The following is a 55,967-nucleotide window of genomic DNA, read 5'->3' on the forward strand; positions in this document are numbered from 1 at the left end:
GACCGGCAAGCGGAAACGCCGGACGACCGGTGCGGGACCACCGGCCGTCCGGCTCGGGGCGCCGGCCGCGGAACCCCCGGTCCGCGACGGCGCCCCGACCCCGGTTTACGGGGCGCTCAGACCCAGCGTGTACGCGCCGGAGCCGCTGTAGGCGTGGACGACATAGCGGTAGTAGCCCGCGGTGCCGTTGTAGGTGATGTCCTCGTCGGCGCTCTCCGTGCCGCCGACCGCGACGTCGGCCCAGGCGGAGCCGTTCCACTTCTGGAGGTAGAGGTCGAAGTCCGCGCCGGCCGGGCCGCGCAGGCAGCCGGTGTGGGTGCCGGAGGTGGCCGAGTAGTAGTACGAGCCGTTCGGCTGGGCCTGGGCCTGGCCGGAGGCGAGGGTGCCCTGGTAGGTGTACTCGGCGTTGTCGCAGCCGCCGGGCTGCGGGTTGCCGGAGCCGACGGTCAGCTGGTAGGTCACCGTGTGGGTGGCCGAGCCGGTGCCGGTGACGGTGATCGCGTACGTGCCGTTGGGCGTGCCCGCCCCGGTCTGCACGGTCATCGTCGAGGAGCCGCCCGAGGTCACCGAGGACGGGCTGAAGGAGACGGTGGTGCCGCTCGGGGCGCCGCTCGCGGAGAGCTGCACGGTCTGCGCGCTGCCGCCGGTGGTGCTCGTGTTCACCGTGGAGGTGACCGAGGCGCCGGGCTGGACCGAGCCGGCGGCCGGGTTCAGGGCCAGCGAGAAGTCCGGGGTGGTGGTGCCGCCGCAGTCGGTCTCACCGGACTGGGCCGGGACGCCGATCGCGTTCCAGGCCGCCTTCACCGCGTTGCACTCGGCGCTGCCGTAGGTGTTCTTGGCGCTGGAGAGGGTCGCCTTGCGGGCGGCGAGGTGGTTCCAGGACGAGGTCTTCATCAGCAGCGCGCCCATGAAGATCTTGCCGGCCTTCTGGATGCCGATGCCGGTCACCGAGGAGGGGCCGCCGGAACAGATGGGGCTGGAGGGCTTGCCGCCGCCCGGGTTGGAGCCCTCGGCGAGCAGGTAGAACCAGTGGTTCTGCGGACCGGCCGCCGCGTGCACCTCGGTGCCCGAGCTCAACTGGGTGTAGCAGTTGGGGTCGTTGTTGGCGAGCGAGGGGTTGTACATGTAGCGGATCGGCTTGTTGTCGCCGAGGAAGTTCAGCTTCTCGCCGACCGTGTAGTCGGGGGTGTCGTTCGGGTTGTTGGCGAAGTGCTCGGTGAGCGCGCCGAATATGTCCCCGGTGGACTCGTTCATGCCGCCGTTCTCGTTGGACGAGCCGGAGCTGCCGGGGGTCCGGTCGAAGATCTCGTGACCGTACTCGTGGGCCACCACGTCGATGCCGGTGAGCTGCATCGTGCCGTTCTGGTTGCGCCCGTACGTGGTCTTGGTGCCGTCGTAGTAGGCGTTGACCTCGCTCAGCCCGGCGCGGGCCGGGACCATGCCGCCCTGCCCGTTCTGGCCGTTGTAGCCGAACCACTGCTTGAGCATGTCGGACTCGCGCTGGGCCGCGTACATGATGTCGACGCAGGCGGTCACCAGGTCGTTGGCGGAGCCGTTGCCCCAGGGCGAGGAGCCGGTGTAGGCGCTGCCGTTCTGGCCGCCGCACTTGAAGGAGCCTCGGCTGGTGTCGGTCATGGAGCCCGCGGCGGTGTCGATGGTGACGTTGCCGTTGTGGTAGCCGCGCCCGTCGGCGTGCAGGATCTTGTCGGTGGCGCGGGCGACGGCGCCGGTGCGGGCGTCGACGTAGGTGTCCAGCGAGCTCGGCAGGTCCTTGGCGGTGCGGCCGACGACCAGGGTGTGCCAGGTGAGGACCGGCTTGTTCCCCTTGAGGAGCACGGTCAGCTCCGGGGTGCTCGCGCTCTCGACCGAGGCGAGCTGCCCGCGGGCGGTGGCCAGTGCGGCGGCGGAGCTCACGGTGGCCTTGGTGGAGAGCCGGATCGCCGGGGCGGGCGCGGAGGTGACGTCGCGGACCTTGCCCGCGCTGTCGGAGAGGACCACGGCGTCGCCGCCGGCCACCGGCAGGCCCTTGTAGGTGCGCTGGTAGGTGGCGTAGTACAGGCCGCCGCTCCAGGGGGTGACGGCGGTGCGGACGAGCTCCTCGTCCACTCCGTGGCGCAGTCCGTCGAGCCCGCTGTCGGCGGCCTGGTCGGCGGCGGCCAGCGCGAGGGACTTGCCGTGCCCCGGCGGTACGGGCCGCGGTGCGGGCGCCGCGGCGGATGCGGTGCCCGCGAGGGTGCCCGCGAGGCTCGCCGTCAGGGCGAGCGCCGCGACGGCAGCCGAGAGTCTGGTGGGGTGCACGTCTGCTCCGATCAGGGTGGGGGGGGAGACGGTGGGACGCCCGAGTATGTGCGTGGACATGGCAAGTCGGGGACATCCCACCGGACATAAGACGCGCGTTATGGTCCGGACCCGCCGAACCCTGCCGCCGACCCTCACCCGCTGCGTACGCTGCTGAAATGCAGCTGGAGTTGAGGCATCTCGAAGCGGTCTGCCGGATAGCGGAGACGGGCAGTCTGGGGCGCGCGGCGGCCCGCCTCGGGGTCTCCCAGCCCGCGCTGTCCGCGCAGTTGCGCCGGATCGAACGGGCCACCGGCGGTGAGCTGTTCGTGCGCGGGCGGCACGGCGTGGACCCCACCCCGCTCGGCGAGTTCGTGCTGGCCAAGGCGCGCCGGGTGCTCGGCGAGATGGACGCCCTCGCGGCCGGCGCCCGCGCCGCCGAGCCGCACCCGACGCTGCGGCTCGGCTGCATCCTGCTGGTGCTGGTGGACCGGCTGCTCGGGGAGCTGGACCGGGAGCTGGCGGGCCAGGAGATCGCGGTCAGCATCGAGCACTCGGTGACCACGCTCACCCGGATGCTCGGCGCCGGGCAGTACGACGCCATCGTCTACGGGGAGTGCAACGACCACGAGGTGCCGCTGCCGGAGGGCACCGCGGCCCGCACCCTGATCCCCAAGGAGCCGTTCTGCGTGCGCATGTCGGCGGCCCACCCGCTGGCCGCGCGGGAGCGGGTGGAGCTCGCGGAGCTCGCGGGCGAGACCTGGATGACGCTGGTGGAGGACGACGACGGCGGCCCGGAGGCGCTGGTCGCCGCCTGCCGCAAGGCCGGGTTCACGCCGACGCTGCGCTACCGGATCGCCGACCGCAAGATGCACTACGACCTGATCGCGGGCGGCCGGGCGATCTCGGTGAGCCAGCCCACGGCACCGCCCGCCGAGGGGACCGTGCTGCGCCCGCTGGCGGGCGACCCGATCACGGGCCGCATCCGGCTCGCCTGGAACCGGGCGGCGGTCTCCGAGCGGCGGGCCGGGCTGCTGTACCGGGCGGCGGGCCGCGCCTATCTGGCGAACGTCCCCGCCAACGACTTCCACCGGGCCTGGTGGGACTCCCGCCCGGAACTGCACCCGGTGCTGGACTGAGGGGTACGGGAGCGGGGCGGGACGTACGGGGGGGCTGGGCGTACGGGCGCTGGGCGTATGGGAGCCCGGCGTACGGGAGCCCGGCGCTCAGGCTCCGGAAGGGGCGCCCGCCCCCGCCCCGGCACCCGCGCCCGCCTCGGCGGCCTCCGCCTCCCCGTTGAGCTCGCGGGCCATCAGGGTCGCCCCCGCGACCGCGCCCGGCATCAGCAGCACGGCCACGAAGGGGACGAGGAAGGCGAGGGTGAGCGGCAGCCCGAAGCCGATCGCGGCCATCCGGCGGCCCCGCAGCAGGCCCAGCCGCTCCTTGAGCTCGACGCCCCGGCGCTGGAGCGCGACCGCGGTCAGCTCCTCGGCGAGGAAGAAGCCCGAGACGCAGAAGCCGATCGCCGGGACGACGGTCTGGCCGGCCACCGGGATGAAACCGGCGGCGAAGAGCAGCACGCCGTACAGCGCGACCCGGAACAGGACCCGCAGGCTGTCGCGGGCCGAGATCCACAGGTCCTTCCAGAGCGGCAGCCCCGACTCGGGCACGTCGCCGCCCTGGCTGCGGTCGACCTCCTCGGACAGCGACTCGTAGAAGGGCTGCCCGACCAGGAGCGTGACGGCGGTGAAGGTGATCACCGCGAGGAAGAGCCCGAGGGCGAAGACCAGGAAGGTGAGGCTGCCGCGCAGCACGCCCTGCCAGGGCGAGCTCCAGTCGTCGGCGAAGGGGGTGGCCCAGGCCGTCAGGTCGTCGGCGCCGTAGAAGAGGCCGATGAGCGCCCCCACGTAGAGGACGAAGGTCACCAGTCCCGGCAGCAGCCCGAAGCCGAACCACCGCCCGTGCCGGCCCACCCACTTCTGACCTTGCACCAGGTAACCGAAACCCACCCCGAAATCGCGCATGGTGGTCACCCTAACGGCGGTCGACCGGACGCCCTCTTGTTGTTCCCGAGTTGAGACGGTAGACCCCTCCGTAATGATCATCGGACCATCACGGAGGTTCGCACGCATGGCACGACCCCGTTCCGTTCTGATCGCCACGACCTGCGCCGCGCTCGGGGCGCTGGTCCTGACCGCGCTCCCGGCGAGCGCCGCGCCGCCGGGCCCGCCGGGCCCCCGGCCCCATCCCGTACGGGAGGGCGGCGGGACCGACGACACCGCCGCCTCCCCGCTGCCCCGGGCGCTCGGCGTCCTCGACCGGGCGGCGGACCCGGCCGCCGACCCGGCCGCCGCGCCCCGCCCCGGCGCGGGCTATCCCCGGCGCACCGCCCTGACCGTGCCGCCCGCCGACCCGGCCGACAGGTCCCTGAAGCTGGGCCTCGCCCCGTACCACGCGCTCGCGCCGCGCCTCAACGCCCTCCAGCGGCTGGGCGACCGGGTCAGCGTCGAGGTCGCCGGGCGCTCGGCCGGCGGGCACGAGCTGTACCTGGTCACCGTCACCGCGCCGGAGTCCGCCGGGCAGAGCCGCGAGCAGGAGCGGATGCGCGAGCGCATCGAGAACGCGCCCGCCTCGGCCGCGAAGGACCCCCGGATCAAGGCCGCGTACAAGACGCCGGTCCTCATCAACAACAACATCCACGGCAACGAGTGGGAGGGCACGGACGCGGCCCTGAAGCTCATCGAGGAGCTGGCCCGCGCCACCGACCGCAAGACCGCCGGGCTGCTCGCCCGGACCCGGATCTACCTGAACGTGACGGCCAACCCGGACGGCCGGATCGCGGGCACCCGCGCCAACGCCAACGGCTTCGACCTCAACCGCGACTTCGTCACCGCCTCCCAGCCGGAGGCGCGGGCGATCCGCCGGATCGCCATCGACAAGCAGCCGGCCGTCATGCTGGACCTGCACGGCTACGTCAACGGCACCCTGATCGAGCCGACCACCCCGCCGCACGGCGAGAACTACGAGTACGACCTGTTCCTGAAGAACTCCTACGCCAACGCGCTCGGCATGGAGAAGGCCGTCAACGGGCTCGGCTACACCCCGGCGAAGGACGGCGTCGAACCCGCCGTCATCCCGTTCCGGGACATGCCCGAGGGCTGGGACGACTGGCCGCCGATCTTCACCCCGCAGTACATGCCGTTCCAGGGCGCGGTCGCCGCGCACACCGTCGAGTTCCCGATGGCGGTGAACAACGAGGAGTACGACACGCTGCCGGTGGCCGAGCTGCGCCGCCGCTCGGCGATCAACACGGCGGTCGCGGGCGCGGCGATGCGGGCCACCCTCGACTACACCGACGCGCACCGCGCCTCGGTCCTCGCGGACCAGATCGAGACCTTCCGGCGGGGCGCGGCGGGCGAGCCGCAGCGGCCGGTGTCGCCGGAGACGGTGCCCGGGGTGCCGGGGATCGGCCCGGAGGACGTGTACACGACCACGTTCCCGCGCGCGTACGTGATCCCGGCGGGCCGCTCGCAGAGGTCGGCGGTCGCGGCGGCGCGGCTGGTGGACCACCTGCTCGCCAACGACGTGCGGGTGGGGCAGGCGAAGGACGGCTCGTACGTGGTGGACCTGCGGCAGCCGAAGCGGGGCATCGCGAACGTGATCCTGGCGGACGGCCGGGACATCAGCGCCGACGTGTCGACGATGTACGACATCTCGGGCTGGAGCCTGGGCCGGCTGTGGGGCGCGACGGTGCGGACGGTGGAGCGCGGCCCGGTGCCGGCCGTGGTGCGCACGGTCCACACGGCGGCGCCGACCGGCTCGGTCGCCCCGCGCGGCGACCTGCTGCTGCGGCTGGACGACCCGAAGGAGCTGGCGGCGCTGAACGCGCTGCTGGCGCGCGGGGTCGCGGTGCGCCGCACGGAGCACGGGGCGGCGGTCGTGCCGGGCTCGGCGCGGCAGGCGGCCCGGGAGCTCGCGGAGCGGTACGGGGTGGTGTTCGGGGCCGCGAAGGAGCGGGGCACGGCGCCGCTGGTCCGCGCCCGGGTGGTGGCCTCGGCGGCGTCGGGCGAGCTGTTCGCGCTGCGGGAGATGGGCTTCGAGGTGGTCCCGGTGTCGGCCGAACGGCTGAACGCGGGCTTCCGCTGGGAGCCCGGAGACGTGCTGTACGTCTCGCGGGGCCTGGACTGGGCGGAGCTGTCCCCGGCGGCGCGGAGCGCGCTGCGGGCGGGCGGCGCGGGCGTGGTCGCGGTCGGGGCGGGCGGCGCCGCCTTCAACGCGGCGGCGGGGCTGCTGCGGGTCACGGCCGTCGCGGGCAACGAGGACGCCAACGGGGTGGTGCGGGTGCGGGCGGCGGACTCCCCGCTGGCCTCGGGCGCCCCGGGGCACGCCTTCGTCTACGGGCCGCTGTGGTTCACCGGGCTCGGGGCGGGGGTGCGGGCGGAGCTGACGTACGCGCCGGTCGCGCCGCTGGTCGCGGGCCACTGGCGGGCCTCGGCGGACGGCACGGGCGGTCCGGCGGACGCGGCCGGGCGGGCCGCGGCGGTGAGCGGGCGGGCCGGGTACGGCGCCCCGGTGGCGCTGATCGGCACGGAGCCGCTGTTCCGGGACCACCCGAAGGGCTCGTTCGCCCTGGTGGGACGGGCTCTGCTGGCCCGCTGACGGGCGGGCGCGGGCACACGTGAAGGAGGGCCGCACCTCGGTCGGTCGGGGTGCGGCCCCCTTCTACGGTATCCCGTGATCAGACCGCGAGCTCCACGGTGATGTTGCCGCGGGTGGCCTTGGAGTACGGGCAGACCTGGTGGGCCTTCTCGATCAGGCTCTTGGCGGTCTCGGCGTCCACGTTCGGAATGGTCGCCGAGATCTTCACGATGATGCCGAAGCCCTCGTCGTTCTTGCCGATGCCGACCTCGGCGGTGACCGTCGAGCCGGAGACGTCGGCGTTCTCGTTGCGCGCGACGACACCCAGGGCGCCCTGGAAGCAGGCGCTGTACCCGGCGGCGAAGAGCTGCTCGGGGTTGGTGCCGGCGCCGGAGCCGCCCATGGCCTTCGGCGGGTTCACGACGACGTCGAGCTGCCCGTCGTCGGTGGAGACCCGGCCGTCGCGGCCGTTCTCGGCGGTGGCGACGGCGGTGTAGAGGACGTCGGAGTGCTGGATGGACATGCGGATGTCTTCCTTCTTCGTTCGCCGCGACTCGCGCCCACGATCGCGACGGCTGAGGGAAGACTAACGGGTCGCCGAGACGATCATCTTTCCGGTGTTCTCGCCGCGCAGCAGACCGAGGAAGGCGTCCACGCCGTTCTCGATGCCCTGGACGGCGGTCTCGCCGTACGTCAGCTCGCCGGAGCGCAGCCAGCCGCCGACCTCCTGGACGAACCGCTGCTGGAGGCCGTAGTGGTCGCCGACCAGGATGCCCTGGAGGCGCAGCCGCTTGCCGATGATCATGGCCATGTTGCGCGGGCCCGGGGTCGGCTCGGTGTCGTTGTACTGCGCGATCATGCCGCAGAGGGTGGCGCGGCCGTGCACGTTGAGCGAGGAGATCGCGGCTTCGAGGTGGTCGCCGCCGACGTTGTCGAAGTAGACGTCGATGCCGTCCGGGGCGGCGGCGCGGAGCTGCTCGGCGACCGGGCCGTTCTTGTAGTTGAAGGCGGCGTCGAAGCCGAGCTCCTCCACGAGCCACGTGACCTTCTCGTCGGAGCCGGCCGAGCCGATGACCCGGGAGGCGCCCTTGAGCTTCGCCATCTGGCCGACCTGGCTGCCGACGGCACCGGCGGCGCCGGAGACGAAGACGGCGTCGCCCTCCTTGAAGGAGGCCACCTCGAAGAGGCCGGCGTAGGCGGTGAGGCCCGGCATGCCGAGGACGCCGAGGTAGGTGGAGAGCGGGGCGAGCTCCGGGTCGACCTTGGTGGCGTGCTGGGCGGGCACCTCCGCGTACTCGCGCCAGCCGAGGCCGTGCAGCACGTGGTCGCCGACCGCGAAGCCCTCCGCGTTCGACGCGACGACCTCGCCGACCGCGCCGCCGTCCATGGGGCGGTCCAGCTGGAACGGGGGGATGTACGACTTGGTGTCGTTCATCCGGCCGCGCATGTACGGGTCGACGGAGAAGTGCAGGTTGCGCACGAGGACGCGGCCCTCGGCGGGCTCGGCGACCGGGGTCTCGCGCAGCGCGAAGTCCGCGGGCACGGGCCAGCCGTGCGGACGGGAGACGAGGTGCCACTCACGGCTGGACGCGGGCAGTGCGGACATCGGCGGAGCCTCCTAAGAATCCTTCATGAACTGAAACAACCATGCGCCTCAATATTTCATGTTGTCAAGTATCGGAGTACGATGCGGCCATGCCCACCACACGCACGGACCCCCTGACGCTGGAAGTCGTGGAGCTCATCGGCACCGTCGTGGCGCGCTACCACGACGAGTACGAGGAGGCCGCCGCCCAGCACGCCCTCACCGGCGCGCAGGCCCGCGTCCTCGGCCTGCTCTCCCTGGAGCCGACGCCGATGCGGAAGATCGCCGAGAAGCTGAAGTGCGAGCCGTCGAACGTGACGGGGATCATCGACCGGCTGGAGGCCCGCGGCCTCGCCGAGCGCCGCCCCGACCCGGCCGACCGCCGCGTCAAGGTCGCCGCCCCCACCGAGGAGGGCCGCGAGGTCGCCCGCCGGCTGCGCGACTCGCTGCGCTTCGCCCGCGAGCCGCTCGGCGAGCTCACCGAGACCGAGCGCACCCTCCTGCGCGACCTGCTGAAGCGGATGCTCGGCACGGTCTAGCCGCACCGGACGCCACGGCTACACGCACCACCACAGGAAGCGGGTGCACGTCGGTGTCGGGCTCGGGGCCGGGGCGGGCATGCCGCTCGACGGCGTCGCCGTCGGGGCCGTCGGGGCCGGGCCGCTCGCCGTGGGCGTGGCGGTGCCCGAGGGCGCCCCGGTGGGCGTCCCCGCGGGTGCGCCGGTCGCGCGCGGGGAGGCACCGGTGGCCCGCGGCGAGGCGCCGGAGCCGTCGCCGGAGCCCGTCACACCTCCCGTACCTCCCGTACCCCCCGTATCCCCCGTATCCCCCGCACCGGAGCCGGAGCCCGTGCCCGCTCTGGTGGCGTCCGAGCCGCGCGAGGCGCGGCCGGTGGACGTCGGGGCCGGGGGCCCGGTGTTCCCGGCCGCGTCGGGATCTTCGGGGCCGTCGGGGGACGCGGCGCTCTCCGAGGGCGCCGGCTGCTCGGGGTCCAGGGGCGCCTCGACGCCGTCCGCCTCCTGGACGGCGGTGGCCGGGCCGCCCGCGTCCGGTTCCAGGGCCAGCCGCGCCGCGCTCAGCGCCCCGGCCGCGAGCACCAGGCCGAGGGTGCCGAGCAGGACCGCCCGCCCGCGCCGGGCCCGCGCCCGGCGTCCGCTCCGGCCCGCGCCGCGCGCACCCCGGCGGGCGGCGGCGCGCCCCAGCGCGGGGCGCGGCGGCTCCAGCGGGCCGAGCTCGTACGCGGCGCCGAACTCCGCCCCGGCGGGCGGGGGCGGGGGCGGCGGCTCGGGGGCGGCGGCCGGGCGGGGGGCGCGGTGCCGCAGCTCCTCGGCGGGGGTCCCGCAGCCGGCACAGGCCAGAGCGCCGTTGAGATGCCTTCGGCACGAGTGGCAGTAGTCCATGGCGCCCGCAGGCTATGCGGCCCGTCCGCCCGGCAGATAGCCGGGGAAGTGAGGATCCTGTGAGGGAAACCGCAGGTCGACGGCGTGCCGTCGCGAATCTCCCGCTTCGGGCAGGATGGCCGCATGACCCCTGCCGCCCCCTTTGGGCCGGACGAGTTCCAGCTCGTCCTGCTCCGCCGGATGGCCGACCACCAGCCGGAGCTCGTCGAGGACGCGCTGCGCGCGCTGGGCGCCACCCGCACCGCGATGCGCGAGGCGAACAAGCGCTGGCAGGCGCGGGCGCACGCCCCCTTCGGGCCGGGTGAACTCGACCGCTACCGCGCCGCCCTGGGCACCCCGGAGGCCCGGCGGCCGGTCCCGGGCCTGCCCGCCGGGCACGAGTCCTGGGTGTGGCCGGTGCCGCTCTGGCCGGAGCTCCGCTTCACGGTCCGCGCCGGCCCCGGCCGCGCCGTCTGGTCCCGGACCCTGACCAGGGCGCCGGGCTCCCCCGTACCCGAACTGCGCACGGCGGCCGACCTGCTGCCGTGGCGGTGCACGGTGGACGAGGTGTACGCGGCGTTCCCGGGCGCCCGGGTCCACGAGCAGCCCTCCCCCGCGCTGACCCGGCTGGGCCTGACGCTGCCCGACGGCTCGGCGTGCTCGGCCGAGTTCGCCTGGGGGCTGCTCCAGCGGCTGCCGCCCACGACACCCCGCGAAGCGCTGACCCGAGCCTGACCCTCCGTCAGCGAGGCGGCACCCCCGGGCGGCGCAGCACAACGCGCGCCCGGGCCGGGGCGGCAGCACGATGCCAACAGGACCGCGCTCCGCGCACCGCCTCGCCCGTGCCAGCACCGCACTCCGGAGGAACGCCGTGACCGTCAGCCTTGAGCAGCTGCGCCGCTGCCATGTCGCCGTCGACCTGGGGGCAGCCCGCACCCGGGTCTTCGTCAAGGGCGCCGGACTCGTCGTCGACGAACCGTCCGTCGCCGCCGTCAACACCCGCACCGGCGCGCTGATCGCCGTCGGCGCGCTCGCCGAGAAGATGACCGGCCGCACCCCGGACTACATCCGGGTGGTCCGCCCGGTCTCCGGCGGCACCGTCGTGGACATCGAGATGGCCCAGCGGATGCTCCGTCACCTGCTGGGCGACAAGCTGCGCCGCCAGCTCCGCCGCAAGCCCCGGCTGCGCGCCGCCGCCTGCACCCCGCACGACAGCGACCCGCTCGCCCAGCGCGCCGCCGTGGAGACCCTGGTCGGGCTCGGCGCCCGACGGGTCGAGCTGGTGGACACGCTGATCGCGGCGGCCGTGGGCTGCGGGCTCCCGGTGGAGCAGCCCACCGCCACCATGATCATGGTGTGCGGGGCGGCCACCACCCAGGTCGCGGTGCTCTCGCTCGGTGCCATCGTCACCGCCGAGCGGGTCCCGGTCGGCGGCGAGGCCATCGACCACGCGATCATCCAGCACCTGCGCCACCAGCACGAGCTGATGCTGCCGAGCCAGTCGGTGCGCCCGCTCCAGGTCGCCCTGCACGGCAACGGCCTGACGCTCCAGGGCCCGACGTACACCGAGATCCACGGCCGGGACGTGGCCACCGGACTGGCCCGGTCGGTGACCGTCGACACCGCCGCCGTGCGGGAGGCCATCCAGACCCCGCTGACCGCCGTCCTGGACGGCATCGGCAAGGTGCTCCGCGACTGCCCGCCGGACCTGGTGGCCGACCTCGCGGACCGGGGCATCATGATGGTCGGCGGCAGCGCCCTGCTCCCGGGGCTCGACCAGATGCTGCGCGAGGCCACCGGAATGCCCGTGCACATCGCGGAGCGGCCCGACGTCTGCGCCGTGCTGGGCCTGGGTGCGATGCTGGAGGGGAAGATCCAGCCACTGGTACTCGACCCGCTGACCGAAAGCGAATAGCCGCAGGCAGGGTGTTTTGTACGACAATGACCCCATGTCGATCATGGACGAGAGCGGTGCCGGGCCGCAGCCGAGCCCCGGCGGGCCCGACGCCTCCCCGGTCCCCGGGCTCCCCGTGCTGCTCGAAGCGGTCCTCGGCGTCGGCAGCGAGCTCGACCTGCGGAACACCCTCCAGCACCTCCTGGAGACCGCGACCCGGCTGGCCGGCGCCCGCTCCGGGACGCTCGGGGTCCTGGACCCCGAGCGCGGGACCGTCACCGACACGTACACCTCCGGCGCCGGGAGCGACCCGGCCCCCTCCGAGCACCCGGACGGGCACGGCGACGGCGACGCCCGCGACGGCGACGGCGACGGCGACGCCCGCGACGGCGACGGCGACGTCCTCGACGTGCCCATCCGGGTGCACACCGAGGTTTTCGGCCATCTCCGCCTCACCGGCGGGCGCGCGGGCTCCTTCACCGAGGAGGACCGCACCCTGCTGCGCGTCCTCGCCTCCCAGGCGGGCATCGCCATCGGCAACGCCCGCCTGTACGAGACCGCCCGGCAGCGCGAGCGGTGGATCGAGGGCGCCGCCGCCGTCACCACGGCGCTGCTCACCGAGGAGCCCGCCGAGGACGCCCTGATGACCGTCGCCGAACGGGCCAGGCTGCTCGCCGGCGCCTCCGCCGGCGTGGTCCTCCAGCCCACCGAGGAGGGCGGCATGGAGATCGTCGCCGCCTCCACCCCCGACGACCCCGGAGACCTCGTCGGCACCGCGATCGCCCCCGGCTCCCCCGTCCTGGTCCAGCTCCTCGGCGGCGAGCCGGTCTTCATCGAGGACTCGGCCAGCGACCCCCGGATGACCACCCACGTCCGCAGCCGCTTCGGGCCCTCGATGATGCTGCCGTTGCAGAGCGGCGGGAAGCTCATCGGCACCCTCGCCCTGCCCCGGCGCCGCGGCGACGCCCCGTACACGGCGGTGGACCGGCTGCTCGCCGCCCAGTTCGCCTCCCACGCGGCCCTCGCCCTGGTGCTCGCCGACGCGCAGCACGACCGGGAGCGGCTCGCCGTCTACGAGGACCGCGACCGGATCGCCCGCGACCTGCACGACCTGGTCGTCCAGCGCCTGTTCGCCACCGAGATGATGCTGGAGTCCACCCGCCGCAGAACCGAGGGCTCCTCTGACGAGGACACCCTGCTGGAGCGGGCCGTGGACGAGCTGGACGCCACGATCCAGGAGGTCCGCACCACGATCTTCGCCCTCCAGCAGCCCCCGGCGGACGCCCCGACCTCCTTCCGGGGCCGGGTGCTGCGGGAGACCGGCGGGGCGGCGGCCCTGCTCGGCTTCCAGCCCTCCGTGCACTTCTCCGGCGCGGTCGACACCCTCGCCGACGACGCCTCCGCCGGCCGGCTGCTCGGCGCCCTGCGCGGGGCGCTCGCCGCCGCGCACCGCCGCCCCGGCGTCGGCTCCGTGACCGTCGAGGTGTCGGCGGGCGAGGACGGGCTGCGGCTGCGCGTCGAGGACGACGGCACCCCGGCCGCCGCCACGGAGTGGCCCTGACCCGTCCGGCGCAACCCGGCGCGCACCGGCGCGCCTCCCGCCCTTGACTGGGGACGTGGACACCGAAGCGAAGATCCCCGTGGCCGCCTACCGCAACCTCGCCCTGGCGACCATCGGCTTCACGCTCACCTTCTGGGCCTGGGACCTGATCGCCCCGCTCGCGAGCTGGTACGGGGACCGGCTCTCGCTGAGCTCCTTCGAGCAGTCGCTGCTCGTCGCCGTGCCCGTCCTGGTCGGCTCGCTCGGCCGGATCCCCGCGGGCGCGCTCACCGACCGGTACGGCGCGCGGAAGATGTTCCCGCTCGCCTCGGCGCTCACCATCGTGCCCGTACTGCTGCTGACCGTCGTCAAGGACTCGTACGCCCTGATGCTGGTCGTCGGCTTCCTGCTCGGCATCGGCGGCACCACGTTCGCCATCGGCATCCCGCTGGTCAACTCCTGGTTCCCGCCCGCCAAGCGGGGCTTCGCCCTCGGGGTCTTCGGCATGGGCATGGGCGGCGTGGCCCTGTCCGGCTACTTCACCCCGAGGATCGCGAAGCACGGCGAGAACCTCCCCTTCCTCGTCGTCGCCGTCGCCCTCGCCGCGTACGCCGTGCTCGCCGCCCTGCTCATCACCGACCGCCCCGACCGCCCCGTCCCCGCCGCCTCCCTCGCCCACCGCCTCGGCCAGGCGGGCCGGCTGCGGGTCACCTGGGAGCTGTCCGCGCTGTACGCGATCGGCTTCGGCGGCATCGTCGCGTTCGGCGTCTACCTCCCGACCTACCTGAAGACCTGGTACGAGCTCGACCCCACCGACGCGGGCACCAAGGCAGCCGGATTCGCCCTGGTCACCGTCGTCTTCCGCCCCATCGGCGGCTGGCTCTCGGACCGCGTCCACCCCGCCCTGGTGACCTCCGCCGCGCTGGCCGTGGTCGCCCTCCTGGCGATCGTCCAGGCCTTCGACCCGCCGCTGAACCCCGGCGGCACCACCGCCCTGCTCCTGATGGCCGCCGGGCTCGGCACCGCGAGCGGCTCCGTCTTCGCCCTGGTCTCCCAGGTCACCCCGCAGGCCCAGGTGGGCAGCGTCACGGGCATCGTCGGCGCGATGGGCGGCCTGGGCGGCTTCGTGCCCCCGCTCGTCATGGGCGCCATCTACAGCGCCAAGGGCTCGTACTCGATCGGCTTCATGCTGCTGTCCGACCTCGCCCTCGCGGGCTGCGTCTACGCGTACGGCCGGATGCGGAACGTCCGGCCCGAGGGGGACCCGGCCCCGAGGTGAGCAAGGTCGCAGCGCGCCGCCCCTGACACGTGGGCAGAATGCCCCCATGAGCGCCCTGTTCCCGGCCCTGGGGGCCGCCCTCGGCCGAACCGCCCTGCGGTTCGGCCGAGACCCTGACGTACACGGAACTGGCCCGCGCCGCGGGCGCCCTGGCGACCCGGCTGACCGGCCCCGGCCGGTACGCCGTCTGGGCCACGCCCACCCCGGAGACCGCCGTCGCCGTCGTCGCCTGCCTGCTCGCCGGAGTGCCCGCCGTCCCCCTCAACCCCCGGACCGGCTCGGCGGAGCTGCACCACATCCTCAACGACAGCCGCCCGGCGGCCGTGCTCACCGCCGCGGCCGACACCCTGCCCCGCGAGACCGCGGGCCTCGCCCGGATCGACGTGGACATCCGCGCCCACGGCCGCCGCCGCGCCGAGGAAGCACCCGGCACCCCCGAATCCCCCGCCCTGATCGTCTACACCTCCGGCACCACCGGCCCGCCCAAGGGCGTGGTCCTCTCCCGCCGCGCGATCGCCGCCTCCCTGGACGCCCTCGCGGACGCCTGGCGCTGGACCGCCGACGACGTGCTCGTGCACGCCCTGCCGCTGTTCCACGTGCACGGCCTGGTCCTCGGCGTCCTCGGCCCGCTGCGCCGCGGCGGCGAGGTCCGCCACCTGGGCGCCTTCTCCCCCGAGGGCGTCGCCCGGGAACTCGGCGCCGGCGGGGGCACGATGCTGTTCGGCGTCCCCACCATGTACCACCGGCTGGCCGAGGCCCTCCCCCACGACCCGGCGCTCGCCAAGGCCCTCGCCGGCGCCCGGCTGCTGGTCTCCGGCTCGGCGGCGCTGCCCGTGCGCGACCACGAGCGGATCACCGCCGCGACCGGCCGCACGGTGATCGAGCGCTACGGCATGACGGAGACCCTGATGAACACCTCGGTCCCCCTGGCCGGGCCCCCGCGCCCGGGCTCGGTGGGAGTCCCCCTGCACGGCGTCGAACTGCGCCTGGTGGACGAGGACGGCACCCCCCTCCCGACCCCCACCGAGACGGTGGGCGAGATCCAGGTGAGGGGCCCGAACCTCTTCACGGCCTACCTCGGCCGCCCCGACGCGACCGGGGCGGCGTTCACCGAGGACGGCTGGTTCCGGACCGGGGACATGGCGGTCCGGGACGCCGACGGCCACGTCCGGATCGTCGGCCGCAAGGCCACCGACCTCATCAAGAGCGGCGGCTACAAGATCGGGGCGGGCGAGATCGAGAACGCCCTGCTCGACCACCCCGGGGTGCGCGAGGCGGCCGTCACCGGCGCGCCCGACCCCGACCTCGGCGAGCGGATCGTGGCCTGGGTGGTCCCCGCCGACCCCGCCCGGCCGCCCGGGCCCGAGGAGCTGGCCGCCCACGTGACGGCACTGCTGGCCCCCCACAAGCGCCCGCGCGAGGTCCGCTACCTGACCGCCCTGCCCCGCAACGACCTCGGCAAGGTCCTCAAGAAGGCGCTCCCGGAGGCCCTCGATGGCTGACCGGCTCACCGCCCGCGAGGCCGTCGCCCTGGTCGCCGACTCCTTCGCACCGGCCCCGGCACCGTCCGCCGGCCTGCCGCCCGACGGCCCCCTCGGCTGGACCGGCTACGACGCCTCCCGGGCCCGCGCCGCCGAACGCACCGGCGCGGACGAGTCCGTGGCGTACGGCAGGGCGACCGTCGGCGGCCGGCCCTGCGTCCTGGCGGTCTTCGAATTCGGCTTCCTCGGCGGCTCGCTCGGCCGTGCGGCGGGCGACCGCCTCGTGGCCGCCTACGACACGGCCGCCCGCCTCCGCCTGCCCCTGCTCTCCCTGGTGGCGACGGGCGGCAGCCGGATGCAGGAGGGCATGATCGCCCTCACCCAGCTCCAGCGGATCGCCGCGGCGGCGGCGCGGCTGCGCGCGGCGGGTGTGGCCCATGTGACGGTGCTGCGCGACCCCTCGACCGGCGGCGGCTGGGCCACCGTGGGGGCGGGCGCCGACGTGGTCCTGGCCCTGCCCGCCGCGCAGGTGGCCTTCGCGGGCTCCCGGGTCCGCCCACCGGACGCCGACCCGGCCGCGTACACGGCGGAGGACCAGCACGCCCACGGCCACGTGGACGCCCTCGTACGACCGGAGGACCTCCGCGCGGCCGTCGCCCTCTGGCTCCGCCTCCTCGGGGAGGGGACGACGGCGGGGAGGGCACCCACCGAGGCGCCGGCGGAGGTCCCCCACGCCCTGGGTCCGGCGGCGCACCCCGCCACCGGCTGGCAGGCGGTGCGGGCGGCCCGCGCCCAGACCCGGCCGCGCGCACCCGCCTACCTGGACGCGTACTTCACGGAACGCGCCACGATCAGCGGCGACCGGGCCGGCGGCGCGGACCCCGGGGTGGAGTGCGGCTTCGGCCTGCACGAGGGCCGGGTCGTGGCGTACGCGGCGCAGAACGGCGGGGCGACCCGCCCGGCGGGCTTCCGGACCGCCGCGAGGCTGGTGCGGCTGGCCGGCCGGCTGGGCATCCCGGTCCTGACCCTGATCGACACCCCGGGCGCGGCGAACGACGCGGCGGCGGAGCGGGCGGGCGCGGGCCCGGCGATCGCGGAGGCGTTCACGGCGATCGCGGAGGCCCGCACCCCCGTGACCTCGCTGCTGATCGGCGAGGGCGGCTCGGGCGGCGCGCTCGCGCTGGCCGCCCCGGGCAACACGTGGGCCGCGCCGGGCTCCTACTTCTCCGTCATCGCCCCGGAACTGGCCGCGCAGATCCTGAAGCGGAGCCCCGACCGGGTCCCGGAGACGGCGGAGCACCTGCGGCTGCGCCCCTCGGACCTGCTGGAACTGGGTGTGATCCAGGGCCTGGCCGCCCCCGCCCCGGGCTCGGGCCCGGCCCCGGCCCCGGCCCCGGAACGGCACGGGGCCCCCTCCCGGAAGAGGGGGCCCCGCGCCGAGCCGGATGACGGGTCAGGTCAGCCGATGTCGCCCGCGCAGTAGCTGAAGTCCCCACAGACGACGACCGTGTTGTCCACCACGGTCACGACGTTGACGTCGCCGTCGCCCTCGTCGCCGTACCCGTGGGCGAAGGCCGTGCCCGAACCCGAGAGGACGACGGCGGCGGCCAGAGCGGCCGTGGCGATGAACTTGCGCATGAAAACCTCCTGAAGAGCGGAGTTGCTCGACCGGAGCCTCGCCGGGGCATAGTCCTTCGGCAAGCGCCCGCGCCCTGACCGGGGTGCGGGATACCCGTTCGGGCGGCGCGTTCGCTAGTTCACGCCCACCGCCCGGATGAGCTCCTGGGTGACGGCGCCGCCCCGGTCGTCGTGGGCGCCGGCCCGCAGCGAGACGGAGCCCGCCGCGCGCGGAACACGCAGCTCGCCGCGCCAGGAGCGGTCGAGCGGGACCTTGCTCCAGGTCTTCCCCTCGTCGTAGGAGACCTCCAGCGTGCCGCCGCCGATCCGGCCGGTGCCGGTGGCGCCCGCCACGTACGCGGCGGAGATCTTCACCGGGACGCGGGCGCCGCCCCGCACGTCGCCCTTGAGGTCGGTGCCGAGGTCGAAGCCGAGGTTGATCAGCGGCAGGTAGGTGACCTCGTCGGCCGGGGTCTCGGCGGACCGGAAGGTCCACTCGGCGTGGCCCCGGGTGCCGAGCCGCCAGCGCGCCGGGTCGAGCGCGGTGTCGGTGACGACCTTGTACGCGGCCTCCTCGGCGGGGGCGTCCCAGGCGTAGGCGCCGGAGCTCTTGCGGCGGTCGACGCGGACCCCGTTCACGTACACCTCGGTGTACTGGGTCATGGTGTCGTCGTTCCACACGTCGCCGAAGCCGGTGTGGTCGGGGCCGGAGTCGCCCCAGCCGGGGGTGTTGAAGCGCAGGTCGTTGCCGCTGCGCTGCTGGCCCCAGCCGAGCCCGGTGCCGAGCCAGGGGTGCCAGACCGGCTTGAACCACGCCAGCTCGCTCGTGGTGCCGCCCCGGTAGACGGACCGGCCGCCGCGCTGTTCCAGGGAGTCGCCGAGGTCGACGGACTCGTGCCAGTACTGGCCGGTGCCGGTGGAGACGTATTCGGTGCGCTCGGCGGGGAAGTCGATCCGCTCCTTGAAGCCGAAGCCGATCCGGAAGGTGTCGGTGAGCGAGTAGCGGAACTCGCCGCCGGTCTCCTGGCGGGCCGTCGGCATGTGGAACGTCGAGCGGATCGTGGCCAGTTCCTTGCGTCCCGGCCGGAAGACCAGGTCGGTCCCGATGGCGCCGGGGTGCCCTTCGGAGAGGTCGTACGTGTACGGGGTGAGCCGGGTGCCGGTGAGGTCGAGCCGGGTGCCCCGGGCAGCGGCGCGCGCGAGGCGGGCGGCGTCGGCGGTGTTCACGGTGGCGACGGCGAGCGGCCGGTCCTGGTAGTCGGCGGTGCCGAACCAGGCCATCAGGCGGCCCGGCACGTCGTCGGTGACGAACAGGGCCCCGGCGCCCGCGTCCTGGGCGGCCTGGGCGAGCGCGACGGGGTCGGCGCCGTCGGTGCGGCGGACCAGGACGGCCTTGCCGCGCACGTCCTTGCCGGCGTACTCGGCGGGGGTGCCGGTACCCGCGTCGGCGACCTTGAGCCGCCGGGTGCCCTCGGGGAGGGCGCCGCCGGGCTGGACGGTGGCCTCGGCGAGCCGGGTGCCGCCCGCCGTCGCCTCCAGCATCGGCTTGCCGAGCCGCCAGACGGTCCGGTACTCGAAGGAGCCGGTCGCGGGCTTCGCGGTGGGCGCGGCGAAGACGGAGTCGTAGGTCGTGGGGACCTGGACGGCGCCGCCGTAGGAGACGCCGTTGGCCTGGCGGTCGAACTCCATCAGGAGCTGCCGGGTCTCGGTGCGCCGGTCGACCTCGGCGCGGATCTCGCGCAGCCGCCGCCCGTCGAGGGTGATCTCGCGGTCGCGGTCGAGGACGGTCTCGGGCGCGGTGAGGAAGCCGAGGCCGAGGGAGTCGGCGCCGTGCGAGCCGCGCACGTCGAGGAAGGTGTCGACGGAGTACGTGCCCGGCTTCAGGCGCAGCCGGAGGGTGCCGGAGCCGTCGACGGAGACCGGGAAGGGGTCCTCGCCGGCCGTCAGCCGCTGGACGCCGAGGCGGGCGGCGGCGGGGGCGCCGTCGCGGTCCTTGACGTGGACGGTGAGGGTGTAGCGCTCCTCCTCCTTGACCAGGCCGAGCGCGGTGTGGGCGACGACGGCGCCGGCCGCGCGGGCGGTGATCCGGCCGGAGCTGGAGCCGACGGGGGCCTTGGCGCCGTCGCCGGTGACGGTGGTGGCGGCGGTGCCGTGGGCCGGGACGGTCAGGGCGCTGTCGGCGAGGACGGCGCTGCCCTCGGGCATCCCCTCGACGGCCAGGTCGAGGCGGACGGGCGCGTCGGAGCCGTTGGCGTACGTGACGGTCCGGGTCACCGGCTTGTGCGTCTCGTACGGCCAGGCGACGAAGCCGAGGTCGGCGGAGCCGGTGGCGGTGACGTCCGAGGCGATCGCGGCGCCGACGTCGACGCGCCCGGCGCCGAGGTCGTAGGCGGAGTCGGGGAGCGTCTTCGAGCTGGACATGAGGGCGTTCTTGAGCTGGGCGCCGGTCCAGTCGGGGTGCTTCTCGGCGAGCAGCGCGGCGACACCGGCGACGTGCGGGGTCGCCATCGAGGTGCCGCTCATGGCGGTGTAGAGGCCGCTGCCGGGCAGGAGCTGGGAGCGGGCGGCGAGAATGCCGACGCCGGGCGCGGACAGGTCGGGCTTGAGGCCCTGGTCGCCGTAGCGCGGGCCCTTGCTGGTGAAGTAGGCGGCCTCGTCGGCGGAGTCGACGGCGCCGATGGTGAGCGCGGAGTCGGCGGCGCCGGGCGAGCCGATGGAGCCGGGGGCGCCGGAGTTGCCCGCGGCGATGACGAAGAGGGCGCCCGTCTCGGCGGACAGCGTGTTCACGGCCTGGGCCATGGGGTCGGTGCCGTCGCTGGGCTCCTGCGACCCCAGGCTCATGGACACGACCTTGGCGTCGACGTCCCGGGCGGCCCACTCCATGCCGGCGATGATCTGGGACTCGCTGCCGTAGCCCTCGTCGCTGAGGACCTTGCCGACGGCGAGGGCGGCGCCGGGGGCGACGCCCTTCTCCTTGCCGTCGGAGCCGGCGCCGCTGCCGCCGACGGTGGAGGTGACGTGGGTGCCGTGGCCGTTGCGGTCGGCGACCTCCTCGCCCTCGATGAAGGAGCGGGTCTCGGCGAGGCGGCCGGCCAGGTCGGGGTGGCCCGCGTCGACGCCGGTGTCGAGGACGGCGACCTTGACGCCCTTGCCGGTGAGCCCGGCCTCCCATGCCTTCGGGGTGCCGATCTGGGCGTTGGACTCGGCCATGTCGGCGGTGACCCGGGCGTCGAGCCAGACCTTGGCGGGGGCGGCGGCGCGGCGGGAGGGCGAGGTGGCGGTGAACTCGCGCCAGAAGGCGCCCGGTTCGGTGACGGTGAGGGCGGCGCCGCCGATGCTGGGCAGGGCGCGCACGGTCGCGGTGCCGCGCGGGGCGGCGGCGGCTGCCGCTCGGGCGGCGCGGCCGTTCCCGTACGTGACGATGAGCGGCGTCCGGCCGGTGACGCCCTGCGCGACGAGGCCGCTGACGTCGAAGAGGCGCCGGTCGAGGACGCCGGAGTCCAGGTAGGGGCGGGCCTCGTCGGGTATGACGGTGACCTTGCCGTCGACGGTCTCGCTGCGGACGGCCCCGGTGGCGCCGGGGGGCCGCTCGACGGTGACGGTGCGGTGGCCGCCGCCGGCGTCGGCGAGGGTGACGCGGTCGCCGGTGACGAGGGTGACGGTGACGGAGCCGGTGGGGCCGGAGGCGCCCGGGTCGGCCGGGGCGCTGCGGAAGGTGTCCGGCACGGCGGCGGGCGCCGCCGCCCCGGCGGGGGTCTGGCCGACGGTGAGCAGCAGCAGGGAGAGCCCCGCGGCGAGCAGGCCGGCTGTCCCCCCTCCGGCGGAAGGTCTGATCACGACACACTCCTCGGCGCCCGGGGGAAGAGGTGGTTCCGGGCGTCGCGTGGAGTCTGGTCAGCGGTGCGGGAGTTGACTCCCGTGACGACTGGCGGCTATGCGCCGTGGCGGTCAACCGCCAGCGGCGCGGGCCGCGTTCAGGCGGTGGGGTGCTCGGCGTCGTACCGCCGGAAGCCCTTCCCGTACAGGGCGAGGAGGCCGATCGCGAGGACGCAGGCGAGGCCGCCGCCGGTGATGGCCACGGCCGGGGAGCTGAGGTCGGCGACGGACCCGGCGAGGAAGTCGCCGAGCCGGGGTCCGCCCGCGACGACCACGATGAACACCCCCTGGAGCCGCCCGCGCATCTCGTCCGGGGCGGCGACCTGCATCATCGTGTTACGGAAGATCATCGAGACGGTGTCGGAGTAGCCGGCGACGGCGAGCAGCAGCAGGCCGAGCCAGAGTTCGCGGGTGAGGCCGAAGGCGGCGATGGCGGTGCCCCAGGCCGCCACGGAGAGCAGGATCGCCTGCCCGTGGTGGCGGATCCGGCCCTGCCAGCCGGAGAGCACCCCGCCGAGCAGCGCGCCGAACGCCGGTGCGGCGACCAGGAGTCCGGTGGTGCGGGCGTCGCCGTCGTACCAGAGGACGGCGACGGCCGGGAAGAGCGCCCGGGGGTGGGCGAGGATCATCGCGCAGAAGTCGGAGAAGAAGGTCATGCGCAGGTTGGGGCGGGTGGCGAGGAAGCGCAGCCCGTCCAGGACGGAGGCCCGCTCGGTGCCCTCGCGGTCCGGCAGCATCGAGGGCAGCCGCCACATCGCGTACAGGGAGGCGGTGAAGGCGACGACGTCGATGGTGTACGCGGCCTGGTAGCCGGCCAGGCCGACGATGAGGCCGCCGAGGCTGGGTCCGACGAGCGTGCCGAAGGTCATCGTCATGGAGTTGAGCGCGTTGGCGGCGCGCAGCTGCTCGGCGGGGAGCAGCCGGGGGATCATCGAGCTGCGGGCGGGCGCGTTGAGCGCGGCGCACACGGCCTGGAGGGCGACGATCCCGTACAGGAACCAGACGGCGTGGAAGCCGGCGAAGGCCGCCGCGGCGAGGGCGGCGGAGAGCAGCGCGGAGCCGCCGGCCGAGGCGAGGCCGAGCTTGCGCCGGTCGACGGTGTCGGCGACGGCGCCGCCGTACAGGCCGAAGACGACGAGCGGGACGAGGGAGAAGAGCCCGACCAGGCCGACCGAGAACGGCGAGCGGGTGATGTCGTAGACCTGGAGGGAGATGGCGAGGGTCGTCATGCCCTGGCCGACCCAGGTGACGCTGTTGCCGAACCAGAGGCGGCGGTAGTGGACGGAGGTGCGCAGCGGGGTCAGGTCGGCGAAGACCCGGCGCTTCTCGGGCGCCTGCACGGCGCTCACGCGACGTCGAACCGGAGCTCGGGCCTGGCCCAGTGGATCCGGCCGCCGGGCGGGATGATGCCGGTGCGGCGGGCGCCGGTGCGGAGGTAGAACTCCTCGGCGGGCGGGTGGGCGACGACCCGGACGCCGTCGAGTCCGGCGGCGCGGGCCTGCTCCACCATGTGCCCGATCAGCAGCCGTCCGACGCCGAGGCCCTGGGCCTCGTCGACGACGAAGGCGAGGTCGAGTTCGGCCTCGTCGAGGAGCAGGGCGTAGAAGCCGAGCACCTTGCCGTGCGGGTCGACGGCGGCGTAGACGGGGTGGTGCTCGATGTAGGTGGCGCCGACGACGTAGCCGTCGACCATGGCGGCGTAGTCGCCCCGGTAGGCGCCGGACTTGCGGACGATCTGGGTGAGGCGCTTGGCGTCGTCCGCGGTGGCGCGTCTGAGGGTGATGTCGACCATGGAGGGAGTATAGGACCGAACACGTAAACCGATCCTTACATTTATGTGACGGATACACGGGCGGCCCGAGTGGGGCCCGGCACCCCACGCCGCCCGCGACCCGGGTCCTCTATCGCTCGTCCACGCACTCCGCGAGCCGGTCCGGGTCGACCGCGTCGAGGCGGGCGGCGAGCGCGTTCAGCCGCTCCCGCAGCCCGACGAGCTCGTCCAGCTCCAGGCCGGTGGCGGCGGCGATGCGGCGCGGCACGGCGAGGGCCCGCTCGCGCAGTGCGGCCCCCTCGGCGGTGAGCCGCACGGCGACGGAACGCTCGTCCTCGGGGCTGCGCCGGCGCTCGACGTGACCGGCCGCCTCCAGCCGCTTGAGCAGCGGGGACAGGGTCCCGGAGTCGAGCCGGAGCCGCTCCCCGATGCCCTTGACGGGCAGCTCGCCGTGCTCCCAGAGGACGAGCATCACCAGGTACTGGGGGTAGGTGAGCCCGAGCTCCTTGAGCGCGCCCCGGTAGACGCCGTTGAAGGCGCGGGTGGCGGCGTGCAGGGAGAAGCAGATCTGGTTGTCGAGCCGCAGGAAGTCCTCGGCGGCGGGTGCGTCGGCGGTGCGTCCGTCCATGGAGCCAGGATACGGGAGACGCCGATCACACGCGATTAAGTTGTGCACAACTGAATAGCGCGCTACAAATATGGAGGCAGCACACCGAAGCCCTGGACAGAACGGACGGGAACACCCATGGACGCGATCTACACCGCAGTCGCCACCGCCAACGGCCGCGAGGGCCGCGCCGTCAGCTCCGACGGCCACCTGGACCTCCCCCTCGCCCACCCGGCTGCCCTCGGCGGCAACGGTCAGGGCACCAACCCGGAGCAGCTCTTCGCCGCCGGCTACGCGGCCTGCTTCGCGAGCGCGATGGGCGTGGTGGCGCGCCAGGAGAAGATCGACATCGCGGATGCCTCCATCACCGCCGAGGTCTCGATCGGCAAGGACCCGGCGGACGGCGGCTTCGGGCTCGCGGTCGTGATGCGCGCGGAGTTCCCGGACCACCTGCAGGGCGAGGCGGGCGCGGCGCTCCTGGAGAAGACCCACGCGTTCTGCCCGTACTCGAAGGCGACGCGGGGCAACATCAAGGTCGAGCTGGTCGTCGAGTAGGACCGCGACGGCGCGGCGGCCGAGGCCCCGCACGCACCCCTGTGCGTAACTGAACGCCCCCTGTGCGCTTTTCGCGCATGGGGGGCGTTCGCGTATGGGGGTTCCTGTGGGGTCACGGGGGATTCGCCTGCCGTACGGCGGGCAGTCATGGGACGGCCGCCGGGCGGTGGCTCGGGGGCGCTCTCCTTGGGGCGCCCGTGAGCCGGCCCGCCGGCTCCGCGCCCGCACCCCCACCGCTCGCCCCCACCCCCGGAGGACATCGCCCCATGGCCGACCTCAACCGCCGCCGCTTCCTGCAACTCGCGGGCGGCACCGCCGCGTTCACCATGCTGTCGGACAGCATCGCCCGGGCCGCCGCCATCCCGGCGCAGGGCACGACCGGCACGATCCAGGACATCGAGCACATCGTGGTCCTGATGCAGGAGAATCGTTCCTTCGATCACTATTTCGGTGCGATGAAGGGCGTACGGGGCTTCGGCGACCCGCGCCCGGTGACGCTGCCCAGCGGCAAGTCGGTGTGGAACCAGTCGGACGGCAGCAAGGTGACCCTGCCGTTCCGGCCGACCAGCGACAAGCTGGGCATGGAGTACCTCCAGGGCCTCAACCACGACTGGCAGGGCGGCCAGAGCGCCTTCAACAAGGGCAAGTACGACAACTGGATCCCCGCCAAGACCAAGGCCACGATGGCCTACCTGACCCGCGAGGACATCCCGTTCCACTACGCGCTGGCGGACGCGTTCACGATCTGCGACGCGTACCACTGTTCGTTCATCGGGGCGACCGACCCGAACCGCTACTACATGTGGACGGGATACGTCGGCAACGACGGCACGGGCGGCGGCCCGGTCCTCAACAACGCCGAGGCGGGCTACGGCTGGACGACCTACCCGGAGCGCCTCCAGTCGGCCGGGGTCTCCTGGAAGATCTACCAGGACATCGGCGACGGCCTGAACGCGGCGGGCTCCTGGGGCTGGATCAACGACGCCTTCCGAGGCAACTACGGCGACAACTCCCTCCTCTACTTCAACACCTACCGCAACGCGCAGCCGGGCAACCCGCTCTACGACAAGGCCCGCACGGGCACCAACGCGAAGGCGGGCGAGGGCTACTTCGACAGGCTCCGCGCCGACGTGAAGGCGGGCACGCTCCCGCAGATCTCCTGGATCGCGGCCCCCGAGGCGTTCTCGGAGCACGCCAACTGGCCCTCGAACTACGGCGCCTGGTACGTGTCGCAGGTGCTGGACGCGCTGACCTCGAACCCGGACGTCTGGGCGAAGACGGCGCTGTTCATCACGTACGACGAGAACGACGGCTTCTTCGACCACGTGGTCCCGCCGTACGCGCCGGGCTCGACGGCACAGGGCCTCTCGACCACCGCCACCGCCCTCGACTACTTCGGCGGCAAGACGGGCTACGCGGCCGGCCCCTACGGCCTGGGCCCGCGCGTCCCGATGATCGTCGTCTCCCCCTGGTCCACCGGCGGCTACACCTGCTCGGAGACCTTCGACCACACGTCGGTGATCCGCTTCATGGAGACCCGCTTCGGCGTCCGCGAGCCCAACATCAGCCCGTGGCGCCGCGCGGTCTGCGGCGACCTGACGGCGGCGTTCGACTTCACCCGCACGCAGACGCAGCAGCCGTCCCTCCCGCCCACCGCCGCGTACTACCCGCCGGACAAGAACCGCCACTCCGACTTCCTGGCCACCGCCCCGGCGGTCGGCACGATGCCCCGCCAGGAGCCGGGCACGAAGCCCACCCGCCCCCTGAAGTACGCCCCGTACGTGGACGGCGCGGCGGACGTGTCGGCGGGCACGTACCGCCTGACCTTCAGCGGCGGCCCGTCGGCGGGCGCGCAGTTCTACGTGACGTCGGCGAACCGCACGGACGTCCCGTGGACGTACACGACGGAGGCGTCGAAGTCGATCTCGGACACCTGGAACACCAAGTACTCCAAGACCCTGACCGACCTCACCGTCCACGGCCCGAACGGCTTCCTCCGCCGCTTCCGCTCCCCCGGCAAGACGGCGGTCACGGAGGTCACGGCCCGCCACAACGGCACGACGGGCAACCTGGACCTCACCCTCACCAACCCGACCCCGACGGACACGACCCTGACCCTCGTCAACGCGTACGCGGGCGGGCCGCAGACGGTGACGGTCCCGAAGAACTCGACGGTCACCCGCACCCTGGACCTGACGGCGTCCGCCCGCTGGTACGACGTGACGATCACGACCCCGTCGAACACGGACTACCTCCGCCGCCTCGCGGGCCACGTGGAGACGGGCACGGCGGGCGTCTCGGACCCGGGGATCCTGACGTACTGATTCGGCTCGCCGGACACGCCGCCCGACCCCGTAGGGTGTCTCGCCGTGAGCGAATGGCAGATATCCGATGAGGCGGGCGGCGTGCTCGCCGCCCGCTGGTGGCAGTGGGCCCTGTCGGCGCCCGACGAGGTCAGCCCGGTGGCGGACGAGACCGGGGAGCACGCGGGCTGGCAGCAGCCGGAGGACCTGTGGTTCCTCGCCGGTACCTACGGCGGCCGCGTCGTGCGGCGCTGCGAACTCCCTGCGGGGCGGCGGGTGTTCTTCCCTGTGCTCAACATGCAGCACAGCAAGATGTTCTCGCGGAAGGCGATGAGCCTCGACGTCACGCGGGCGACGGCGCACCTCAACGGGGTTCCGCTTCCGCTGAAGGAGTTCGTCGCGCCCCCGTTCCGGGTGGGGCTGCGGATGCATCTGGCGTGGGGGCTGTGGGCGGGGCTCGCGCCGCTGGCTCCGGGGCAGTACGTGCTGGAGATCAGCGGCGAGACGGCGGAGGGCTTCCGGGTCGACACGACGTACCACCTGACCGCCGTCGGGGGCGGGTGAGGGGAGCTCCGGGGGCACGTCCGTACGTGCTTTCGGGGGATCTCGGCGTGTCGCTGCCGTGACGCGTGTCGCCGGGGGTGCACCGTGGACGCAGGGCTGGCAAAACCTTCCTGCGCCCACGGCAGTGGTGGGGCGGGTGGGACTCGAACCCACGGCCGACGGATTATGAGTCCGCTGCTCTAACCGGCTGAGCTACCGCCCCGAACACCACGGCGCGTACAAGTGTGCGCGCCGTCTGCCGCAGCATAGCCGCTCATACGATCTCCTGCTCCGGATGGTCGGCCATGCTCGATCTAGAGGACTCCGGGGCACTGCCGGTGGTTCCCGGGGAAACGAAAAAGGACCCCGAAGGGTCCTCTTCCGCTCTGCTCCCCCGACTGGACTCGAACCAGTAACCCTCCGGTTAACAGCCGAATGCTCTGCCAATTGAGCTACAGGGGATCGCGCTCCCCCGACTGGACTCGAACCAGTAACCTGCCGGTTAACAGCCGGCTGCTCTGCCAATTGAGCTACAGGGGATTGCTGCGTTGCGACGAACGGATCCACCACTGGCCTTGCCAGGCGGCGGTCGCTCGCTGCGAGACATAGATTAGCGCAAGCAGGGGGGTGCTCCGCCAATCGGTATCCCCAGGGCGCTCCAGGGAAGGGTCACAGCCGTGCGGTACAAGCTGATCTTCGTCGCGGGACTGGCCGTCGGGTTCGTGCTCGGGACCCGCGCCGGGCGCGAGCAGTACGAGCGGATGAAGAAGTCCGCGCAGGCCGTGGCGCAGAACCCGGCCGTGCGCAACGCCGCCGAGTCCGCCGCGCAGACCGGGCGCGAGGCCGCCGGGAAGGCGCTGCACGCCGTCGGCGACCAGGCGCAGAAGATCCGGTCGCGGCGGGAGCGGAACGGGCAGCTCTCCGCGTTCGATGAGGACGACTGGGGGACCAGCAACACCTGACCCCGGCAGGGCCCCGCATACGGCAGAATCATGTGTCATGGGGATAGTCGCCGGACTCGACAGCTCTTCGGATTCCACCCGCATCGTCGTCTGTGACGCCGACACGGGTGCCGTCCTGCGGCAGGGCCATGCCCCGCACCCCGTGGACCCCAAGGCACCCGACGTCGACCCGCAGGCCTGGCTGCTCTCGCTCGGCGAGGCCGCCACCGGCGGGCTGCTCGAAGGCGTCGAGGCCATCGGGGTCGCCGCGCAGCAGCACGGCCTCGTCCCGCTCGACCCGCAGGGCGCCCTGGTGCGGCCCGCGCTGGTCGGCAACGACAAGCGGGCGCAGGTCGCCGCCGCCGACCTGGTCGAGGCGCTCGGCGGCCGGTCCGCCTGGGCCGAGGCCGTCGGCGTCGTCCCGCACTCCGGGCTCCCGCTCGCCAAGCTGCGCTGGCTCGCCCGCACCGAGCCCGAGCACGCCCAGCGCGTCGCCATGCTGCTCCAGCCGCACGACTGGCTCGTCTGGCAGCTCCTCGGCCGCCCCGCCCGCCGCACCACCGACCGCGGCGCCGCCTCCGCCACCGGCTACTGGTCCGCCCGAGGCAACACCTACCGCCCCGACCTCGTCGAGCTGGCTCTCGGGCACCAGGCCGTGCTCCCCGAGGTGCTCGGCCCCGCCGAGGCGGCCGGCACCACGCCCGAGGGGCTGCTCATCTCCGCCGGCACCGGCGAGACCATGGCCGCCGCGCTCGGGCTCGGGCTCGGCGCCGGCGACGCCGTCGTCTCCCTCGGCGCCTCCGGCTCCGTCATGGCCGTCCACCACGAGGCGCTCAGCGACCCGGCCGGCGCCATCACCTCCTTCGCCGACGCCGCCGGGACGCACCTGCCGGTCGTGCACACCTCGAACGCCGTGCGCGCGCTGCGCGGCACCGCCGAGATGCTCGGCGCGGAATCGCTGGACGAGCTCTCGGCGCTCGCCCTCAAGTCCACCCCCGGCTCCTCCGGCCTCGTCCTGCTCCCCTACCTGGAGGGCGAGCGCACCCCGAGCCTGCCGCACACCGCCGGCACCCTCTCCGGGCTGCGCCGCGAGTCGATGAAGCCCGAGCACCTGGCCCGCGCCGCCTTCGAGGGGATGCTCTGCTCCCTCGCCGACGCCATGGACGTGCTGCGCGGCCGGGGCGTCGAGGTGCGCCGGGTGTTCCTGCTCGGCGCCGCCGCGGGGCTGCCCGCCGTGCAGGCCCTCGCGCCCGCGCTGTTCGGCGCGCAGGTCGTCGTCCCCCAGCCCGCCGACTACGCGGCGCTGGGCGCCGCCCGGCAGGCCGCCTGGGCGCTCGGGGTGTCCCGGGGCACGCTGTCCCCGGCCGCTCCCCCGGCCTGGCAGGGCGCCGCCGCCCAGGTCTTCGAGCCGGGCGAGGAGCTCGCCGTCGGGCAGGCCGTGCGGCAGCAGTACATCGCCACGAGGGAGCAGATCCACCCCGGGGCCTTCGGCGGGTGAGGGCGGGGCCCTGGGCCCGTCCGGGGCGGGACCTCTGGCCTCCGCTTCGTAAAGACTTGGCCAGGGCTGCCGTGGGGCCCGGAAACCGAGTCGTAACGCCGGACCGGTGCGGGCGATAGTAGAACCCGTGCTCATAAGACTCCTCCGAACCCACCTTCGGCCGTACCGAAAACCGATCGCCCTGCTCGTGGTGCTCCAGCTGCTGCAGACCAGCGCCACGCTCTACCTGCCGACCCTGAACGCCGACATCATCGACAACGGTGTCGTCAACGGGGACACCGGCTACATCCTGCGGTTCGGCGCGCTGATGATCGGCGTGTCCGTGATCCAGGTCGTCTGCAACATGGGGGCCGTCTACTTCGGTGCCCGCACGGCCTCCGCGCTCGGGCGGGACGTGCGCGCCGCCGTCTTCGACCGGGTGCAGTCCTTCTCCTCCCGCGAGGTCGGGCAGTTCGGCGCGCCCTCGCTGATCACCCGTACGACCAATGACGTGCAGCAGGTCCAGATGCTGGTCCTGATGGCGTTCACCCTGATGGTGTCCGCGCCGATCATGTGCGTCGGCGGCATCATCATGGCGCTCGGCCAGGACGTGCCGCTGTCGGCCGTGCTGCTCGCCGTGGTGCCGGTGCTCGGCATCGCCGTCTCGCTGATCGTGCGGAAGATGCGGCCGCTGTTCCGCACCATGCAGACCCGCCTCGACACCGTGAACCGGGTGCTGCGCGAGCAGATCACCGGCAACCGGGTCATCCGCGCCTTCGTGAAGGACGACTACGAGCGCGAGCGCTTCGCGGGCTCCAACGCCGAGCTGACCGAGGTGTCGATGTCGACGGGGCGCCTGATGGCGCTGATGTTCCCGACCGTGATGACGGTCGTGAACGTGTCGTCGATCGCCGTCGTCTGGTTCGGCGCGCACCGCATCGACAGCGGCGGGATGGAGATCGGCGCGCTGACCGCCTTCCTCGCGTATCTGATGCAGATCGTGATGGCGGTCATGATGGCCACCTTCATGTTCATGATGGTGCCGCGCGCCGAGGTGTGCGCCGAGCGCATCGAGGAGGTGCTCGGGACCGAGTCCAGTGTGGTGCCGCCGGCCGCGCCGGTGACGGAGCTGGGGCGGCGCGGGCACCTGGAGGTCAGGAGCGCGGACTTCCGGTACCCGGGCGCCGAGGAGTCGGTCCTCAAGGACGTCGGGCTGGTCGCCCGGCCGGGTGAGACCACCGCGATCATCGGCTCGACCGGCAGCGGCAAGTCGACGCTGCTGGGGCTGGTGCCCCGGCTGTTCGACGTGACCGGCGGCGAGGTCCTCGTCGACGGCGTGGACGTGCGCGAGCTGGACCCGAAGCTGATGGCGAAGACGGTCAGCCTGGTCCCGCAGAAGCCGTACCTGTTCTCCGGGACGGTCGCGACGAACCTGCGGTACGGGAAGCCGGACGCCACCGACGAGGAGCTCTGGCACGCGCTGGAGGTCGCCCAGGCGGCCGACTTCGTGCGGAAGCTGGAGGCGGGGCTGGACGCGCCGATCGCGCAGGGCGGCACGAACGTGTCCGGCGGGCAGCGGCAGCGGCTCGCGATCGCCCGCACGCTGGTGCAGCGGCCCGAGATCTATCTCTTCGACGATTCCTTCTCCGCGCTCGACTACGAGACGGACGCCCTGCTGCGGGCGGCGCTCTCCGAGGAGACCTCCGACGCGACGGTGGTCATCGTCGCCCAGCGGGTGTCGACCATCCGGGACGCCGACCGGATCGTGGTGCTCGACGAGGGCCGGGTCGTGGGCGCCGGACGGCACCACGAGCTGATGGCGGAGAACGAGACGTACCGGGAGATCGTGCTCTCCCAGCTGACCGAGGCGGAGGCAGCCTGATGGCCGGTCCACGTATGCCCATGGCCGGAGCGGGCCCCGACTCCAAGTCGATGGACTTCAAGGGCTCCGGCAAGCGGCTGCTCGCGCAGCTCGCGCCGGAGCGGAGCTCGCTCTGGGTGATGCTGGTCGCCGGCGTGCTGTCGGTGGCGGCCTCGGTGGTCGGGCCGAAGATCCTCGGCAAGGCGACCGACCTGATCTTCGCGGGCGTGGTCGGGCGGCAGATGCCCGAGGGCGCCACGAAGCAGCAGGCCCTGGACGCGCTGCGCGCGAAGGGCGACTCCGGGATGGCGGACATGCTGGGCGGGGTGGACTTCACGCCCGGCCACGGCATCGACTTCACGGCGGTCGGCGAGGTGCTCGGCATCACGCTGGGCGTGTACATGCTGGCCGGCCTGCTGATGCTGGTCTCGACCCGCATGTCGATCAAGGTGATCAACCGGACCGTGTACCGGATGCGCGAGGACGTGCAGACGAAGCTGGCGCGGCTGCCGCTGTCGTACTTCGACAAGGCCAAGCGCGGTGAGGTGCTGTCCCGGGCGACCAACGACATCGACAACATCTCGCAGACGCTCCAGCAGTCGATGGGCCAGCTGATCAACTCGCTGCTGACCATCGTGGGCGTGCTCGTGATGATGTTCTGGATCTCGCCGCTGCTCGCCCTGGTGGCGCTGGTGACGGTGCCGGTCTCGGTGGTGGTCGCCACGAAGATCGGCAAGCGTTCGCAGCCGCACTTCGTGCAGCAGTGGAAGTCCACGGGCAAGCTCAACGCCCATGTCGAGGAGATGTACACCGGCCACACGCTGGTGAAGGTCTTCGGCCGGCAGGAGGAGTCCGGGAAGGACTTCCACGAGCAGAACGAGGCGCTGTACGAGGCCGGGTTCAAGGCGCAGTTCAACAGCGGCGTGATGCAGCCGGTGATGCTGTTCGTGTCGAACCTGAACTACGTCCTGGTGGCCGTGGTCGGCGGTCTGCGGGTGGCCAGCGGCAGCCTGTCCATCGGCGACGTGCAGGCCTTCATCCAGTACTCCCGGCAGTTCTCGATGCCGCTGACCCAGGTCGCCTCGATGGCGAACCTGGTGCAGTCCGGGGTCGCCTCGGCCGAGCGGATCTTCGAACTGCTCGACGCCGAGGAGCAGGCGCCGGACGCGCCGGTCACCGACAAGCCGGTGGACCTCAAGGGCAAGGTCGCGCTGGAGGGCGTGTCCTTCCGCTACGAGGCCGACAAGCCGCTCATCGAGGACCTGTCGCTCGCGGTGGATCCGGGCCAGACGGTCGCGATCGTCGGCCCGACGGGCGCCGGCAAGACGACGCTGGTGAACCTGCTGATGCGGTTCTACGAGGTGACCGGCGGCCGGATCACCCTCGACGGCGTCGACATCGCGAAGATGTCCCGCGAGGACCTGCGGGCCGGGATCGGCATGGTCCTCCAGGACACCTGGCTCTTCGGCGGCACCATCGCCGAGAACATCGCGTACGGCACCACGCGCGAGGTGAGCCGGGCGGAGATCGAGGAGGCGGCGAAGGCGGCCCACGCGGACCGCTTCATCCGCACCCTGCCCCAGGGCTACGACACCGTCATCGACGACGACGGGGCTGGTGTCAGCGCCGGCGAGAAGCAGCTGATCACCATCGCGCGGGCGTTCCTGTCCGACCCGGTGATCCTGGTCCTCGACGAGGCGACCAGCTCGGTCGACACCCGTACCGAGGTGCTGATCCAGAAGGCGATGGCGCGCCTCGCCCACGGGCGGACCAGCTTCGTGATCGCGCACCGGCTCTCCACCATCCGGGACGCGGACGTGATCCTGGTGATGGAGAACGGCTCGATCGTGGAGCAGGGCACGCACGAGGAGCTGCTGGCCTCGGGCGGCGCCTACGCGCGCCTGTACGCGGCGCAGTTCGCGCAGGCGGTCGCCGAGGTCGACTGACGGACCGGGCCGCCGGTCACGGTCAGTCGAGGTAGCCGCGCAGCTGGTCGGCGTAGGCATGGTCCCGCAGCTTGTTGAGGGTCTTGGACTCGATCTGGCGGATGCGTTCGCGCGTCACGCCGAAGAGCCGTCCGATCTCCTCCAGGGTGCGGGGCCTGCCGTCGTCGAGGCCGTAGCGCAGCTGGACGACCTTGCGTTCGCGTTCGCCGAGGGTGGAGAGCACCGCCTCCAGGTGTTCGCGCAGCAGCAGGAAGGCTGCGGACTCGACGGGGGACGCGGCGTCGCCGTCCTCGATGAGGTCGCCGAGGGCGACGTCCTCCTCCTCGCCGACGGGGGCGTGCAGCGAGACGGGCTCCTGGGCGAGCCGCAGCACCTCGCCGACCCGTTCGGGCGCGAGGTCGAGCTGGGCGGCGACCTCCTCGGCGGTGGGCTCGTAGCCGCGCTCCTGGAGCATCCGGCGCTGGACCCGGACGACCCGGTTGATCAGCTCGACGACGTGCACCGGGACGCGGATGGTGCGGGCCTGGTCGGCGAGAGCGCGGGACATGGCCTGGCGGATCCACCAGGTCGCGTACGTGGAGAACTTGTAGCCGCGCGCGTAGTCGAACTTCTCGACGGCGCGGATCAGGCCCAGATTGCCCTCCTGGACCAGGTCGAGCATGGTCAGGCCCCGGCCGACGTACCGCTTGGCGACGGAGACGACGAGGCGCAGATTGGCCTCGATGAGGCGGCGCTTGGCGATCCGGCCGAGCACCACGAGCCGGTCCAGGTCGAGCGCCAGCCGGGTGTCCAGGTCGGGGGTGCGGGCCAGCTTCTCCTCGGCGAAGAGTCCGGCCTCGACCCGGCGGGCGAGCTCCACCTCCTCCTCGGCGGTGAGCAGCGGTACCCGGCCTATCTCGCGCAGGTACTGCCGGAAGAGGTCGGAGGAGGGGCTGCCGGCGCCTGGGTCGGCGCGGCGGCGCCGCTGGGGCGGGGCCGCGTGCTCGCGTTCGACGGCGCCGAGTTCGGCCGGGGTGGGGTCCTGGGACACGGTGACGGTCTGGGTCTGCACGGGGGGCGACCTCCAGGGTGGGTGATCGCTGCCGGTTCGGGGGCGTGACGGCAGCGGGACTGCACCGTCACCCAGTGTGCGGTACGACACATCGCCGCCACGAGGGGCGTGCGGTGACTTTTTGAGTCCGGGCCGTGACCGACCGTGCGTCAGAGGGCGGCGGCGCCCTGGTTGCGCAGGGACTGTCCGTACTGGGTGAGGACCCACAGCTCGTTCTGCACGGCCGCGATCCTGGCGGGGTCGCCCTGGGCGCCGAGCCGGGCCAGGGTGCCCTGGACGTCGCGGATGCGCCGGTCGACGGCGCGCAGCCGGACGGTGACGAGCTGGTCGCCGGCGTAGGCCTCGTCGACGGTCCTGGCGAAGATCGTCTCGACGGCGAGTTCGGTGACGAGGGCGCGGACGGTGTCGTCGGGGGCGGCCTCGCGGACCGCGTCGAGGTAGTCGGAGGGGGCGTCGGTGGCGCCGCCCGCGTCCTGGACGCACTGGCGGACGGCCGCGTAGGGCGGGGCGGTGAACTCGTCGATCCCGTAGGCGTCGAAGGCCGGGGAGACCAGCTCGGGGCGCTGGAGGGCGAGCTTGAGCAGTTCGCGCTCGGTGCGGTGGGCGGGGCTGCGCAGGTTGAGCGCGGGCCCGGCGGGGGCGACGGGGGCCTGGACCTCGCCGTAGGTGCGCTGCCCTCGGGCGCCGCCCCGGCCGGCCGCCTGGTCGGTGCCCTTGCCGCCGCCGCGCTGCCAGCGGGCGATCTGGGCGACCCGGCGGACGACGAACTGGGTGTCGAGGATGCCGAGCATCCCGGCGAGCTGGACGGCGACCTCGTGCTGGGAGGCGATGTTCTTGATCCGGGCGACGATCGGGGCGGCCTCGTCGAGGGCGGCGGCCCGGCCGGAGGGGATCTCCAGGTCGTAGCGGCTCACGATCTGGCGGAGGGCGAACTCGAAGAGCGGGGTGCGCGGCTCGGCGAGGTCGCGGACGGCGTCGTCGCCCTTGGCGAGGCGCAGGTCGCAGGGGTCCATGCCGTCGGGGGCGATGGCGATGTACGTCTCGGCGGCGAACTTCTGGTCGTCCTCGAAGGCGCGCAGGGCGGCCTTCTGGCCGGCGGCGTCGCCGTCGAAGGTGAAGATGACGCGGGCCGAGCCGTTGTCCATCAGAAGCCGGCGGAGGATCTTGATGTGGTCGCCGCCGAAGGCGGTGCCGCAGGTGGCGATGGCGGTGGTGACGCCGGCCAGGTGGCAGGCCATGACGTCGGTGTAGCCCTCGACGACGACGGCTCGGCTGACCTTGGCGATGTCCTTCTTGGCCAGGTCGATGCCGTAGAGCACCTGGGACTTCTTGTAGATCGGCGTCTCGGGCGTGTTGAGGTACTTGGGCCCGTTGTCGTCGTCGCGGAGCCTGCGGGCGCCGAAGCCGACGACGTCGCCGCCGACGTCCTTGATCGGCCACATGAGCCGGCCCCGGAAGCGGTCGATGGGGCCGCGGCGGCCGTCCTGGGAGAGGCCGGAGGTGATCAGCTCGCGGTCGGTGAAGCCCTTGCCGCGCAGGTAGCGGGTGAGGTGGTCCCAGCCGGCCGGGGAGTAGCCGACGCCGAAGTGCTCGGCGGCGGCCTGGTCGAAGCCGCGCTCGGCGAGGAAGCGGCGTCCGATCTCGGCCTCGGCGGAGCCGAGTTGCTCGGCGTAGTACCGGGCGGCGGCCTGGTGGGCCTCGACCAGGCGGGTGCGTTCGCCGCGCTGGTGGCCGGGGTTGTAGCCGCCCTCCTCGTAGCGCAGGGTGATGCCCGCCTTGGCGGCGAGGCGCTCGACCGTCTCCGAGAAGGAGAGGTGGTCGATCTTCATCACGAAGGCGATGGTGTCGCCGCCCTCCTGGCAGCCGAAGCAGTGGAAGAGTCCCTTGCTCGGGCTGACCTGGAAGGAGGGCGACTTCTCGTCGTGGAAGGGGCACAGGCCCTTCAGGTTCCCGCCGCCGGCGTTGCGCAGCTGGAGGTACTCGGACACGACGGCGTCGATCGGGACCGCGTCCCGTACCGCCTTCACGTCGTCATCGTTGATCCTGCCTGCCACGCGTGAATTCTACGGGGACGGCTCAGCCGATCAGGCTCGCCAGGGGCACCGAGGGGTCGGCGAGAACGTCGGGGTCCACGGCGGCACGGGAGCGGATCAGGCTCTGGACGGTCTCTGTGACGTCCCACACATTCACGTTCATCCCGGCGAGGACCCGTCCCTCCTTCAGCCAGAAGGCGATGAACTCCCGCTTGCCGACGTCGCCGCGGAGCACGACCTGGTCGTACGCGCCGGGCGGCGCCCAGCCCGAGTACTCCAGGCCGACGTCGTACTGGTCGGAGAAGAAGTAGGGGACGCGGTCGTAGGAGACGGGCTGTCCGAGCATGGCGCGGGCGGCGGCGGGGCCGCCGTTGAGGGCGTTGGCCCAGTGCTCCACGCGGAGCCGGGTATGCAGCGACGGGTGGTGGGCGGCGGCGACGTCGCCCGCGGCGAAGATGTCGGGGTCCGAGGTGCGCAGCGCGTCGTCGACGGCGATGCCGCCGCCGTCGGCGCGGTCGACGAGGGCGAGCCCGGCGTTCTCGGCGAGGACGGTGCGCGGGGCGGCGCCGACGGCGGCGAGCACGTCGTGGGCGGGGTGCTCCTCGCCGTCGTCGGTGCGGACGGCGAGGACCATGCCGTCCTGGCCGGTGATCTCGGTGATCTTGGCGCCGAAGTGGAAGCGGACGCCGTGGTCGGCGTGCAGGTCGGCGAAGAGCTGGCCGAGCTCGGGGCCGAGGACGTGGTGCAGCGGGGTGGCGGCGGGCTCGATGACGGTGACCTCGGCGCCGTACTCGCGGGCGGCGGCGGCGACCTCCAGGCCGATCCAGCCGGCGCCGGCGATCACCAGGTGCCCGTTGTCCCGGCCGAGGGCGGCGAGGACGTGGCGCAGCCGGTCGGCGTGGGCGAGGCGGCGCAGGTGGTGCACGCCGGCCAGGCCGGTGCCGGGGACGTCGAGGCGGCGCGGCTCGGAGCCGGTGGCGAGGAGCAGCTTGTCGTAGCGGATCACGGTGCCGTCGCCGAGGCGGACCGTGCGGGCCTCGCGGTCGATGGAGACGACCGTCTGGCCGAGGTGGAGCTCGATGTCGGCCTGCGCGTACCAGGCGGGCTCGTGGACGAAGACGGAGTCGCGGTCCTCCTTGCCGAGGAGGTAGCCCTTGGAGAGGGGCGGGCGTTCGTAGGGGTGGTCGCGTTCGTCGCCGATGAGGATCACCCGGCCGGTGAACCCCTCGGCGCGCAGCGTCTCCGCGGCCTTGGCTCCGGCGAGCCCTCCGCCGACGATGACGAAGGTCTGATCTGCGTCGACCACGTTCATTCCTCCTGTTTGCGACCGGTTCACTACGCTACGCCCCTGCCCGGCGCGGGCCGTCCGCCTCGGGGCCTGGATGCGAGGGTCCCGCACGAGCGAGGGGCACCGAAAGGGGGCGAACGGCCCTTACCCGCGCTGGGCGCGGAAGCTCGCGTGGAGGCTGCGGGCGGAGGCGTCGGTGAGGGAGGCGATCTGATCGACGATCACCCGCTTGCGGGAACGGTCGTCTTCCGCGCTGACGTACAGGGCGCGGAACTGGGGGTCGAGCCCCTCGGGGGCGCGGGCGGTGAGCGCGTCGGCGAGCTCGGCGAGGACGATCCGCTGGTCGGCGCGGAGGGCCTCCTGCTCGGCGCGCTGCATCACGTACCGGTCGGCGACGGCCTTGAGGACGGCGCATTCGTTGCGGGTCTCGCGGGGGACGACGAGCTCGGCGCCGTAGCGGGTGAGGCGGCCGGAGCCGAAGGCCTGCCGGGTGGCGCCCTCGGCGGCGAGGCAGAAGCGTCCGATGAGCTGGCTGGTGGCGTCCTTGAGGCGGGCCTGGGCGACGGCCGAGCCGTCGTAGCCGTGCGGCCACCAGTCCTGGTCGACGAGGCGGTCGAGGGCGTCGGCGAGCTCCTGCGGGTCGGTGTCCTCGGGTACGTAGCGGCCGAGGGCGACGGTCCAGATGTCGGCGCGCTCGGGCTCGGAGAGCAGCATGCCGGGGTCGATGTGGCCGGCGTGCAGGCCGTCCTCGAAGTCGTGCACCGAGTAGGCCACGTCGTCGGACCAGTCCATCACCTGGGCCTCGAAGCACTTGCGGTGGGCGGGGGCGCCGGCCCGGATCCAGGCGAAGACCGGCAGGTCGTCCTCGTACACGCCGAACTTGGGCGAGCCGGGGTCGGTGGGGTGCCCGCCCCGGCCCCAGGGGTACTTGGTGGCGGCGTCGAGGGCGGCGCGGGTGAGGTTGAGCCCGACGCTGACCTGGGCGCCGGTGGCGGGGTCGGTGACGAAGCGCTTGGGCTCGATGCGGGTGAGCAGGCGCAGCGACTGGGCGTTGCCCTCGAAGCCGCCGCAGTCCTTGGCGAAGTCGTTGAGCGCCTGCTCCCCGTTGTGCCCGAAGGGCGGGTGGCCCATGTCGTGGGCGAGGCAGGCGGCTTCGACGAGGTCGGGGTCGCAGCCGAGGGCCGCGCCGAGCTCCCGGCCGACCTGGGCGCACTCCAGGGAGTGGGTGAGCCGGGTCCGGGGGCTGGCGTCCCAGGCGTGGCTGAGCGTGCCGGGGGTGACGACCTGGGTCTTGCCGGCGAGCCGGCGCAGCGCGGCGGAGTGCAGGACCCGGGCCCGGTCGCGCTGGAAGGCGGTGCGCCCGGGCCGCTTGTCGGGCTCGGCGGCCCAGCGCGCGGTGGCGTCGGCGTCGTAGCCGGGGGTGCTGTCGGCGCCGGGGGTACCGGGGGTGCCGGGGGTGCCGTCGAAGCCGTTGATGCCGTCGGTGCCGTTGATGTCGTCAGTGCCGCCGGTGCCGCCGGTGCCGTTGATGTCGCTGATGCCCTTGGTGTCTCCGATGCCTTCCATGCCCCGACGGTAGCCGCCGGGACGGACAACCGGGACCAAGCGGCGGAGAGTTCCCGGCGGGGCCGGGCCCGGGAGCCCGGGGCCGGGCTACGCCGCCAGCCAGATCCGCAGCACGCCCAGCTCCGCGAAGCCCGCCGCCTTCGCGTCCGTCAGGGCGTCGCCCGACTCGTAGCCGACGACCGGGAGGCCGGGGGCGGCGTGGGCGAGGGCGCCGGACCAGGCGTGGGCGGCGGGGACGTCGGCGACGGTGAAGAGGTTGGAGACGCCGGTGACGCCGGCCGACTCGGTGAGGACGGCGCCGCCGAGGACCCGGCCGGCGGGGTCGTAGGCCCCGACGACGGTCGTGGCCGGGTCGGCGAGCAGCTCCGGCCGGAAGAGCGCGGCCTCCTCCGCGTCGCCGTCGCTCCAGGCGAGCGCCCAGGCGGCGAGGGCGTCCGGGGTGCGGACGGGCCGGTGGCCGGCGGTGACGGGGAGCTCGGGGGCGCCGGCGGGGCGGTGGATCCAGTGCGCGTCGAAGAGGGGCCGGAAGCCGGGGCCGAGGTCCAGGCGCGCGTAGCTGTCCTTGACCGAGGCGCCGGGCGCGCCGAGGTCGATCGCGGCGAGCACGTCGGCGGGCGTGGCGTCCGCGTCGAGGGTGACGGCGTCCGGGTAGTAGAGCGGGGTGCGGCGCGGGCTGGTCCAGGCGCGGGTGCCGAAGGCGCCGGTCAGTCCGTGGGCGCGGCACATCGTGTCGCACCAGTCGGCGTTGTTGCGGACGGCGGCCGCGAGGAGGGTGGAGTCGTTGATCACCAGCGGATGATAGGGAGTTTCCCTCTTTCCCTCTCCCCTTTTTTCGTTCCGCATAACGGAATACCTTTTCCGCCATGATGCTGTCCCCTGCCCCGCTCGCCCGGCGCGTCACCGCCGAGTTCGCCGGTACCGCCGCCCTCCTCGCCGTCATCGTCGGCTCCGGCATCCGCGCCGACTCCCTCAGCCAGGACCTCGGCGTCCGGCTGCTCGCCAACGCCCTCGCCTCCGCCGTCGGCCTCGGCCTGCTCATCGCCCTCCTCGGCCCCGTGTCCGGCGCCCACTTCAACCCCGTCGTCACCCTCTCCGAGTGGTGGCCGAACCGCCGCGAGGGCGGCGCCGCCGAGGTCGCCTGCTACCTCGGCGCCCAGTTCGCCGGCGCCGTCGCGGGCGCCCTGCTCGCCGAGGCGATGTTCGGCCGCGCACCCGGCACCCTCGCCACCGAACGGCGCTCCGAGACCCATCTGCTGATCGGCGAGGCCGTCGCCACCGCCGGGCTCGTCCTCGTCGTCCAGGGACTGCGCCGCATCGGCCGCTCCTCGCTCGCCCCGGTCGCCGTCGCCGGCTACGTCGGCGCCGCGATCTGGGCCACCTCCTCCGGCTCCTTCGCCAACCCCGCCGCCACCGTCGGCCGCGCCTTCTCCGACTCCTTCACCGGCATCGCCCCCGGCTCCGTCGCCGCCTTCGCCGCCGCCCAGTCGCTCGGGATGGTGCTCGGCATGGGCCTGGCCGTCCTGATCTACGGACGCGGACGGCCGCGGACCGGGCCGTCCGGACCGGGTGCCGACCCGGGGGCCACTCCGGGGGCCACTCCGGTCTCCGGCCCGGTCTCCGGTCAGGTGCCCGGCCCCGCGAGTGAACCGAACGCCGCTCCCACGCGTCGGAGCAGGTGACCGACCCGCACCGGACCCGCACCACCACGGAGGACCCCCATGCGCGGCGTACGCCTGCCGCTCCCCCGGACCACCCGGGCCCGCCGCCGCACCGTCCAGGCCGTCATGCTCGGCGCCGTGCTCGCCCTCGCCCCCGCCACCTGGATGCACGTCACCACCGGGGACCGGCTGCGCACCACCGCCGACGTGCCCGCGCGGGACGTCGGCGTCGTCTTCGGCGCCGGGCTGTGGAAGGGCCGCCCCACCCCGTACCTCGCGCACCGCCTCGACGCCGCCGCCGAGCTCTACCGCACCGGCAAGGTGCGGGTGCTGCTCGTCACCGGCGACAACAGCCGCACCGAGTACGACGAGCCCAGCGCCATGCGCGCCTACCTCGCCGCCCGGGGCGTCCCGGACGACAAGGTCGTCAGCGACTACGCGGGCTTCGACACCTGGGACTCCTGCGTCCGCGCCAAGAAGATCTTCGGCGTGGACCGGGCCGTCCTCGTCACCCAGGACTTCCACATCAAGCGGGCCGTCGCCCTCTGCGGCGCGGCCGGGGTCGAGTCGTACGGCGTCGGCGTACCCGAACCGCACGACGCCACCTGGTACTACGGCACCACCCGCGAGGTCGCCGCGGCGGGCAAGGCCGCCCTCGACGCGGCCCTGCGCCCCGACCCGCACTTCCTCGGCGCCCGCGAGGACGGCGTCGCCGAGGCCCTCGCCGCCCCACCGCGCACCCGGCCCTGACCCGGCCTCCCGGAGCCGCCTCAGCGCCGTCCGAACCAGTCGCCGCCCGCGATCACCGGCCCCAGCGGGGCGCCCGGCGCCGCCAGGTACACCCAGGCGCTCACGTGTACGCCGTCGCGGGCCCGGACCACCTGGCGCAGCACCCGCTCGTAGCCCGCGGGCTCCTCCAGCCGGTCCAGGACGCCGAGGAGTTCGCCGTAGCGGCCGGGCGCGGCCGAGAGCAGGGCGCCCGCGACGCGCCCCGGTCCGGCGACCGCGAAGGGGTACCCGGGACCGTCGTGCAGCAGCGCCCCCGGCAGCACCGCCTCCTCCTCGGCGCCGGTGCGCCCGCGCAGGAAGCGGTCGTGGTTGTACGCGCCGGGGCGCAGCGTCCCGTACACGAAGAAGGGCGGTTCGGCGCCGCTCACCGGGCGGTGGTCTCCCGCTCGACCCACCGCGCGTACGCGGCGCCCGCCCGCGCCACCGGGGTCGCGAGGAGCTCGGGCGTCTCGTAGTCGTGCGCGGCGAGCAGATGCGCCTCCAGGGCCGCGTACCGCGCCTCGGTGGTCTTGAAGGTCACCCGCCACTCCTCGGCGGTCTCGATCGCGCCCTGCCAGCGGTAGACGGAGGTGACGGGACCGGACACCTGCGCGCACGCGGCGACCCGCGCCTCGACGGCCCCCCGGGCCAGGGCCTCGGCCTTGGCGCGGGCGTCGGTGGTGGTGTCGACGGTGAGGATGCCGGGAATCACCCGCCCACCGTACGGCAGGGCGGTTCCGGCCGGGTGCCCTCCGGCAGCAGCGCCCGTTCGGCGTCCGTGAACGCCCCGGCGATGTCGCCGGAGCGGGTGCGGACGCGGACCAGGGAGCGCGCCAGGGTCTCCTCCTCGCGGACGGCGGCCACGGGCGCTCCCCTCCTCGTCACGGCGCCTCGTGACGGCGCCCCGTCACGGCGCCTCGTGACGGTGCCCCGTCACGGTAGGCCAACTCGCCTTCCTCCAGAGCCCCTTGGGCGAACTGGGCCGCGTACAGCCGGGCGTAGGCGCCGTGCGCGGCCAGGAGTTCCGCGTGGCTGCCGCGCTCCGCGATCGTGCCGTTCTCCATCACCAGGATCACGTCGGCGTCCCGGACGGTGGAGAGCCGGTGGGCGACGACGAAGCTGGTGCGGCCGGCGCGCAGGGCGGTCATGGCGCGCTGGATCAGGACCTCGGTGCGGGTGTCGACGGAGCTGGTGGCCTCGTCCAGGACGAGCACGGCGGGTTCGGCGAGGAAGGCGCGGGCGAGGGTGACGAGCTGGCGTTCGCCCGCGCTGAGTCCGCCGCCGTCCTCGTCCAGGACGGTGTCGTAGCCGTCGGGCAGGGTGCGGACGAAGCGGTCGGCGTGGGCGGCGCGGGCGGCCTGGACGATCCGTTCGCGGGAGACCTCGCCGGGAACCCCGTACGCGATGTTCTCGGCGATGGTGCCGCCGAAGAGCCAGGTGTCCTGGAGGACCATGCCGATGCCGCCGCGCAGGTCCTCGCGGGTCATCCTCGCGATGTCGACGCCGTCGAGGGTGATCCGGCCGCCGGTCAGTTCGTGGAAGCGCATGAGGAGGTTGACGAGGGTGGTCTTGCCGGCGCCGGTGGGGCCGACGATCGCGACCGTCCGGCCGGGCTCGACGGTGAGCGAGAGGTCCTCGATGAGCGGCTCGCCGCCCTCGTAGCGGAAGGAGACCCGCTCGAAGGAGACCCGGCCCTCGGGGGGCGCGGGGCGGACCGGGTCGGCGGGGTCGGGGGGCTCCTCCTCGGCGTCGAGGAGGTCGAAGACCCGCTCGGCGGAGGCCACCCCGGACTGGAGCAGGTTGGCCATCGCGGCGACCTGGGTGACCGGGCCGTTGAACTCGTACGAGTACTGGATGAAGGCCTGCACGTCGCCGACGGTGAGGGTGCCGCTCGCGACCCGCAGCCCGCCGGCGACGGCGATGAGGACGTAGGTGAGGTTGCCGACCAGGGTGAGGGCGGGCTGGATGAAGCCGGAGACGGCCTGGGCGCGGAAGGCGGCCCCGTACAGCTCGTCGCCGAGCTCGTCGAAGCGGCGGACGGCCTCCTCGCGGCGCCCGAAGGCGACGACCTCGGCATGGCCGGTGACCATCTCCTCGACGTGCCCGTTGAGCCGCCCGGTCACCGCCCACTGGCGGACGAACTGGGGCTGGGCGCGGCGGCCGACGAGCGCGGCGACGCCGACGGACAGCGGCACCGTGCCGAGCACGACGAGGGCGAGCAGCGGGGAGATCCAGAACATCGCGGCGAGCACGCCGACGAGGGTGAGCAGGGCCCGGGTCATCTGGCTGAGGGCCTGCTGGAGGGTCTGGACGACGTTGTCGACGTCGTTGGTGGCACGGGAGAGCAGCTCGCCTCGGGACTGCCGGTCGACGTGGCCGAGGGGCAGCCGGGACAGCTTCGCCTGGGCCTCGGCGCGCATCCGGTGGCCGGCGCGCTGGACGACGGCGGCGGCGAGGCGCTGCTGGAGCCAGGTGAGGAGGGAGGCCGCGGCGACGACGGCGGCCGAGGCGGCGAGGGCCCGGCCGACGGCGCCGAAGTCGACGCCGGCGGGAGTGCGGGCACCGCCGACGACGAGGTCTGTGGCGTGGCCGAGGAGCAGCGGCGAGAGGACGGACAGGGCGACGGCGAGGGCGGCGGCGGCGAGCACGGCGAGGAGCAGCGGCCGGTCGGGCGCGAGGGTGCGCAGCAGACGCAGGCCGGACGCCCGGAAGTGGAGGGAGCGTTCGAGGGCGGGGGTGGGGGCGCCGGGGCCGCGCTGGTGCGCCGGGGGGCCGACGCGGGCGGGGGCGGTCGCGGGGGGCGTCTCGGGGCCCGCCTCGGGGTCGCGGTCGCGGACGGGGGCGCTGGTGGGGGCGCTGGTGGTCATGCCGCGGTCTCCTGCTCGCCGGGGTGGGTGGGCTCGTGCTCCCGGCCGGACTGGGAGCGGACGATCTCCTGGTAGGTCGGGTTGCCGGCGAGGAGTTCGGCGTGGCCGCCGGTGCCGACGACCCGGCCGTGGTCGAGGACGACGATCCGGTCGGCGTCGCGGATGGTGGAGACGCGCTGGGCGACGATGACGACGGTGGCGTCGGCGGTCTCCTTCGCGAGGGCGGCGCGCAGGCGCGCGTCGGTGGCGTTGTCGAGGGCGGAGAAGGAGTCGTCGAAGAGGTACACGCGGGGGCGGGCGACGAGGACCCGGGCGATGGCGAGGCGCTGGCGCTGGCCGCCGGAGAGGTTGCCGCCGCCCTGGGTGACGGGCGCGTCGAGCCCCGCCGGCAGCTTCCGTACGAAGTCGGCGGCCTGGGCGACCTCCAGGGCGTGCCAGAGCTCCTCGTCGGTCGCGTCGGGTCTGCCGTACCGCAGGTTGGTGGCGACGGTGCCGGAGAAGAGGTACGGCTTCTGCGGGACGAGGCCGACGGTGCGGGCGAGCAGCGCGGGGTCGAGGGCGCGGACGTCGGTGCCGCCGAGGGTGACGCGGCCGCCGGTGGTGTCGTGGAGGCGGGGGATCAGGCCGAGGAGGGTGGACTTGCCGCTGCCGGTGGAGCCGATGACGGCGGTGGTGCGGCCGGGGCGGGCGGCGAGGGAGACGTCGGTGAGGACGGGCTGTTCGGCACCGGGGTAGCGGAAGCCGACACCGCCGAGGTCGAGCAGGCCCGGGTCGGCGGCCGGGGGCCGGGGCTCGGCGGGCGGGGTGACGGAGGGGACGGTGTCGAGGAGTTCGCGGACGCGCTCGGCGCCGGCCTCGGCGCGCGGCATGTGCATGAGGAGGAAGAGGACCATCATCACGGACATGGAGATCTGGAGCAGATAGCCGAGGAAGGCGATGAGCCCGCCGGGCTGGAGGGCGCCGGAGTCGATCCGGTGGGCGCCGACCAGGACGATGCCGAGGGTGGCGAGCTGCCAGACGACGAGGACGGTCGGGAACATGACGGCCTGGAGGCGTGCGGCGCGCAGTCCGACGTCGCGGAGTTCGTCGTTGGCGGCGGCGAAGCGGCGCCGTTCGTGGCGGTCGCGGACGAAGGCGCGGACGACCCGGATGCCGGTGATCTGCTCACGGAGCAGCCGGTTGACCCGGTCGACGCGGTGCTGCATCCCCCGGAACAGGGGCCGCATCCGCAGGACGACGGTGCCGACGGCGCCGGCCATCACGGGGACGAAGAGCAGCAGCACGAGGAAGAGCGGGACGTCCTGGCCGAAGGCCATGGCGAGGCCGCCGAGGCACAGCAGGGGCGCGGGGACCAGCATGGTGAGGACGAGCACGGCGAAGGTCTGGATCTGCTGGACGTCGTTGGTGGTGCGGGTGATGAGCGAGGCGGTGCCGAAGCGGCCGGTCTCGCGGGCGGAGAAGTCCTGGACGCGGCGGAAGGCCTCGGAGCGCAGGTCGCGGGCGACGCCCATGGCGATCCTGGCGCCGGTGTAGCCGGCGGCGGCCGCCGCCGCGGCCTGGAGGAGGGTGACGGCGAGCATGAGCCCGCCGCCGGTCAGGACGCGGACGGTGTCGCCGCGCAGCACGCCCCGGTCGATGACGTCGGCGTTGAGGGTGGGCAGGGCGAGGGAGGCGAGCACCTGGACGAGCTGGAGCAGGACGAGCGACGCGAGCCGGGGGCGGTGGGGGCCGAGCCGGGCGGCGAGGAGGCGCAGCAGCATGACGGGGCGTCCTTCCGCTCAACCGGCGTACGGGCGGACGGCCTTGGCGTCGCGCAGGGCGTGGGCCCACCAGGCGAGCTGGTCGAGCATGGACGTCGCGGCGGCTTCGGTGCCCTCGGGGTCCTTGGGGGTGCCGTCCTCGTGGAAACGGCCGTGGGCGCCGTGGAAGGAGACGGTGTCGCGGACGGTGACGGCGTGCATCTCGGCGTAGACCTGGCGGAGTTGCTCGACGGCGCGCAGGCCGCCGGACATGCCGCCGTAGGAGACGAAGCCGACGGGCTTGGCCTGCCATTCGCCGAAGTGCCAGTCGATGAGGGACTTGAGGGCGGCGGGGAAGGAGTGGTTGTACTCCGGGGTGAGGACGACGAAGGCGTCGGCGGCGGCCAGGACCGGGGTGACCTTGGCGAGTTCGGCGCGGACGGCGGGGGCGGGGGCGTGCGAGAGGGCGGTGGGGAGGTCGACCCCGGCGAGGTCGACGAGGTCGACGGCGAAGTCGTCGCGCTCGGCGGTACGGGCGGTGAACCAGTCGGCGACGACGGGGCCGAAGCGGCCCTCGCGGTTGCTGGCGACGATGACGGCGAGACGGAGGGGGCCCTGCTGGGCGGTCGTGAGGTCCATGCCGAGGATCGTGGTACCTCGACTTAACTTGAGGTCAAGCCCCGCCCTCCGGGCATACGGTGGGGCCCATGACCACCCCCGCCGCGCCCGCCCCGCCACCCGCCGAGACCCCCGCCGGCACCCCGGCCGGGACCCCCGCCCTGCACGTCGAGGTGGACGGCTCCCCCGCCGCCGACCCGGAGCTCCTCGCGACCCTGATGAGCGGCTACGGCCACTTCACCGCGATGCAGGTGCGCGAGGGCCGGACACAGGGCCTCGGGCTGCACCTGGAGCGGCTGGACCGGTCCACCCGCGAGCTCTTCGACCGGGGCCTGGACGGCGGCCGGGTCCGCGCCCTCATCGGCGGCGCCCTGGACGCGACGGGGCGGCGGGACGCGTCCGTGCGGGTGTACGTGTACGAGGGCGCCCGCACCGTCGTGACCGTACGGGCCCCCTTCCCGCCGGACCGCACCCCGCAGGCGCTGCGCTCGGTCACGTACGGGCGGCCCGCCGCGCACATCAAGCACCTGGGCGGCTTCGGCCAGACCTTCCACGGCGAGGCGGCCCGCCGGGCGGGCTTCGACGAGGCGCTGCTGACCGCTCCGGACGGCGAGGTCTCCGAGGGCGCGGTCACCAACATCGCCTTCTGGGACGGCACTTCGGTGATCTGGCCGTCGGCGCCCTGCCTGGCCGGCATCACGATGACGCTGCTCGCCCCACGGCTGCCCTCGACCACCCGCCGGGTCACCCTGGCGGACCTGCCCGGCTTCCGCTCGGCCTTCGTGACGAACTCGCGGGGCATCGCCCCGGTCTCCCGGATCGACGGGGTCGAGCTCACGGTGGACGAGGAGCTGATGGACCGGGTGTACGCGGCGTACGCGGCGGCCCCATGGGAGACCGTCTGACCGGGGCGCCGTCGCCGGGCCCCACGGCGCCGCCCCGGCCGGGCCCCGCGCGCACCGCCGCGGACCCCCCCGGACCCGCCCCCGCCGCAGGCCCCCCGGAGCCCCGCCCCGCTGGGAGCCCCCGGCGGGGGCTCCCAGCGGGGGCTCCCGGCGGGGGCTCCCGGCACCGCTCACCCGTTCGGCACGCCCCGTCAGCTGACGCCACGACACCCGCTCTGACCTGCGAAGACGCATCGGCGCCAGCGGACGCGCCACACCGGACGGAGCAATTCTGATGGGACATCAGCAGGCGCGTGACCTCCGCACGCATTTATCTCGGTCCTACGGAAGCCCCTTTCCGCAAGACCGCCCGCGCGCCACGGAGGCCCCCCATGCGCCGCACCCCTGTCCCCCTGCTCACCCGCACCGCGGTGGCCGCCGTCGCCCTCGGGGCCCTCGGAGCCCTCGCCGCGCCCCTGGCATACGCGAACAACGGCAACGACGGGCACGACGGACGCCCCGAGGCGCTGGAGATCTTCCCGTCCTCCGCCGACCCCGGGAGCACCGTCACCGTCAACACCCTCGCCTGCGGCTCCCACGGCCACGGCGTCGGCGACGCGAACTCGCTCGGCGCGGGCGACTTCCAGCTCAACCCGAGCACGCACAAGGAGGTCGTGGTGGGCCGGTTCACCGTGCCGCACCACGCCCGCTCCGGGAGCTACGGCATCAGCGTCGCCTGCGACAACGGGCGGACCGCCCGCGGCGAGCTCTTCGTCAAGCACAAGAGCCCGAGCGGCCATGTGCAGACCGGTGTCGGCGGCAGCGTGGGCCCCGACACCGCCCAGGTCACGGCGGGCGCGGCGGTGCTGGCCGCGGCCGCCGTGGGCGGTACCTGGCTCCTGCGCCGCCGGGCGAGCGGCGCGCAGGGGGACTGACCGTACCGCCCCGTCCCGCCCCCGCCCCGCGGGGGCGGGACCACCCCCCGTCGGAGGACGTCCGTGACCAACAGCAGCAAGGGCTGGGGCATAGCCGTCGCCGCCTGCGTCGGCCTGTGGCTGATCCAGAACGGCTCGGGCGAGATCACCCCGCCCGTCCCCTCCGCCGCCCAGGCCTTCGCCGCCGGGCCCAGTGTCCACACGGACGCCGCCGCGGACCCGCTGCCGCCCTCGCAGCCGCTGCGGATGCGCATCCCGGAGATCGACGTGGACACCCCGCTGACCACCCTCGGCCTGGACGCGAAGGGCTCCCTGGAGGTGCCGCCGGCGTCCGACCGCAATCTGGCCGGCTGGTACGAGGACGGCACCACACCCGGCGCCAAGGGCACCGCGATCGTCGCCGGACACGTCGACAACGACCGGGGCCCGGCGGTCTTCTACGCGCTGGGCGCCCTGAAGAAGGGCCACCGGGTCGAGGTGCTGCGGCAGGACGGACGCACCGCCGTGTTCACGGTCGACGCGGTCGAGGTCTACGACAAGGACCGCTTCCCCGACACGAAGGTCTACGGCGAGGCGGACCGCGCCGAGCTCCGGGTGATCACCTGCGGCGGCGGCTTCTCCCGCAAGGACGGCGGCTACCAGGGCAACGTGGTCGCCTTCGGGCACCTGATCGGGGTGCGCTGAGGGCGGCCTTCCGGTCCCGCCCGCCCGGAGACACTACGCCCACTGGTCGAACGCCAGCTTGGCGACCAGGGAGAAGACGACCACCAGCAGCACCCCCCGGACGAACTCGGCACCCTTGCTCAGGGCCATCCGGGCGCCGACCATGCCGCCCGCCAGGTTGAAGACGGCCATGACCGCCGCGAGCTGCCACAGCACGCTGCCGTGGTAGGCGAACATCGCGAGCGCGCCCACGTTGGTGCAGACGTTGACGATCTTGGCGGTCGCGGAGGCCGTCACCAGGTCGAGCCGGAGCACGGCGGTCAGGGCCAGCACCAGGAAGGTGCCGGTGCCCGGGCCGAAGAGCCCGTCGTAGAAGCCGATGCCGCCGCCGACCACCACGATCGCGGTGATGATCCGGGCCCGGGTGAGCGGCGGCTGGGCGGCGCCCTCCGGGCGGGTGCCGAAGGAGGGGCGGAAGAGCACGAAGAGGGCGACGCCGACCAGCACCACCATGATCACCGGGCGCAGCACCTGGCTGCTGATCCCGGCGGCGAAGAAGGCCCCGCCCATCGAACCGGCCAGCGCGGCGCACCCGATCCGCACCGCCCGCCCCACCGCGACCGGCGCCTTGCGGACGTAGGTGACGGCGGCGCCCGAGGTGCCGACGATCGCGACGGCCTTGTTGGTGCCCAGGATCTGGGCGGCGGGCAGGTGCGGCAGCCCGAGCAGCAGGGCGGGCAGCAGGAGCAGTCCGCCGCCCCCGACCACGGCGTCGATCCAGCCCGCGACCAGCGCGGCGAGACAGAGCAGGACCAGAGTCGTCAGGGATATGTCAGGCATGGCGCGAGCCTAGAGAAGAAATGGCTGGCCGTTCCATCAGTCCTTGGAGAGTTGAGCTACGCCAGAGCTTACGGAGCCGGCCGGCGCCCGGTCCGGGGCCGGCGGGCCCTCCGGGTGCAGGACGACGGTCAGCAGCGTGGCGGCGCAGGCTCCGGCGGCGAGCAGCCCGGCGGCGGTCCGGCGGCGGACCCGGTCGCGCGGGACCCGGCGGTGGTGGCTAGGCATGGCTGAAGTCCTCACTGTGGATGCGGCGGGCCGGCACCCCGGCCTTGATCAGGGACGCGGTCGCGGCCCGCGCCATCCCGGGCGGCCCGCACAGGTAGACGTCGTGGGCGGCCAGGTCCGGCACGAGGTTGCGCAGCGCCCGGGGCGCCAGCGGGTCGAAGGAGTCGTCGGACGGCCCGAGCAGGAAGTGCAGCGCCGCCCCCCGCTCGTACGCGATGGCCTCCAGCTCCGCCCGCAGCACCAGCGCGCCCGCGTCGGACGCCCGGTAGAGCAGCGTCAGGTCGCCGGGCCCGCCGTCCAGGGTCTCGAACAGGGCCCGCAGCGGGGTGATGCCGACGCCGCCCGCCAGCAGCAGCACCTTGCGCCGGGTGCGCCGGTGCGCGGTGAGCGCGCCGAACGGCCCGGTGGCGACCACCCGGGTGCCGGGGCGCAGCCGCCGGATCCGCCGGGTGTGGTCGCCGCACACCTTCACGGTGATCCGCAGCACGTCGTCGCGGACGGGCGCCGAGAGCGAGAAGGGCAGCGCGGTGGAGCGCAGCCCCGGCCGCAGGAAGCGCCAGCGGAAGAACTGCCCCGGCTCCGCCCGCAGCTCGGCCACTCCCCTGCCCCGGACCAGCACGGAGACCGTGTCGGGCCCCTCGGCGACGACCTCCGCGACCCGCAGGTCGTGCCGCAGCGCCCGCCGCACGGGCACCACGATCCGGTACCAGACGAGGAGGACGGCGACCGTCGCGTGCGCCATCGCCCACAGCCAGCGGACCACCGGCCCCTCGACGTCGGGCCCGGCGAGCTGGTGCACGAAGCCGAGCGCCGCCGCGAGGTGGCTGAGCAGGTGGATGCGCCGCCAGGTCTCGTGCCGCAGGTGCCGCCGCGCCGCCGAGGCGGCTCCGACGCCCGCGAAGAGCAGGGCCGCGACACAGGCGGCGGCGACCCAGAAGTAGCCGAGCAGCCCCCGGACGGCGGCGAACAGGTCGGCGCCGGTGTGCAGGGCGTAGGCGCACAGGGCGAGCACCCCGTGGGCGGCGACGAGCCCGAGGACGTACCGTCCGCCTCGGGCGTGCCAGCGGGCCAGCCGGTCGGCGCCGACGCCGTGCTCGACGGCCGGGATCCGGGCCATCAGCGCCAGCATGACGAGCACCCCGTAGCCGGCGAGCAGCCCGGTGAGGTGGGCGCCGGTCGCGAACAGCGCGTCGAGCCGGCCGGACGGGCGGGCCTGCGCGCCCCAGGCGAGGGCGACGGCCCCGGCGCCGGCGGCGACGGCGGTGCGCAGCCGCTCGGGCGAGAGGCGGGGCGGCGCGGGCTCGGGGCGGGGCGGCGCGGGGGTCACCGGCACGGCGAGCGGGGCGTAGAGAGGGTGCGGAGCCTCGGTGGTCACGACCGGCACCCTAGGTCGCCCGCCCCTTCCGGAAGCTCCCCGCGCCGCCGCCCGCCGGATCCTTAAGTCCGCCTTGAGCGGCGCCTCACCGGGGGTTAATGCTGGCCGCGTGCGGTGTCCGGGGCCCACGGCCGCCACGGTCCGCTTCCTGTCGCGACTGTTCGGCCCACCATATTGACCGTACGTTCCAGAAAGGCGTACGGTCCTCCCATGGCACGGACCAAGGAATTCGACCCGGACGCGGCCCTCCGCTCGGCGCTCGACCTGTTCTGGGAGCGGGGTTACGAGGCGACCAGCATGGCCGACCTGGTCGAGCGCCTGGGCATCGGCCGGGCCAGCCTCTACGCGACCTTCGGCAGCAAGCACGAGCTGTACCTGAAGGCGATGGAGCGGTACGCGCAGACGCAGAACCCGCGCCTGTTCGAGGAGCTGTCCGCGCCGGGGCCCGCGCTGCCGGCGGTCCGGGCGCTGGTGCGCCGCTTCGCGGCCGAGTCGGGCGCGGACGAGACCCGGCTGCGGGGCTGCCTGGTCACCAACTCGGCGGCGGAGCTGGGACCGCGCGACCCGGGCGTGGCGCGCCGGGTGGAGCACAGCTGGCAGACGCTGGAGACGCTGCTGCACGCGGCGCTCGTGCGGGCGGCCGCGCAGGGCGAGCTCCCGGCGGACCGGGACCCGAAGGCGCTCGCGCGGATGCTGCTGGTGCTGCTCCAGGGCCTGCGGGTGGTCGGCAAGGCGTCGAGCGACCCAGGCAGGGTGCACGACGCGGCGGAGCAGGCGCTGACACTGCTGGACTGAGCCGCGGGCACGACAGGCACAGCGGGCACGCGGGAGGGGCGCCGTCGGGCGCCCTTTCTTCGGCCTTCATTCTGGAACGTACGGTCAATTACAGGGGGACGCATGAACAGCAGGACGCTCACACGGGACCAGGCAGCGCCTCGGCACACGCGGCGGGCGGCCCGCACGGCCCGCCCCGCACGCTCCCCCGCCGCCGCCTTCGCGCTCCTCGGCACCGTCCAGGCCACCCTGATCTTCACCCTCGCCTCGCTCGCCGTGCCGCTCCCCCGGATCGGCGCCGAACTGCGCCTGGACCGGGCCGAACTCATCCTCCTCAGCGCCGCCTACGGACTGACCTTCGCCGGGCTGCTGCTCTTCGGCGGCCGGCTGGCCGACCGGTACGGCGGGCGCCAAGCGCTGACCGCCGGGCTCCTCGTCTTCGGCGCCGCCTCCGCCCTCGCCCCGCTCGCCCCCGGCTACGGGACGCTGCTCGCCGCCCGCTTCGCCCAGGGGCTCGGCGCCGCGCTCGTCGCGCCCGCCGCGATGGGCCTGCTGCGCGCCCTGTACCCGGCGCCCGCCGCGTACGGCAGGGCCATGGCCACCTGGGGCGGCCGCTCCGTCCTCGGCGCGACCGCGGGCAACCTGCTCTCCGGGGTGATCTCGGCCGCCGCCTCCTGGCGCTGGAGCTTCGCCGTCCCGGTCGCCGTCACCGCCGCCGCGCTGCTGCTCGCCCCGCGCCTGCTGCCGGGCACGGGCGCGGGCACGGGCACGGGCCCCGCGCGGGAGCCGGGCGCCGCCCGCGGCCTCGACCTCCCCGGCGCGCTGCTCGCCACCACCGGCATCTCCCTGGCCAGCTACGGGCTCGTGCTCACCGACGCCCACCCCTGGGCCTCGGCCGCCGTCCTCGTCCCGCTGCTCGGCGGCGCGGCGCTGCTCGCGGGCTTCGCGCTCGCCGAGCGGCGGGCCGCCGACCCCCTGCTGCCGCCGGCGTTCCTGCGCGACCGGCGGCGGGTCCTCGGGCTGGCGGGCGTCGCGCTCACCGCCGCCGGCACCGCCGGGGTCTTCGTCCTGCTGTCGCTCGGCCTCCAGGACGGGCGCGGCTGGTCCGCGCTGCGCACCTCCGGCGCCTTCGTGCCGTTCGCCGCCGCCCTGCTGCTCGCGGGCCGGGCCGCCGGTCCGCTGATCCGGCGGTACGGGGCGGGCCGCGCGACCGCCGCCGGACTCGCCACCGGGGCCGCGGGCCTCGGGCTCCTCGCGGCGACCGGCCTCGACCCGGCCGTGCCCTACGCGTACGGGCTGCTGCCCGGGCTGCTGCTGCTCCCGGCGGGCGCGGCGGTCTCCTTCGCGGGGTCGAGCGTGCTGGCCACCGAGGGCGTGCCGCCCGAGCGGGGCGGGCTCGCGGGCGGTGTCCTCAACACCGCGATGGAGCTGGGCCCCACCGTCGTCTTCGCCGCCGTGCTGACCCTCGGCACGGACGCCGCCTCGCTCGCGGCGACGGCGCTGGCCTTCGCGGCGCTGGCCGCGGCGGCCTCCCGTACCCGCTGAATCGTTTCGCACCACCACCGACACCACCGACACCGCTCAAGGAGCAGACATGACCTCCGCACGCTTCACCGGCCGCACCGTCCTCGTCACCGGCGGCGGGAGCGGCCTCGGCCGGGCCATCGCGCTCGCCTTCGCCGCCGAGGGCGCCAGGGTGGCCGTGGCCGGCCGCGGCGCCGCGCCCCTCGACGAGACGGTGGCGCTGATCGAGGCCGAGGGCGGCACCGCCGCCGCCTTCACCGCCGACGTGGCCGACGCCGGGTCCATGCGCCGGCTGGTCGCCTCGACGGTCGCGGCCTTCGGCGGGCTCGACGTCGCCGTCAACAACGCGGGGGTGTTCCGGGGCGGGCACTCCGCCGGCGACTTCCCGCTGGAGGACTGGCACACACTGCTCGACGTCAACGTCACGGGCGTGCTGCACGCGCTCCAGGCGGAGATCGCCCACATGCGCGGCCACGGCGGCGGGGCGATCGTCAACATCTCGTCCAACCTGGGCCCGCACGTGCGGATCCCGGGCGTCTTCGGCTACCAGGTCTCCAAGGCGGCCGTCTCCGCGCTCACCCGGGCCGCCGCCCTCGACCACGTGGCCGACGGCATCCGGATCAACGCGGTGAGCCCGGGGGCCTCGGAGTCCTCGATGTCGCTGCGGCCGGGCGAGACCGAGGCCGAGCGGGCGGTCCGGATGAAGGAGGAGTCGCCGCTGGGCCGGATCTCCTCGGCGGCGGAGGTGGCGGCGGCGGTGCTGCACCTGGCCTCCGACGCCGCCGGCTCGACGGTCGGCGCGGACCTGGTCGTCGACGGCGGCGTCTCCGCCTGACCCGCACGCGCGGGCGGGTCCCGCTCAGCCCTGGACGGCGGCCGGGTCCATCCAGAAGACCTCCCAGTGGTGCCCGTCCAGGTCGCTGAACGAACGCCCGTACATGAAGCCGTGGTCCATCGGCTCCTTGGCCTCGCCGCCGCCGGCGGCGAGGGCCGCGTCGGCCAGCTCGTCGACGGCCTCGCGGCTGTCGCGGCTGAGGGTGATCAGCACCTCGGTGTTCTTCGTCGCGTCGGAGATCTCCTTGCCCGGCGCGGTGAAGGTGCGGAACTTCTCCTCGGTGAGCAGCATGGCGAAGATCGTGTCGCTGATCACCAGACAGCCCGTCGACTCGTCCGAGAACTGGGGGTTGAAGGAGAAGCCCAGCTTGTTCCAGAAGGCCTTGGTGGCGTCGAGGTCCTTGGCGGGCAGGTTCACGAAGATCATCTGAGCCATGGTGTCGTCTCTCTCTTGTCTCTTCCGTACCGGTGCTTACGAGAGTGAAGACAGGGCGCGGCGGGAAAACTCATCGCCGCGCCGGAGATTTCTTCGAATCTCGTTCAGACGACGTTCTGGACGGAGGTCGTCCCGGTCCCGGAGTCCACGATTCCGGGCACCCCCGCGCCCCGCCCGGTCAGGTCGTTGCCGACCAGCCAGGTGCCGGTGGAGCCGGCCATGACGCCGAGCGCCGTGCCGCCGGCGCCGACGGCGGTCACGGTGGTGCCCTGGACGAAGGACCCGGCCGCGTTGCCGCCGACGCGGACGGCGTGGGCGG

At 74.1% G+C, this 55,967-nt stretch carries 49 protein-coding genes, 3 tRNA genes and 1 pseudogene (1 of these 53 only partly in view); 24 read left to right on the plus strand and 29 right to left on the minus strand.

Translation table 11 applies throughout. From position 1 onward, the window contains the following. Positions 1-105: 105 nt before the first annotated feature. Complete coding sequence (locus ACZ6J5_RS04830) at positions 106-2,298, minus strand: M4 family metallopeptidase (protein WP_469387653.1); 2,193 nt, start codon at positions 2,296-2,298, stop codon at positions 106-108. 158 nt (positions 2,299-2,456) lie between these two features. On the opposite strand from ACZ6J5_RS04830, the gene ACZ6J5_RS04835 reads away from it, so the two are divergent. Further along, complete coding sequence (locus ACZ6J5_RS04835; RefSeq protein ID WP_469387655.1) at positions 2,457-3,416, plus strand: LysR family transcriptional regulator; 960 nt, start codon at positions 2,457-2,459, stop codon at positions 3,414-3,416. Between the two features lie 87 nt (positions 3,417-3,503). Here ACZ6J5_RS04835 and ACZ6J5_RS04840 read toward each other — a convergent pair whose 3' ends face one another. Beyond that, the gene (locus ACZ6J5_RS04840) at positions 3,504-4,301 is read right to left on the minus strand and encodes an EI24 domain-containing protein (RefSeq protein ID WP_469387657.1); all 798 of its coding nucleotides are present in this window, start codon (positions 4,299-4,301) and stop codon (positions 3,504-3,506) included. 106 nt (positions 4,302-4,407) lie between these two features. Between ACZ6J5_RS04840 and ACZ6J5_RS04845 the strand changes: the two genes are divergently transcribed. Next, positions 4,408-6,936 carry a M14 family zinc carboxypeptidase gene (locus tag ACZ6J5_RS04845; protein ID WP_469387659.1) on the plus strand — a complete coding sequence of 843 codons (2,529 nt, stop codon included), beginning with the start codon at positions 4,408-4,410 and terminating at the stop codon, positions 6,934-6,936. 79 nt (positions 6,937-7,015) lie between these two features. On the opposite strand, the gene ACZ6J5_RS04850 is transcribed toward ACZ6J5_RS04845, so the two are convergent. Together ACZ6J5_RS04850 and ACZ6J5_RS04855 are read right to left on the minus strand one after the other, a co-directional pair. Next, positions 7,016-7,438 (minus strand): organic hydroperoxide resistance protein, encoded by a 423-nt coding sequence (locus tag ACZ6J5_RS04850; protein ID WP_362475026.1) that lies wholly within the window; start codon positions 7,436-7,438, stop codon positions 7,016-7,018. A gap of 63 nt (positions 7,439-7,501) precedes the next feature. Beyond that, entirely contained in the window at positions 7,502-8,521 is a 1,020-nt protein-coding gene (locus ACZ6J5_RS04855) for an NADP-dependent oxidoreductase (RefSeq protein WP_469387661.1), read from the minus strand. Between the two features lie 89 nt (positions 8,522-8,610). Between ACZ6J5_RS04855 and ACZ6J5_RS04860 the strand changes: the two genes are divergently transcribed. Beyond that, positions 8,611-9,039 (plus strand): MarR family winged helix-turn-helix transcriptional regulator, encoded by a 429-nt coding sequence (locus ACZ6J5_RS04860; RefSeq protein ID WP_469387663.1) that lies wholly within the window; start codon positions 8,611-8,613, stop codon positions 9,037-9,039. A gap of 18 nt (positions 9,040-9,057) precedes the next feature. Here ACZ6J5_RS04860 and ACZ6J5_RS04865 read toward each other — a convergent pair whose 3' ends face one another. Then, positions 9,058-9,900: an SCO2400 family protein gene (locus tag ACZ6J5_RS04865; protein WP_469387665.1), complete on the minus strand. Its 843-nt coding sequence runs from the start codon at positions 9,898-9,900 to the stop codon at positions 9,058-9,060. A 123-nt stretch (positions 9,901-10,023) separates the two neighbouring features. Between ACZ6J5_RS04865 and ACZ6J5_RS04870 the strand changes: the two genes are divergently transcribed. The 6 genes and pseudogenes from ACZ6J5_RS04870 (at position 10,024) to ACZ6J5_RS04895 (ending at position 17,556) form a co-directional block, all read left to right on the plus strand. Then, complete coding sequence (locus tag ACZ6J5_RS04870; protein ID WP_469387667.1) at positions 10,024-10,614, plus strand: hypothetical protein; 591 nt, start codon at positions 10,024-10,026, stop codon at positions 10,612-10,614. Between the two features lie 136 nt (positions 10,615-10,750). Further along, positions 10,751-11,794 (plus strand): rod shape-determining protein MreB, encoded by a 1,044-nt coding sequence (mreB, locus tag ACZ6J5_RS04875; protein ID WP_469387669.1) that lies wholly within the window; start codon positions 10,751-10,753, stop codon positions 11,792-11,794. Between the two features lie 34 nt (positions 11,795-11,828). After that, the gene (locus ACZ6J5_RS04880) at positions 11,829-13,334 is read left to right on the plus strand and encodes a GAF domain-containing sensor histidine kinase (RefSeq protein WP_469387671.1); all 1,506 of its coding nucleotides are present in this window, start codon (positions 11,829-11,831) and stop codon (positions 13,332-13,334) included. A gap of 43 nt (positions 13,335-13,377) precedes the next feature. Continuing rightward, a complete protein-coding gene (locus tag ACZ6J5_RS04885; RefSeq protein WP_469387673.1) occupies positions 13,378-14,592 on the plus strand; it encodes an MFS transporter in 1,215 nt (404 codons plus the stop codon). A gap of 46 nt (positions 14,593-14,638) precedes the next feature. Beyond that, positions 14,639-16,094, plus strand: a pseudogene (locus ACZ6J5_RS04890) (acyl-CoA synthetase). After that, positions 16,087-17,556 (plus strand): carboxyl transferase domain-containing protein, encoded by a 1,470-nt coding sequence (locus ACZ6J5_RS04895; RefSeq protein WP_469387675.1) that lies wholly within the window; start codon positions 16,087-16,089, stop codon positions 17,554-17,556. Before ACZ6J5_RS04890 ends, ACZ6J5_RS04895 begins: the two are co-directional and overlap by 8 nt. Here the strand turns inward: ACZ6J5_RS04895 and ACZ6J5_RS04900 are convergent. From ACZ6J5_RS04900 to ACZ6J5_RS04920, 5 genes are all read right to left on the minus strand, one after another. Next, entirely contained in the window at positions 17,532-17,711 is a 180-nt protein-coding gene (locus tag ACZ6J5_RS04900) for a hypothetical protein (RefSeq protein WP_469387677.1), read from the minus strand. The two genes, ACZ6J5_RS04895 and ACZ6J5_RS04900, sit on opposite strands and share 25 nt — an antisense overlap. A gap of 114 nt (positions 17,712-17,825) precedes the next feature. Next, complete coding sequence (locus ACZ6J5_RS04905) at positions 17,826-21,524, minus strand: S8 family serine peptidase (protein WP_469388648.1); 3,699 nt, start codon at positions 21,522-21,524, stop codon at positions 17,826-17,828. Positions 21,525-21,664: 140 nt separating this feature from the next. Further along, on the minus strand, positions 21,665-22,915 hold the full coding sequence (locus tag ACZ6J5_RS04910; RefSeq protein WP_469387679.1) for an MFS transporter: 1,251 nt from the start codon (positions 22,913-22,915) through the stop codon (positions 21,665-21,667). Continuing rightward, entirely contained in the window at positions 22,912-23,358 is a 447-nt protein-coding gene (locus ACZ6J5_RS04915; protein WP_469387681.1) for a GNAT family N-acetyltransferase, read from the minus strand. The genes ACZ6J5_RS04910 and ACZ6J5_RS04915 overlap by 4 nt, the downstream gene beginning before the upstream one ends. A gap of 109 nt (positions 23,359-23,467) precedes the next feature. After that, complete coding sequence (locus ACZ6J5_RS04920) at positions 23,468-23,965, minus strand: MarR family winged helix-turn-helix transcriptional regulator (RefSeq protein ID WP_469387683.1); 498 nt, start codon at positions 23,963-23,965, stop codon at positions 23,468-23,470. A 117-nt stretch (positions 23,966-24,082) separates the two neighbouring features. On the opposite strand from ACZ6J5_RS04920, the gene ACZ6J5_RS04925 reads away from it, so the two are divergent. From ACZ6J5_RS04925 to ACZ6J5_RS04935, 3 genes are all read left to right on the plus strand, one after another. Beyond that, positions 24,083-24,499 (plus strand): organic hydroperoxide resistance protein, encoded by a 417-nt coding sequence (locus ACZ6J5_RS04925; RefSeq protein WP_469387685.1) that lies wholly within the window; start codon positions 24,083-24,085, stop codon positions 24,497-24,499. Positions 24,500-24,765: 266 nt separating this feature from the next. Beyond that, entirely contained in the window at positions 24,766-26,823 is a 2,058-nt protein-coding gene (locus ACZ6J5_RS04930) for a phosphocholine-specific phospholipase C (RefSeq protein ID WP_469387687.1), read from the plus strand. 45 nt (positions 26,824-26,868) lie between these two features. Then, positions 26,869-27,366: a hypothetical protein gene (locus ACZ6J5_RS04935; protein ID WP_469387689.1), complete on the plus strand. Its 498-nt coding sequence runs from the start codon at positions 26,869-26,871 to the stop codon at positions 27,364-27,366. Between the two features lie 125 nt (positions 27,367-27,491). Here ACZ6J5_RS04935 and ACZ6J5_RS04940 read toward each other — a convergent pair. From ACZ6J5_RS04940 to ACZ6J5_RS04950, 3 genes are all read right to left on the minus strand, one after another. Continuing rightward, positions 27,492-27,568 (minus strand) — tRNA-Ile (locus tag ACZ6J5_RS04940). 166 nt (positions 27,569-27,734) lie between these two features. Then, positions 27,735-27,807, minus strand: a tRNA-Asn gene (locus tag ACZ6J5_RS04945). Between the two features lie 5 nt (positions 27,808-27,812). Further along, positions 27,813-27,885: transfer RNA gene (locus ACZ6J5_RS04950), tRNA-Asn, on the minus strand. Positions 27,886-28,022: 137 nt separating this feature from the next. On the opposite strand from ACZ6J5_RS04950, the gene ACZ6J5_RS04955 reads away from it, so the two are divergent. The 4 genes from ACZ6J5_RS04955 to ACZ6J5_RS04970 all read left to right on the plus strand — a co-directional run bounded on the left by ACZ6J5_RS04955 (position 28,023) and on the right by ACZ6J5_RS04970 (position 33,570). Continuing rightward, positions 28,023-28,307 carry a YtxH domain-containing protein gene (locus ACZ6J5_RS04955; RefSeq protein WP_469387691.1) on the plus strand — a complete coding sequence of 95 codons (285 nt, stop codon included), beginning with the start codon at positions 28,023-28,025 and terminating at the stop codon, positions 28,305-28,307. 37 nt (positions 28,308-28,344) lie between these two features. Then, entirely contained in the window at positions 28,345-29,784 is a 1,440-nt protein-coding gene (locus tag ACZ6J5_RS04960; protein ID WP_469387693.1) for an FGGY family carbohydrate kinase, read from the plus strand. Positions 29,785-29,911: 127 nt separating this feature from the next. Further along, the gene (locus ACZ6J5_RS04965) at positions 29,912-31,645 is read left to right on the plus strand and encodes an ABC transporter ATP-binding protein (RefSeq protein ID WP_469387695.1); all 1,734 of its coding nucleotides are present in this window, start codon (positions 29,912-29,914) and stop codon (positions 31,643-31,645) included. Continuing rightward, the gene (locus ACZ6J5_RS04970) at positions 31,645-33,570 is read left to right on the plus strand and encodes an ABC transporter ATP-binding protein (protein WP_469387696.1); all 1,926 of its coding nucleotides are present in this window, start codon (positions 31,645-31,647) and stop codon (positions 33,568-33,570) included. The genes ACZ6J5_RS04965 and ACZ6J5_RS04970 overlap by 1 nt, the downstream gene beginning before the upstream one ends. Positions 33,571-33,592: 22 nt before the next feature. Here ACZ6J5_RS04970 and ACZ6J5_RS04975 read toward each other — a convergent pair whose 3' ends face one another. The 5 genes from ACZ6J5_RS04975 to ACZ6J5_RS04995 form a co-directional block, all read right to left on the minus strand. Further along, on the minus strand, positions 33,593-34,675 hold the full coding sequence (locus tag ACZ6J5_RS04975) for an RNA polymerase sigma factor (RefSeq protein ID WP_469388649.1): 1,083 nt from the start codon (positions 34,673-34,675) through the stop codon (positions 33,593-33,595). A gap of 95 nt (positions 34,676-34,770) precedes the next feature. After that, the gene (dnaG, locus tag ACZ6J5_RS04980) at positions 34,771-36,675 is read right to left on the minus strand and encodes a DNA primase (protein WP_469387698.1); all 1,905 of its coding nucleotides are present in this window, start codon (positions 36,673-36,675) and stop codon (positions 34,771-34,773) included. A 22-nt stretch (positions 36,676-36,697) separates the two neighbouring features. Further along, positions 36,698-37,960: an NAD(P)/FAD-dependent oxidoreductase gene (locus ACZ6J5_RS04985; protein WP_469387701.1), complete on the minus strand. Its 1,263-nt coding sequence runs from the start codon at positions 37,958-37,960 to the stop codon at positions 36,698-36,700. 126 nt (positions 37,961-38,086) lie between these two features. Continuing rightward, positions 38,087-39,418, minus strand: coding sequence for a deoxyguanosinetriphosphate triphosphohydrolase (locus tag ACZ6J5_RS04990; RefSeq protein ID WP_469388650.1), 1,332 nt, complete (start codon positions 39,416-39,418; stop codon positions 38,087-38,089). Between the two features lie 177 nt (positions 39,419-39,595). Then, positions 39,596-40,297 (minus strand): hypothetical protein, encoded by a 702-nt coding sequence (locus ACZ6J5_RS04995; RefSeq protein WP_469387703.1) that lies wholly within the window; start codon positions 40,295-40,297, stop codon positions 39,596-39,598. A 74-nt stretch (positions 40,298-40,371) separates the two neighbouring features. On the opposite strand from ACZ6J5_RS04995, the gene ACZ6J5_RS05000 reads away from it, so the two are divergent. Both ACZ6J5_RS05000 and ACZ6J5_RS05005 read left to right on the plus strand, forming a co-directional pair. Then, positions 40,372-41,187, plus strand: a complete 816-nt coding sequence (locus tag ACZ6J5_RS05000; RefSeq protein WP_469387705.1) for an aquaporin — start codon at positions 40,372-40,374, stop codon at positions 41,185-41,187. 39 nt (positions 41,188-41,226) lie between these two features. Continuing rightward, a complete protein-coding gene (locus ACZ6J5_RS05005; protein ID WP_469387707.1) occupies positions 41,227-41,916 on the plus strand; it encodes a SanA/YdcF family protein in 690 nt (229 codons plus the stop codon). Between the two features lie 20 nt (positions 41,917-41,936). Here the strand turns inward: ACZ6J5_RS05005 and ACZ6J5_RS05010 are convergent, their stop codons facing one another. From ACZ6J5_RS05010 to ACZ6J5_RS05035, 6 genes are read right to left on the minus strand one after another with little or no spacing between them, the layout of a single operon-like run. Then, positions 41,937-42,323, minus strand: a complete 387-nt coding sequence (locus ACZ6J5_RS05010; RefSeq protein WP_469387709.1) for a gamma-glutamylcyclotransferase family protein — start codon at positions 42,321-42,323, stop codon at positions 41,937-41,939. Next, complete coding sequence (gene cutA / locus ACZ6J5_RS05015; protein WP_469387711.1) at positions 42,320-42,646, minus strand: divalent-cation tolerance protein CutA; 327 nt, start codon at positions 42,644-42,646, stop codon at positions 42,320-42,322. The genes ACZ6J5_RS05010 and cutA overlap by 4 nt, the downstream gene beginning before the upstream one ends. Continuing rightward, complete coding sequence (locus ACZ6J5_RS05020) at positions 42,643-42,798, minus strand: hypothetical protein (protein ID WP_469387713.1); 156 nt, start codon at positions 42,796-42,798, stop codon at positions 42,643-42,645. The genes cutA and ACZ6J5_RS05020 overlap by 4 nt, the downstream gene beginning before the upstream one ends. 17 nt (positions 42,799-42,815) lie before the next feature. Next, entirely contained in the window at positions 42,816-44,801 is a 1,986-nt protein-coding gene (locus tag ACZ6J5_RS05025; RefSeq protein WP_469387714.1) for an ABC transporter ATP-binding protein, read from the minus strand. After that, positions 44,798-46,561, minus strand: coding sequence for an ABC transporter ATP-binding protein (locus ACZ6J5_RS05030; protein ID WP_469387716.1), 1,764 nt, complete (start codon positions 46,559-46,561; stop codon positions 44,798-44,800). Before ACZ6J5_RS05030 ends, ACZ6J5_RS05025 begins: the two co-directional genes overlap by 4 nt. 18 nt (positions 46,562-46,579) lie before the next feature. Beyond that, positions 46,580-47,179, minus strand: coding sequence for an NADPH-dependent FMN reductase (locus tag ACZ6J5_RS05035; protein ID WP_469387718.1), 600 nt, complete (start codon positions 47,177-47,179; stop codon positions 46,580-46,582). Positions 47,180-47,247: 68 nt separating this feature from the next. Here ACZ6J5_RS05035 and ACZ6J5_RS05040 point away from each other — a divergent pair, with 68 nt between their 5' ends. The 3 genes from ACZ6J5_RS05040 (at position 47,248) to ACZ6J5_RS05050 (ending at position 49,661) form a co-directional block, all read left to right on the plus strand. Beyond that, positions 47,248-48,063 (plus strand): aminotransferase class IV, encoded by an 816-nt coding sequence (locus tag ACZ6J5_RS05040; RefSeq protein WP_469387720.1) that lies wholly within the window; start codon positions 47,248-47,250, stop codon positions 48,061-48,063. Positions 48,064-48,434: 371 nt separating this feature from the next. Further along, complete coding sequence (locus tag ACZ6J5_RS05045; RefSeq protein WP_469387722.1) at positions 48,435-48,977, plus strand: hypothetical protein; 543 nt, start codon at positions 48,435-48,437, stop codon at positions 48,975-48,977. 63 nt (positions 48,978-49,040) lie between these two features. Then, complete coding sequence (locus tag ACZ6J5_RS05050) at positions 49,041-49,661, plus strand: class F sortase (protein ID WP_469387724.1); 621 nt, start codon at positions 49,041-49,043, stop codon at positions 49,659-49,661. 33 nt (positions 49,662-49,694) lie between these two features. Here the strand turns inward: ACZ6J5_RS05050 and ACZ6J5_RS05055 are convergent, their stop codons facing one another. Genes ACZ6J5_RS05055 through ACZ6J5_RS05065 form a run of 3 tightly spaced genes read right to left on the minus strand, consistent with a single transcriptional unit; the run spans position 49,695 to position 52,080 of the window. Next, positions 49,695-50,480, minus strand: coding sequence for a sulfite exporter TauE/SafE family protein (locus ACZ6J5_RS05055; protein ID WP_362483029.1), 786 nt, complete (start codon positions 50,478-50,480; stop codon positions 49,695-49,697). Between the two features lie 36 nt (positions 50,481-50,516). Further along, positions 50,517-50,705: a hypothetical protein gene (locus tag ACZ6J5_RS05060; protein ID WP_469387727.1), complete on the minus strand. Its 189-nt coding sequence runs from the start codon at positions 50,703-50,705 to the stop codon at positions 50,517-50,519. Further along, entirely contained in the window at positions 50,698-52,080 is a 1,383-nt protein-coding gene (locus ACZ6J5_RS05065; RefSeq protein WP_469387729.1) for a ferredoxin reductase family protein, read from the minus strand. The genes ACZ6J5_RS05060 and ACZ6J5_RS05065 overlap by 8 nt, the downstream gene beginning before the upstream one ends. Positions 52,081-52,290: 210 nt before the next feature. Between ACZ6J5_RS05065 and ACZ6J5_RS05070 the strand changes: the two genes are divergently transcribed. The 3 genes from ACZ6J5_RS05070 (at position 52,291) to ACZ6J5_RS05080 (ending at position 55,213) form a co-directional block, all read left to right on the plus strand. After that, on the plus strand, positions 52,291-52,875 hold the full coding sequence (locus tag ACZ6J5_RS05070) for a TetR/AcrR family transcriptional regulator (RefSeq protein WP_469387731.1): 585 nt from the start codon (positions 52,291-52,293) through the stop codon (positions 52,873-52,875). A 102-nt stretch (positions 52,876-52,977) separates the two neighbouring features. After that, on the plus strand, positions 52,978-54,399 hold the full coding sequence (locus tag ACZ6J5_RS05075; protein WP_469387733.1) for an MFS transporter: 1,422 nt from the start codon (positions 52,978-52,980) through the stop codon (positions 54,397-54,399). Between the two features lie 49 nt (positions 54,400-54,448). Continuing rightward, positions 54,449-55,213: an SDR family NAD(P)-dependent oxidoreductase gene (locus tag ACZ6J5_RS05080; RefSeq protein WP_469387735.1), complete on the plus strand. Its 765-nt coding sequence runs from the start codon at positions 54,449-54,451 to the stop codon at positions 55,211-55,213. A 24-nt stretch (positions 55,214-55,237) separates the two neighbouring features. On the opposite strand, the gene ACZ6J5_RS05085 is transcribed toward ACZ6J5_RS05080, so the two are convergent. Both ACZ6J5_RS05085 and ACZ6J5_RS05090 read right to left on the minus strand, forming a co-directional pair. Then, positions 55,238-55,648 (minus strand): VOC family protein, encoded by a 411-nt coding sequence (locus ACZ6J5_RS05085; protein ID WP_469387736.1) that lies wholly within the window; start codon positions 55,646-55,648, stop codon positions 55,238-55,240. 104 nt (positions 55,649-55,752) lie between these two features. After that, a protein-coding gene (locus tag ACZ6J5_RS05090) for a right-handed parallel beta-helix repeat-containing protein (protein ID WP_469387738.1) crosses the window boundary here: on the minus strand, positions 55,753-55,967 show its final stretch. The gene runs 1,366 nt beyond the window's last position; 215 of the gene's 1,581 nt are visible here — the last part of the coding sequence; its start codon lies beyond the right edge, outside the window; its stop codon occupies positions 55,753-55,755.

This window comes from Streptomyces sp. NPDC042100 (genome assembly GCF_055582325.1).

What these genes read in the sequence shown, in the direction of transcription:
- ACZ6J5_RS04970 (WP_469387696.1), top strand. Translation starts at nt 31,645, where the DNA reads ATGGCCGGTCCACGTATGCCCATGGCCGGAGCGGGCCCCGACTCCAAG.
- ACZ6J5_RS05000 (WP_469387705.1), top strand. Translation starts at nt 40,372, where the DNA reads ATGATGCTGTCCCCTGCCCCGCTCGCCCGGCGCGTCACCGCCGAGTTC.
- ACZ6J5_RS05025 (WP_469387714.1), bottom strand. Translation starts at nt 44,801, where the DNA reads ATGACCACCAGCGCCCCCACCAGCGCCCCCGTCCGCGACCGCGACCCC.
- ACZ6J5_RS04835 (WP_469387655.1), top strand. Translation starts at nt 2,457, where the DNA reads ATGCAGCTGGAGTTGAGGCATCTCGAAGCGGTCTGCCGGATAGCGGAG.
- ACZ6J5_RS04865 (WP_469387665.1), bottom strand. Translation starts at nt 9,900, where the DNA reads ATGGACTACTGCCACTCGTGCCGAAGGCATCTCAACGGCGCTCTGGCC.
- ACZ6J5_RS04960 (WP_469387693.1), top strand. Translation starts at nt 28,345, where the DNA reads ATGGGGATAGTCGCCGGACTCGACAGCTCTTCGGATTCCACCCGCATC.
- ACZ6J5_RS05080 (WP_469387735.1), top strand. Translation starts at nt 54,449, where the DNA reads ATGACCTCCGCACGCTTCACCGGCCGCACCGTCCTCGTCACCGGCGGC.
- ACZ6J5_RS05085 (WP_469387736.1), bottom strand. Translation starts at nt 55,648, where the DNA reads ATGGCTCAGATGATCTTCGTGAACCTGCCCGCCAAGGACCTCGACGCC.
- ACZ6J5_RS05040 (WP_469387720.1), top strand. Translation starts at nt 47,248, where the DNA reads ATGACCACCCCCGCCGCGCCCGCCCCGCCACCCGCCGAGACCCCCGCC.
- ACZ6J5_RS05030 (WP_469387716.1), bottom strand. Translation starts at nt 46,561, where the DNA reads ATGCTGCTGCGCCTCCTCGCCGCCCGGCTCGGCCCCCACCGCCCCCGG.
- ACZ6J5_RS05075 (WP_469387733.1), top strand. Translation starts at nt 52,978, where the DNA reads ATGAACAGCAGGACGCTCACACGGGACCAGGCAGCGCCTCGGCACACG.
- ACZ6J5_RS05055 (WP_362483029.1), bottom strand. Translation starts at nt 50,480, where the DNA reads ATGCCTGACATATCCCTGACGACTCTGGTCCTGCTCTGTCTCGCCGCG.
- ACZ6J5_RS04845 (WP_469387659.1), top strand. Translation starts at nt 4,408, where the DNA reads ATGGCACGACCCCGTTCCGTTCTGATCGCCACGACCTGCGCCGCGCTC.
- ACZ6J5_RS04915 (WP_469387681.1), bottom strand. Translation starts at nt 23,358, where the DNA reads ATGGTCGACATCACCCTCAGACGCGCCACCGCGGACGACGCCAAGCGC.
- ACZ6J5_RS04840 (WP_469387657.1), bottom strand. Translation starts at nt 4,301, where the DNA reads ATGCGCGATTTCGGGGTGGGTTTCGGTTACCTGGTGCAAGGTCAGAAG.
- ACZ6J5_RS05035 (WP_469387718.1), bottom strand. Translation starts at nt 47,179, where the DNA reads ATGGACCTCACGACCGCCCAGCAGGGCCCCCTCCGTCTCGCCGTCATC.
- ACZ6J5_RS04860 (WP_469387663.1), top strand. Translation starts at nt 8,611, where the DNA reads ATGCCCACCACACGCACGGACCCCCTGACGCTGGAAGTCGTGGAGCTC.
- ACZ6J5_RS05060 (WP_469387727.1), bottom strand. Translation starts at nt 50,705, where the DNA reads ATGCCTAGCCACCACCGCCGGGTCCCGCGCGACCGGGTCCGCCGCCGG.
- ACZ6J5_RS04895 (WP_469387675.1), top strand. Translation starts at nt 16,087, where the DNA reads ATGGCTGACCGGCTCACCGCCCGCGAGGCCGTCGCCCTGGTCGCCGAC.
- ACZ6J5_RS04930 (WP_469387687.1), top strand. Translation starts at nt 24,766, where the DNA reads ATGGCCGACCTCAACCGCCGCCGCTTCCTGCAACTCGCGGGCGGCACC.
- ACZ6J5_RS04880 (WP_469387671.1), top strand. Translation starts at nt 11,829, where the DNA reads ATGTCGATCATGGACGAGAGCGGTGCCGGGCCGCAGCCGAGCCCCGGC.
- ACZ6J5_RS04900 (WP_469387677.1), bottom strand. Translation starts at nt 17,711, where the DNA reads ATGCGCAAGTTCATCGCCACGGCCGCTCTGGCCGCCGCCGTCGTCCTC.
- ACZ6J5_RS04925 (WP_469387685.1), top strand. Translation starts at nt 24,083, where the DNA reads ATGGACGCGATCTACACCGCAGTCGCCACCGCCAACGGCCGCGAGGGC.
- ACZ6J5_RS04870 (WP_469387667.1), top strand. Translation starts at nt 10,024, where the DNA reads ATGACCCCTGCCGCCCCCTTTGGGCCGGACGAGTTCCAGCTCGTCCTG.
- ACZ6J5_RS05070 (WP_469387731.1), top strand. Translation starts at nt 52,291, where the DNA reads ATGGCACGGACCAAGGAATTCGACCCGGACGCGGCCCTCCGCTCGGCG.
- ACZ6J5_RS05005 (WP_469387707.1), top strand. Translation starts at nt 41,227, where the DNA reads ATGCGCGGCGTACGCCTGCCGCTCCCCCGGACCACCCGGGCCCGCCGC.
- ACZ6J5_RS04855 (WP_469387661.1), bottom strand. Translation starts at nt 8,521, where the DNA reads ATGTCCGCACTGCCCGCGTCCAGCCGTGAGTGGCACCTCGTCTCCCGT.
- ACZ6J5_RS04850 (WP_362475026.1), bottom strand. Translation starts at nt 7,438, where the DNA reads ATGTCCATCCAGCACTCCGACGTCCTCTACACCGCCGTCGCCACCGCC.
- ACZ6J5_RS05045 (WP_469387722.1), top strand. Translation starts at nt 48,435, where the DNA reads ATGCGCCGCACCCCTGTCCCCCTGCTCACCCGCACCGCGGTGGCCGCC.
- ACZ6J5_RS04920 (WP_469387683.1), bottom strand. Translation starts at nt 23,965, where the DNA reads ATGGACGGACGCACCGCCGACGCACCCGCCGCCGAGGACTTCCTGCGG.